The organism is Marinobacter sp. C1S70 (assembly GCF_000475355.1).
Classification (GTDB): domain Bacteria; phylum Pseudomonadota; class Gammaproteobacteria; order Pseudomonadales; family Oleiphilaceae; genus Marinobacter; species Marinobacter nauticus.
In genome coordinates this window covers 1-57,671 of sequence record NZ_AXBW01000040.1, presented here as the reverse complement: position 1 = coordinate 57,671, position 57,671 = coordinate 1, and the positions used below count along the sequence as shown (strand labels likewise).

The following is a 57,671-nucleotide window of genomic DNA, read 5'->3' as shown; positions in this document are numbered from 1 at the left end:
GCTTGATGCAGATCAATACGGGGCAGGCGGTGCCGGCGTAACCTGAGCTTAATCAAGTTTTACAGGTACAGGAGACATAGCCATGTATATGGACGCAGTTGTAATCGCCGGAATCGCCACAGTATTGCTGATGATTGGCTTCTTCGTCGGAGTTGGCATCTTCGTCATGAAGGATCAGAAGAGCCATGCTGCTAAAGGAGGAAAGCACCACCAGGGTGGTCATGGCAGCTGACGAGCAGACAGCTTTGAAATTGGCGTCCCCTAGGGGGTTCGAACCCCTGTTGCCGCCGTGAAAGGGCGGAGTCCTAGGCCACTAGACGAAGGGGACGCAACGTTTTCAAAAGCTTGCCTCGTCGAGGTGGCGCGTATATTAAGTAAGGTGCCTTGGGCTGTCAACGCTTTTTCTTAAAAAAGTTAAGTTCCCACACTTTCCCTTAACGCGGCTTCCAGTTCCGCAAACCGGAATTCAAAACCCTCACGTTTTAGCCGTTCCGGTATCGCCTTCTGACCGGTCAGTAACAGCCCGGCCATTTCCCCCAGCATCAGTTTCAGCGCAGGCGCTGGAGCCGGTATAACGGCTGGGCGGTGTAGAACCTGTGCAAGCGTTCTCGTAAATTCCGCATTGGTGACCGGGTTCGGGCTGACCATATTGTAGGGGCCGCTTGCCGTTGGCGTATCCAGCATCCAGAGCAGGCCGGAAACCACGTCGTCCCTGTGAACCCAGGGCATGTATTGCCGTCCGGAGCCCAGCTTTCCGCCAAGCCCGAGCTTGAAGGGCAGGATCATGCGTTGCAGAAAACCGCCGTTACGGCCGGCCACCACGCCGGTGCGGGACAGGCAAACGCGCACGCCATCAGTTTCAAGCTTCAGTGCCTCCTGTTCCCAGTCCCGGCACAGTTGGTGTGTAAACTCATCATGGGGTTCTGTGTCTTCGGTAACCAGGTGATCCCCCTGGTTGCCATAAAAGCCGACGGCAGAGCCGGATACCAGAACCTCCGGCATGTTGCTCCAGGTTCTGACCACTCCGACCAGGGTGCGGGTAAGATCAATGCGGCTGGCACGCAGTTGTTCCTTGCGGGCATGGCTCCACCGTTTGTCGGCAATGCCTTCCCCTGCCAGGTTGATAACTGCATCGAAGCCCGGGTGTGCGCGCAACTTTTCCAGATCATCCGTGACTTCTACCCGGCCGCAGATGGAGCGCACGGCATCCGACTTCTGACGGCTGAGAACTGTCAGCCCATAACCGCGTTCAATCAACTCTCGGCATAGTATGTGGCCGATAAACCCTGTGGCACCGGTAACCAATATACGTTTGTCCATGGGTTCCCTCCTGCGATCGGAATCCGTAGTTGGTTCTTTGTCAGTGTTCAGAGCGCTCCAGTTCCTCCTTAACCACATCACGGATGGCCAGTCCAAGCCTCGGATTTTTCCCGATTGGTTCAGCCAGGCGGATAGTAACGCCGTGTTCCGCCTCCAGCTTTTCGATCATGGCTGGCACATCTTTTCGCAAGTGGCGGCCCGCAGCGAGAAATAACGGGACGACCGTGAATTGCTCTACGCCTTGCCCTTTGGCCCGGTTCACAATGGTATCCAGTGAGGGTTCTGCCAGTTCCATATAGGCAATGGCTGCGTTCTCGATTGACTCTACGGTCGGTTCGGCCAGTTTCTCGAAGGTTTCGCACCAGCGTGCGTCGCTGCTGCCGTGGGCCAGTAGAATAATCTGGTGTGGTTGGGTCATAACATCTCCGATCTGGTCGTTTGTCTTGATACGACCGTAAACTTGACGACAGTGGGTCGTTTAAAGTGATCCTGACAATCAATGTATCAGGGAGTTGTCAGATGTTCGATTGGAAAGAGCTTCTGGATTTCTGGTTCGGTCAATTAGATGAAAACGGTATTCCTGATCGCGATCATCGTAACCGTTGGTTTCGCAGTGACCGTGCCTTCGATCAGGAAATCCGGCGCCGGTTTCTGTCTCTGGTGCTGTTTGCCTCGGAGCAAGGGTTAGATCACTGGCGTAAAGCCGCCGGAGGCTCGCTTGCTGAGATTCTTCTGCTGGACCAGTTCACCCGTAATATTTTTCGCGGAGGCGCCATGGCCTTTGACAATGACCGGCTGGCCAGGCAGTTGTGCCGTGGCGCAATGCAGCGAGGACAGGATCTGGATCTGCCCCCGGTGCAACGCGCCTTTCTTTATATGCCGCTGCAACACTCCGAGAAGCTGGCTGATCAGGATCTTTCAGTAGAGTGCTATCAGCAGTTGTCTGCCACCACAGATGGCGTTCTGGGAGACTTTCTTGGCAGCTTTCTGCAATCGGCTCGCGATCACCGGGATATTATTGCCCGGTTTGGCCGGTTTCCCCATCGCAACAAGGCCCTGAAGCGCGCCTCCTCGGCGGACGAACTGGCTTATCTTGAAGGTGGGCCACGCTTTGGCCAGTAGAGCTGGCCAGTTTGATGATCGGTTCAACGAATTGGATGTCGATAACGGGCACACTCATTCACACGCAATAACAAGAAAATCAACGGAGTGAGAACAGGATGTCATCTTCCAACCCGGCGATGTGCGACGGCCCGGGCGCCAATAAACCTATGCACAATGATAACAAGGCCCCAGGGCGGGGTGGCAGAACCACTCGTGCCAAAAGTGAAATCCGGCGTCATGCTATTCTCAAGGCAACCATCCGGGTAGCGGCGAAGGACGGTATCAAAGGTATCAAGCATCGTTCCGTCGCCAGGGAAGCGGGGGTTCCCCTGGCCGCAACCACCTATTATTTCCGGGACATCAACGAGTTGATCAGCGATGCCTTCATGCTGTACGCGAAGGAGGCCGGTGCGGAACTGAAAGCCTTCCATGACACCCTGAATCTGGTACTTGATGGTGTGCCTGAGGTGCAATTGCGCCGCGGCGCTGAGTTTCGTCCGGAGCTGTGTCAGCGCCTGACCGACTTTGCCCGGGCCTGGATGCAGGAGCAGTTTACACGCCGGAGGGAGCAGGTGCTGGCAGAGCAGGTGTTTTTGATGGAGGCCCTCAGAGATGACCGTCTGGCCAGGGTGGCTCGTCGGTATCGGCAGTCCTGGATTGATGGTCTCGAGCAGCTCCTGGTACGACTGGATTCGCCGTGCCCTCGTCAGGACGGTACCCTGATCGTCAATGTAGTGCTGGGTATGAGCTACGATCTGCTGCTGGAAGTGCCCGGCACCGAGGCTGAGGTATTGAGTGCATCCGTGGCCAGAATTGTGCAGTTGGCCCTAGGGGTGGAACCCGAAGACCTGCGAGCACCATGATTATCAGCGGTTGTTAAATTTTTTCACGAAAGTGTTGACGGCCCCCGAGTTATCAGTAGAATACGCAGCCGTTGTCAGGCAACGCCCGGCAGCAATCAGCGGGAATAGCTCAGTTGGTAGAGCACAACCTTGCCAAGGTTGGGGTCGCGAGTTCGAATCTCGTTTCCCGCTCCAGAATTCGGAAACCCGGCCTAAGGCCGGGTTTCTTCGTTTATAGCCTCGCAAAATCACTCACTACCTCTGTCTCGTCAGTTATACTCGGCAGCCATTTCCTGAATAATCCGGCAACTGAGGAAGGCGAAGCCATGAAGGTGAAAACCCTCTATATCTACCCGGTCAAATCGTTGGCTGGAATCGAAGTGTCCCGTTTCAGCTTGGATGATTTCGGCCCGCAAGGTGATCGCCGCTGGATGATTGTTGATGGGGATAACCGCTTCGTCACTCAGCGTCGGTTGCCTCAGCTCGCCAATGTTTACACTGCTCTGCAGGAGGGTGTGGTGGTTATTGATGTGCCTGGCGAGGGGCTTTTCCCGCTTACGGCCGGCACAGACGCCGTGGAAGTAACGGTTTGGAGAGATCAGGTGGTTGCCACTGCCGGAGCTGATCGTGCTGCCGAGGCCTTGAGCCGCTATTGCGGAGAAACGCTCAGGCTGGTTTATATGCCTGATAGCTGTTTCCGGCGGGTGGATCCTGGTCGTGTCAGTGCTGAACGCCGAGTGGGTTTTGCCGATGGCTTCCCGTTGCTGGTGGTTAACCAGTCGTCTCTGGATGAGCTCAATTCCCGTCTCGAATCCCCGGTCGATATGCGTCGCTTCAGGCCGAACATTGTGGTTGAGGGGGCGGGGGCCTGGGCGGAAGACACCTGGCGGAGCGTCAGCGTTGGTGAAAGCCGGCTGGATCTTGTCAAACCCTGCTCCCGTTGTGTGATGACCACGGTCAACCCGGATACTGGCGAGAAAGATTCCGCCACTCAGCCCCTCAAGACTCTGGCCAGCTATCGAAAGACCCGGGACGGCGTTATTTTTGGGCAAAATGCCGTGCACCAGAAGCCCGGCGAGATATCTGTGGGCGATGAGGTAACCGTTTTGAATCAGGAGAATTGATACAGTGCCACTGTTAACGCTAGACAGGATTTCGCTCGCCTATGGCATGCATCCATTGCTGGATGAGGCCAGCCTGACCATCGAGCCCGGTGAACGGGTGTGTCTGTTGGGGCGAAACGGTGAGGGGAAATCCACGCTGCTGAAGATCGTCAGCGGGGAAGTGACGCCGGACGGCGGTGTGGTGCGCATGGAAGATGGCTCAGTGCTGTCGGTGTTGCCTCAGAGTTTGCCATCGGACGACACTCGTACGGCCTATGATGTGGTGGCTTCCGCATTTCCGGAAACCGGTGACCTGTTGGCGGAATTCCACCGGCTGTCTCAAAGGGCGGACGAATCCAGTCTTGAGCGTTTGATGAAGGTTCAGGAACGGCTGGAATCTCTGGATGGCTGGCGGCTTGACCAGAAGGTAACCACGATTCTGGGGCAGTATGGAGTGGATCCGGATCGGGTACTGAATACGCTTTCCGGGGGGTGGCAGCGGCGAGTGCTTCTGGCCAGGGCGTTGGTGGCAGACCCGGATATTCTGTTGCTGGATGAGCCAACCAACCATCTGGATGTGCCCGCCATTGCCTGGCTGGAAGAGGCGTTATCGCAGTTCCGGGGGGCCATGTTGTTTGTCAGTCATGACCGTGCCTTTATCCGGCGAATGGCCACTCGCGTCGTGGAGCTGGACCGGGGGCAGCTGGTGAGTTTTGCGGCCAGTTATGACAGATATCTGGAGCTTAAGGAAAAAGCGCTGGAGGAAGAGGAGCGCCAGAACGCGCTTTTCGACAAGCGCCTGAAACAGGAAGAGGCCTGGATCCGCCAGGGTATCAAGGCTCGCCGCACCCGGAATATGGGGCGGGTGAGAGCGCTCAAAGCGATGCGGGAAGAGCACAGGCAACGCCGGGTGAGGGGTGGCACCGCCAGTTTTGCCGTAGAGCTGGCGGATATTTCGGGCAAGCTGGTTGCGGAAGCGAGCAATGCCGGATTCTCTTATGTCGATGGCGAGCCAGTGGTTCGCAATATGGATCTCACCATTCTCCGGGGCGACAAGATCGGACTGGTTGGTGAGAACGGCACGGGCAAGACGACCCTCGTGCGCCTGTTGTTAGGTGAGCTGACACCCACTGAGGGAAGTATTCGGCTGGGAACGAATCTTCAGGTCGCCTACTTTGACCAGCTTCGGGGAGAGCTGGATCTCCAGAGAAATGCGTTGGATAACCTGGCTGAGGGCCGGGAATTCATCGATATCAATGGTCAGAGCAAGCATGTTTTGGGTTATTTGCAGGAATTTCTGTTTACCCCGGAACGGGCACGCTCTCCTGTGCGTGTGTTCTCCGGTGGTGAGCGGGCGAGACTGTTGCTGGCCAAATTGTTCAGTAAGCCAGCCAATATTCTGGTACTGGACGAACCTACCAACGATCTTGACGTCGAAACCCTGGAATTGCTGGAAGAACAGCTTTCAGAGTTCAAGGGTACCGTGATTGTTATCAGTCACGACCGGGAATTTCTCGATAACGTGGTGACCGATACCATCTTCCTGGACGGTTCCGGGGCGGTGATGGAATACGTGGGTGGATACACCGATTGGCGTCGGCAAGGCGGTCGTTTTCCCTCTGAAACATCGGGAAGCCGACTGGACAAACAGGATAAGCGTGATAAACCCGACAGTTCCGCTAAAAAGCCAGGTCAGGATGGCGGTACTGTGGGGCAGTCGGCAAAATCAAAGCCCGTCAAACTGAGCTACAAGCTTAAACTTGAGCTGGAACAATTGCCCGGCAAAATCGAACAACTGGAGCAGCAGGTAGCTGAGCTTCAGGATAAAATTTCTGCACCGGATTTTTATTCAGGCCCACCGGAAGATGTATCGGCCACTCTGGAACAGCTGGCGGAAACGGAGTCTCGCCTGGAGTCGGTGATTGAACGGTGGATGGAGCTGGAAGAACAGGCGAACCAATGAACATAAATTACAATTTCAAATTTCAGGATGGCCGTGATATCGAGTTCAAGGTAACTGGGGAGTCCTCCTCGCCGCCGCAGGGTCAGTCACTGCCGGCCTGGGTTCGTCTCGAACACTGTCAGTGTTCGAACTGCCCGCTGAAGCCTGGCGAGACCCCGTATTGCCCGGCGGCAACCGAGATTCTGCCGGTCGTAGAGGCGTTTCAGGCGGAAGACGCGTATCAGAAAGTGGATGTAACCGTGACGGATGAGCGCCGCTCCTATTTCAAGCAGACGACGCTGGAAGAGGCGTTGCGTTCTCTGCTGGGGCTCAAGATGGCTACCAGTGGCTGCCCTGTGCTTTCGGAGCTCAAGCCGATGGCGCTCCACCACCTGCCGTTTGCCAACAGTGACGAATTTGTGATGCGCAGTGTGGGGTATTATCTGCTTCAACAGCTTTTCGCAAAGCGGAATCAGCAGGAAGCGGACTGGGAACTGAAAGGTCTGGTGGAGCGTAATCAGCGATTACAGCTGGTGAATCAGGCGCTCTGGCAGCGGATACATGCTGTTTGCAAGGGCGACAGTAATCTGAAGGCACTGCTCAACTTTTTCTCAATGGCCTCGAGTGTCAGCGTTTCTCTGGAAAGCCAGCTCAGGAAGCTTCAGGCCAGGATGAAGGGGGAGGGCTAGGGCCGTCCCCCTTCCATCACGAGTCTCAATGAATACGAATGGCCAGTACATCGCACTCCGTGCCGTGAAGAACGCCGTTGGCAGTTGAGCCAAGCAGTAACTGGAAGCCTTTACGGCCATGGCTTCCCACGATCACCAGGTCAACGTTGTGCTCCTTGGCCAGCCGGTGGATTTCCGATTCTGGCCGGCCGACGGTTACCACCTGGTTGGCCGCCGCAATACCATATTCATCCCCATACTTGCCCAGCTGTTCACGAGCGGCTTTGTCCAACTGATCCTGCAGTTCAGACAGATCCATAGGAATATCGCCACCATAGGCGTAGCCAACCGGCTCAACAACGTGAACCAGCAGCAACTCGGCTCCCTGGGCATCGCACATCGCCTTGGCTTTGTTCAGAACCTGTGGTGCCTCTTCAGTCAGATCAATGGCAACCAGCATTTTCTTATAGGTGGACATAACTTAGCGCTCCTTCGTACTTGGGGAATATGTTCAGAATAGTACCGAGAGTATACCGGGGAAAGTGTTTTGTCATGCTGACCGGTATCAACCGGGGGAGGGATTTGGCTGGGGTGAGCTGGCCGCTCACCCCGGAAGAGCGTCAGGCGCTGGCGCGTAGCAGGTCAATAGCGTTGGTCAGGCCTTCAATGATGCCTTTCGAGTAGCGATCAATCACAAAGCCCACGTTGTTCTCGTTGTAGTTGATGTACGAGCTGCGGATGAATTGCCATTTGGAAGCGACATCGTCCAGGGCAGTCTTGAGTTCGCCGTTTGTTGAGCCGGCCCTGAGTGAGGAAAGGAGTTGATCGAATGTCTTGGCCTGCTCGTCGAGCGGAACTTCGCTGGAAGCTCCCTGGAAGGTCTGGGCGACGGACGAGTGCGTTCTGGCGGCATAACGGGCCATCATCTGGGCCATGACCACAGCGGCTGAACGAGCCGACTCAATACGGGTATCCGCCTTAATTCCGCTGCTTTCCTGTGCTACCGAATAGAGCTCGGTAGCCAGGTTATTCATACTCTGGGCCTGGTTTGCCAGGTCGGCCATCAGGCGAAGATCCGGATAGCCCCGGTCGCGTACCTCATTGATGTTGCCGCGCATCAGATTCTTGAACTGGTCGAAGGCCTGGTTCAGTTCCTCAATCTGCTGTTCAGAAAGAACGCCGCTGGTGCTCGCCACTACGGAATTCATGGCGTCGTTGGAGTAATTGATTCCGACAACGATCCGGTTCAGCGTTTCGGTATCGCCGGTCGCACTGAAGCTGTAAAAGGCATCGAGAGCAAGGTAGTTATTGACCCGGAAATCGTGGAGGTCAGACAGAAACTCTGCCCCGGTTTCCTGGGCCTTTGCGCTCAAAGCCGTCAGGGCGAGTAGAATGAACGCGGCAATCAACGACTGGATCCGCAGGCGGGCGTCTTTCATCGGATGAGTCTCCGTAATGCAGTTTTATTATTGTGGACTAAAGTCGTAACCCGAAGTTAAAGTAAGTCTGCCGGCTAATCAAGTAGTTTCCGGCGCTTACAGAGTCAGCTCCCTTTTTTCTGCAGGTTTCATTCAGAAACAAATTGACAAACGCGTCTTTTTTTTTCATCGTGTGCCCTCACGATTCAAACGACTGTATGAATTTTTGGATCGGAAGATCGGGCAGTGACCGAAATCTCGCTGCACAAACAGCCGGCATGGTGGCCAACGCCCGCCGGTTGTCAGCAGTTCCAAACACAGACTGGAGATCAGTTGATGATTTACGAAGGTAAAGCCATCACGGTTAAAGAGATCGAAGGCGGGATCGCTCAGTTGGACTTCGACTTGCAAGGCGAGTCAGTCAACAAGTTCAACCGTCTCACCATCGAAGAACTGGGCGCCGCAGCTGAAGCACTCAAATCCCAGAAGAACCTGAAAGGCCTGGTAGTAACCAGCTCCAAGGACAGCTTCATTGTCGGTGCCGATATCACCGAGTTTACCGAGCTGTTTGCTGGTTCCGAGGAAGACCTCGTGGCCAACAACCTCAGGGCCAACGAAGTATTCAACGCCATTGAAGACCTGCCGTTCCCGACGGTTACCGCTATCAACGGTATCGCTCTGGGCGGTGGTTTCGAAATGTGTCTGGCGACCGACTATCGTGTCATGGCTCCCAAGGCCAAGGTAGGTCTGCCGGAAGTGAAGCTGGGTATCTTCCCGGGCTTTGGCGGTACGGTTCGCCTGTCCCGCCTGGTTGGTGTCGACAATGCGGTTGAGTGGATTGCTGGTGGTACTGAAAACCGCGCTGATGCCGCTCTGAAAACCGGTGCTGTTGACGCTGTTGTTGGCGCTGACAAGTTGGTTGAAGCTGCCGTTGCGATCATCAAGCAGTGCAATGAAGGCAAGCTGGACCACATGGCTCGCCGTGAAGAAAAGAAAGGCAAGATCAAGCTCAATGCCATGGAAAGCATGATGGCATTCGAGATTTCCAAGGCGTTCGTGGCCGGCAAGGCTGGCAAGAACTACCCGGCGCCGGTGGAAGCGATCAAGACCATGCAGAAGCATGCCGGCATGACCCGCGACAAGGCGATTGAGGTAGAGGCCAAAGGCTTTGCCAAGATGGCCAAGACCAACGTTGCCGCGTGTCTGGTTGGTCTGTTCCTGAATGACCAGGCCCTGAAGAAGAAAGCCAGTGCCTGGGAAAAAGAAGCTTCTGATGTGAATCTGGCCGCCGTACTGGGTGCCGGAATCATGGGTGGCGGTGTTGCGTTCCAGTCTGCACTGAAGGGCACACCGATCATTATGAAGGACATCAATCAGGACGGCATCAAGCTGGGTCTGAATGAAGCCAAGAAGCTGCTGTCCAAGCGTGTTGCCAAAGGCAAGATGGACGCCGGCCAGATGGGCGACGTGCTGAACGCGATCACTCCGACCCTCAACTACGGCGACTTCAAGAACGTTGACCTGGTGGTTGAAGCGGTTGTTGAGAATCCGAAGGTCAAAGATGCTGTTCTGCGTGAAACTGAAGATGCAGTTCGCGAAGACACCATTCTTACCTCCAACACCTCCACTATCTCCATCAACCTTCTGGCCAAAAACCTGAAGCGTCCGGAGAACTTCTGTGGCATGCACTTCTTCAACCCGGTGCACATGATGCCGCTGGTTGAGGTTATCCGTGGCGAGAAGACCAGTGACCGGGCTATCGCGACTACGGTTGCCTACGCCAAAGCGATGGGCAAGACCCCGATTGTCGTCAACGACTGCCCGGGCTTCCTGGTTAACCGTGTTCTGTTCCCGTACTTCGGTGGTTTTGCCGCGCTGGTACGTGACGGCGCCGATTTCCAGAAGATCGACAAGGTGATGGAAAAGTTCGGCTGGCCCATGGGCCCGGCTTATCTGCTGGACGTTGTCGGCATGGATACCGCCAAGCACGCCAACGAAGTGATGGCTGACGGTTTCCCAGAGCGCATGAAGGCCGACTTCAAGTCTGCCATTGACGTGATGTTCGAGAACAACCGTTACGGTCAGAAGAACGACAAAGGCTTCTACAAGTACGAAGAAGACAAGAAGGGCAAGCCGAAGAAGGTTGTTGACGAAGAAACCTACAAGCTGATCGAGCCTGTGGTTGACGGCAGCAAAGACTTCGACGAAGAAGAAATCATCGCCCGCATGATGATTCCTCTGTGCCTGGAAACCGTTCGCTGCCTGGAAGACAACATTGTTGAAGACCCGGCCGATGCAGACATGGGCCTGATCTACGGTATCGGCTTCCCTCCGTTCCGTGGTGGTGCATTGCGCTACATCGACGACATGGGCGTCGACAAGTTCGTCGAACTGGCAGACAAGTACGCAGATCTTGGCCCGCTGTACGCGCCGACCGAGAAGCTGCGTGAAATGGCCAAGACTGGCAAGAAGTTCTTTGGCTAACCCTAACGAGATTTCCGAACGGAGAAAGATCTATGAGCCTTAATCCGAGAGACGTTGTCGTCGTCGATTGCGTGCGGACTCCGATGGGTCGTGCCAAAAACGGCTGTTTCCGCAACGTACGTGCCGAGACTTTGTCGGCTGCGCTGATTGAAGCACTGTTTGAGCGCAACCCGAAGCTCGACCCGAAAGAAGTAGAAGATGTGATCTGGGGCTGTGTAAACCAGACCAAGGAGCAGGGCTTTAACGTGGCGCGGCAGATTTCCCTGCTGACCCGTATCCCCCACGAGTCTGCTGCCCAGACCGTAAACCGTCTGTGTGGTTCCGCCATGAGCGCTATCCACACCGCGGCGCAGGCTATCCAGACTGGTAACGGTGATGTGTTCCTGGTCGGTGGTGTTGAGCACATGGGCCACGTACCCATGACTGAGGGTTTCGACCACAACCCGGCTGCTTCCAAGTACTCCGCCAAGGCGTCCAACATGATGGGCCTGACCGCGGAAATGCTGGCCAAGATGCACGGTATCACCCGTGAGCAGCAGGACGAGTTCGGCGCCCGCTCCCATCGCCTCGCCCATGAAGCCACTCAGGAAGGTCGTTTCAAGAACGAAATCGTTCCGATTGAAGGTCACGACGAGAACGGCTTTGTGAAGCTGATCGAAGAAGACGAGACCATTCGTCCGGAAACCACAGCTGAGTCCCTTGGCCAGCTGCGCCCGGCGTTCGATCCGAAAAATGGTACGGTGACTGCCGGTACCTCTTCCCAGTTGACCGATGGTGCGTCTGCCATGGTGCTGATGTCCGCCGAGCGGGCAGAAGCTCTGGGTCTGACCCCGATTGCCAAGATCCGCAGCATGGCCGTGGCTGGTTGCGATCCCGCGATCATGGGTTACGGCCCGGTACCGGCCACCAAGAAGGCCCTGAAGCGTGCAGGCCTGAAAGTTGAAGATATCGACTTCTGGGAACTGAACGAGGCCTTTGCTGGCCAGTCCCTGCCGGTTCTGAAAGACCTGAAACTGCTGGGCGTCATGGAAGAGAAGGTGAACCTGAACGGCGGCGCGATTGCTCTTGGCCATCCGCTGGGCTGCTCCGGTGCCCGTATCTCCACCACACTGCTGAATATCATGCAGGCCAAAGGCGGTAAGCTTGGTGTATCCACCATGTGTATCGGTCTTGGTCAGGGCATTGCCACTGTGTGGGAGCGTATCTGATCAGGAGTATCTGATTAGTGAGCTCAGTCAGGAGGCCCGGCATATGCCGGGCCTTCCTGTTTCCGGACGCGCAAAATGCGACGGAACCCGGAAAAAAGGCTGATTGAAATCAAAGAATGGGTTGTCTTGCCAATCTTGACCCTGTAAAACAGTGAGCCTATACAGAATGGCAGCCTTTGTGTTTTCCAGTTGCCTGATTTTTATGCGAGTTTACGGTTCTGTTCAGATATTGACCGATTGATCGCCAAGGATACAGATCTCCGATATGGGTAAAAGTCTCGTTATTGTCGAGTCGCCAGCGAAAGCGAAGACCATCAACAAGTACCTGGGCTCGGATTTTATCGTGAAGTCCAGTGTTGGCCACATCCGTGACCTGCCCGTAAGTGGCAGCGGCAGCCAGTCAGACCCGAAAGAACGGGCGAAACAGGCGGCGGCCACGCGCAAGATGAGCCCGGACGAGAAGGCCGAGCACAAGAAGCGTAAGGCCCGGGAGCAACTGGTAGCCCGCATGGGTGTTGATCCCGACCATGACTGGAGCGCCCGTTACGAGATTCTGCCTGGCAAGGAAAAGGTGGTCAGCGAGCTCAAGCGTTTGGCCAAGTCTGCCGACCACATCTATCTGGCAACGGATTTGGATAGAGAAGGGGAGGCGATTGCCTGGCATCTTCAGGAGACCATTGGCGGCGAGCCGGACAAATACCGTCGTGTGGTGTTCAACGAGATTACCAAACGGGCGATTCAGGAAGCTTTCAAGGATCCGGGCAACCTCGATAACAACCGGGTTAACGCTCAGCAGGCCCGACGGTTCCTGGACCGCGTTGTGGGTTATATGGTCTCGCCGCTGTTGTGGGCAAAGATTGCCCGCGGTCTGTCAGCGGGCCGTGTGCAATCCGTCGCCGTACGACTGATTGTGGAACGGGAACGGGAGATCCGTAAATTTGTGCCGGAAGAGTTCTGGCAATTGCATGCAGACCTTGCTGCCGAGGGCGCCAAAGACCCGGTCCGGTTCGAAGTAACCCGTTATATCGACAAGCCCTACCGCCCTGTCAACGAAGCTCAGAGCAAGGAGCACGTTGAGCGGCTCAAGGCTGGCGGCTTCAAGGTGGCCAAGCGCGAAGACAAGCCGACCCGATCCCGTCCGTCTGCACCCTTTATTACCTCTACGCTGCAGCAGGCGGCCAGTAACCGCATGGGTTTCAGCGTCAAGAAAACCATGATGCTGGCCCAGCGATTGTACGAGGCCGGTTTTATTACCTACATGCGTACGGATTCCACCAATCTCAGCCAGGATGCCGTAGTCAGCTGTCGAGAGTTCGTCCAGAAGCAGTTCGGCGAACGTTATTTGCCTGAGAAGCCGCGGGTCTACGGCAGCAAGGAAGGCGCCCAGGAAGCTCACGAAGCCATTCGCCCGACGGATGTTGCTCGCAGGCCAACGGATATTACCGGCCTGGAAAAAGACGCAGAGAAGCTCTACGACCTGATCTGGCGCCAGTTTATTGCCTGTCAGATGGCAGATGCCGAATTCCTGAGTACGTCTATTGTGGTGGCCAACGGCGACTACGAGCTGCGCACCCGGGGTCGAATCGTCAAGTTTGACGGCTTCCTGAAGGCTGCGCCGCAGTCCACCAAGAAAGATGAAGACGTGGCATTGCCAGATATCAAGGTGGATCAGCCCCTGGATCTCAAGAAACTGGATCCAACCCAGCATTTTACCAAGCCGGCGCCCCGGTACACCGAAGCCAGCCTGGTCAAAGAGCTCGAAAAGCAGGGGATCGGCCGGCCGTCCACCTATGCCTCCATCATTTCTACTATTCAGGATCGGGGCTACGTAAAGCTTCAGAATCGCCGCTTCTACGCGGAGAAGATGGGGGAGATAGTGACCGAGCGACTGGCGGAATCCTTCCCGAATCTGATGGATTACGATTTTACCGCGCGCCTCGAAGATGAGCTGGACGAGATCGCCGAGGGTGAGGTTCAGTGGAAAAAAGTGCTGAACGACTTCTATGCCAAATTCCGTAATCAGCTGGAAAGCGCTGAAAAGACGGATGGCGGTATGCGCGCCAATACTCCCACGGAAACCGATATACCGTGTCCGAGCTGTGGCCGGAATATGCAGATCCGGGTGGCCAGTACCGGGGTATTCCTGGGCTGCTCCGGCTACTCGTTGCCACCCAAGGAACGCTGCAAGACCACCATTAACCTGGTGTCTGGCGACGAAGTGGTGAGTGCTGATGACGATGTGGAAGGGGAGGGTGAAACCCGGCTGCTCCGGAAAAAACGCCGCTGTCCGAAATGCGGCACCGCCATGGACAGCTACCTGATCGACGAGAAGCGCAAGCTGCACGTGTGTGGTAACAATCCGGACTGCTCAGGGTACGAGGTTGAAGAGGGTACGTTCCGTATCAAAGGTTACGATGGGCCGACGCTGGAATGTGACAAGTGTGGCTCCGAGATGCAGCTCAAGACCGGCCGATTCGGCAAGTACTTCGGTTGCACCAACAGTGAATGCAAGAACACCCGTAAGTTGCTGAAAAATGGTGAGCCGGCACCCCCTAAAATGGACCCGGTGCCAATGCCAGAGCTCAAGTGCGATAAGGTGGACGATACCTACGTACTGCGTGATGGGGCGTCCGGCCTGTTTTTGGCAGCCAGTAAATTCCCGAAAAATCGGGAAACGCGGCCGCCATTAGTGATGGAAATCAAGCCACACCGTAAGGAAATCGATCCGAAATACGATTACCTGATGGATGCCCCTGAAAAGGACCCTGAAGGCAATCCGACGGTGATACGTTACAGCCGAAAATCAAAAGAGCAGTACGTCATGTCGGAGAAAGACGGCAAGGCTACGGGGTGGTCAGCGTGGTTTGAAAATGGTCGCTGGGTCCCGCGCGACAAGAAAAAGTAAGATGGTCGGTGGCGCCCCCTCGCCTTTGAGAAGGCGAGGGGGCGTTATTCTCGTATACGCTGGCGCGTTAACGGAACTTGCGTAGTCGCTGTATGAGAGACGATGTGTCCCAGCGTCGTCCGCCCATGGATTGCACATCCGCGTAGAACTGGTCTACCAGTGCGGTAACCGGCAGCGATGCATTCACTTTTCTCGCTTCCTCCAGGCAGATTCCCAGATCCTTTCGCATCCAGTCAACCGCGAACCCGTGATCGAACTCACCGTCAATCATGGTTCCCGAACGGTTTTCCATCTGCCAGGACTGGGCCGCACCTTTGGAAATCACATCTACCACTTTGCGTACATCCAGCTCTGCCTGTTCGGCAAAGTGCAGCGCCTCTGAAAGCCCCTGAACCAACCCGGCAATTGCAATCTGGTTAACCATCTTGGTTTTCTGCCCGCTGCCCGCCGGGCCCATCAGGTTGAGCGCACGAGCGTAGTGCGCCATGACCGGCCTGGCTTTTTCGAACGCCTGCTCGGCGCCGCCACACATGATGGTGAGTGCGCCATTCTGGGCGCCTTGCTGACCACCCGAAACCGGCGCATCGATAAAAGCCTGTTTGCGGGCGCCAGCGGACTCGGCCAGGCGTTCGGCAATCCCCGCAGATGCCGTCGTGTGGTCAATCAGGATGGCGCCCTCTGGAGCGTTTGCGATGATTCCCTCGTCGCCTTCAAATACTTCGATCAGATCTTTGTCAGCGCCAACACAGGTTATGACAAAATCTGCGTCTCTAACAGCGAGCGCGATCGAATCACAGGCGGCGCCTGAATGTTCTGACGCCCATTGTGTTGCCTTCTCGCCAGACCGGTTCCAGACACGGACAGAAAGTCCTGCGTTTGCCAAATGCCCCGCCATGGGATAACCCATTACGCCCAGGCCAATAAACGCTACCGTTGTTGTCATTGATTTACTCCAGTCGGTGAGTGTCAGTGTGCTTTGATTATGAAATCGAGCCGAAAGGATTGAAACCCTTTTCGACCGTTCGCGGGGTATCCATTGGTCTGGGCTCACAGAATGCTCAATGCAGGCATGACGCCAATCACAGACCGGTAAACTATCTGCCTATTTCAGGCGCATACGATAGCAGGCGCTTCCAGGCCTTCTTATACTTAGCAGGCTAGCCGCATGGATGCTTACAGGCCGTGAGAAACCAGTTTTTGGGTCTCCCGGTGCTTCTTATCCTTGTTGTTCAGCGAATGGGGGAGGCCGTGATGCCGCCTGTAGTTTATTCGTGAGGGAAGTAAATGAATCTGGTATACAAACATGAAAAACCGTTGCTGCTGGTGACGGCGGTGCTTGCTGTGGCCATCTGGCTGGCTCTGATACTGGGGACGCTCGGTATTGTATTGCTGTATCTGTTGGTGGGGTACGTGTTCTTTCTCTTTGCCCATTCGGCTTTCATCTCACACCTGAAGGGGTCTGGGGTGCGAATCAGTCGCGAGCAATATCCGGATCTCTATGACCGGCTTATTCGTTGTTGCGAAAAGGTTGGGGTAAAGGAGGTGCCGGAAGCCTACCTCCTGCGGACGGACTTTTTCAATGCACTTGCGACCAAGTTTCTTGGACGGCATTTTGTTGTGCTGTTCACTGATGTTGTTGATGCGTTGGAAGAGCGCCCGGACGCTATTGATTTCTACATCGGTCATGAGTTGGGTCATATTCACCGGCGCCATCTTTCCTGGGGGCCGGTGCTGGCACCCGCTGCCTGGCTGCCTGTAATCGGGCCGGCGTTGCGGCGTGCCGAAGAATACACGTGTGATCGCTACGGTGTAGCCTGCTGTCAGTCACCGGAGGACATCAAGGCAGCGCTGGCAGCAATCGCTGCTGGCGATACCCGCTGGCAAACCATCAACGTGGACGCATTTGTAGGGCAAGTGGCTGTGACCAACGGCTTCTGGATGTCCTTCAACGAAATAACGGGAGACTACCCCTGGCTCACCAAGCGGATGGCAGCGGCCATTGCCCTGTCGGAAGGGCGTGAAGTATCTCACCCGGGGCGGAGCGAGTTAGCCTGGTTTTTCGCTCTGTTCGTCCCGAGGCTCGGGGTTGGGGGAGGGGCTGCGTCCTTGCTCGTGATGGTTGCCATTGTCGGCATACTGGCCGCTGTTGCGATTCCTCAGTATCAGGAATACGTAGAGAGAAGTCGTTATCAGGATGCTTACCTGGAAGGTTTGGGGGTTACGGATTCTGTCGATTCCTATGTCAGTGAACACCAGGCCTGGCCGAGCTCGATGGCGGAGCTTGGTTATGGCGGTACCTTCGGGGGCTCTGGCGAAAACTATACTATCGATGTCTATGACGGTGGTGTGATCGGCATTGAGATGGGGGTTGATGAAACCGGAGAGTCGGAATACATCGTTCTGGAGCCGGAGGTCACCGATAGCGGGTTATTCTGGAGTTGCTATGGTCAGAACGCTGTTGAAAAACTACTGCCGGCGGACTGTCGTTAGCATGGTGAAAGACTGACCGGGAAATGAAAAAAAGCCGCTGAAGTCAGCGGCTTTTTTCTGGTTGAAGGCAAGTGGTGTGCTTACTTCTTCGGGTAGTCCCGCTTCGGCGAGCCGGTGTACAGCTGGCGCGGGCGGCCGATACGGTTGGCACCGCTGACCATTTCGTTCCAGTGGGAGAACCAGCCGATGGTACGGGACATGGCGAAGATAACGGTAAACATGGAGGTCGGAATACCGATGGCCTTCAGGATGATGCCGGAGTAGAAGTCGACGTTCGGATACAGCTGGCGCTGAACGAAGTACTCGTCTTCCAGGGCGATCTTTTCCAGGCGCTGGGCAATTTTCAGCAGCGGATCGTTTTCCAGGCCGAGTTCGCTCAATACTTCGTGGGCAGTCTGAGCCATGACTTTGGCGCGTGGATCGAAGTTCTTGTAAACCCGGTGGCCGAAGCCCATCAGGCGGAACGGATCGTCCTTGTCTTTTGCCTTGGCAATGAACTTCTCGATGTTGGACTCGTCGCCGATCTCGGCCAGCATGTCCAGTACCGCTTCGTTCGCGCCGCCGTGAGCCGGGCCCCAGAGTGCGGCAATGCCGGACGCAATACAGGCGTATGGGTTGGCGCCGGTAGAGCCTGCAAGGCGAACGGTGGAGGTGGACGCGTTCTGTTCGTGGTCAGCGTGCAGAATGAAGATCTTGTCCATGGCGTTGGCCAGAACAGGATTTGGCTTGTACTCTTCGCACGGAGTGCCAAACATCATGTGCAGGAAGTTCTCTGCGTAGGACAGGTCGTTCCGTGGATACATGAAAGGCTGTCCCATGGAATACTTGTAGCACCATGCCGCAATGGTCGGCATTTTCGCGATCAGGCGATGGCCGGTGATTTCACGTTGCTTGGGATCGGAAACGTCCATCTGGTCGTGATAGAACGCAGACAGCGCGCCCACAACGCCACACATGATGGCCATTGGATGCGCGTCACGGCGGAAGCCGTTGAAGAAGTTGCGCATCTGGTCGTGCAGCATGGTGTGGTTTTTGATGGTGTCGTGGAACCGCTTGTTTTCTTCTTCGCTGGGCAGTTCGCCGTTCAGCAGCAGGTAGCAGACTTCCAGGAAGTCGGAGTGCTCGGCCAGCTGGTCAATGGGGTAGCCGCGGTGCAGCAACACACCGTTGGCGCCATCGATGTATGTGATGGCCGATTCGCAGGCTGCGGTGGATACAAATCCGGGGTCGTAAGTGAAAACGCCTTCCTGTACCAGGCCGCGTACGTCAATAACGTCAGGGCCGACGGTGCCGGAATAAACCGGTAGCTCAATGGACTTATCTCCCACCGAGAGCGTGGCTTTCCTGTCGGTCATGGTGCTCTCCTGTCTGATTAGCTATAACAGCTTTTCTGCATGTGTAGATGCGCCAGAAAGCGCGTATTATCGCAAAACTGGCGGCAAAATATAGGGCGTCAGCTTTTTTTGTCAATGCACTGGCGGAGAAAACGGCAAATTTCTTCCCGTTTGTAAATGAGGGATATCCGGAATATCGGGCCCCTGGGGCGGAAATTGGTTTTGTCAATAAGCCTTATAGATGGGTGGAGGCTGCAAGCTGCAAGGCCTGGAGGGCGATTGCAAGTTTGTAATTACCGGGGTGTCTCCTTATAATCCGTAGCCCGGAATCGGGGATGCACCGGCTTATGGGCTTGAGTATAGCAAGCTACCGGGTAGTCATCCGCCCTCCTGAACCAATCGGTTATCGGTATCGTACCGATTCTCCGGTCCCAACATACCAACCATCCGCCACCGTTTTGCGGTCCCGCGGAACCAAGAGAGAGTGTGAGAGCGCTGTGAATAGCAAACGACCAGTAAATCTCGATCTCGGCAAGTTTCATTTCCCGCTGCCAGCCATTACTTCGATCCTGCATCGCATCAGCGGCATCATCATCTTCGTAGGTGTTGCCTTCCTGATGTACGGCTTGGATCTCTCCCTTTCCGGAGAAGATGGCTTTAACCGGGTGAATGAGCTGCTGGACAGCTTCCTGGCGAAGCTGATCATCTGGGGCATCCTGTCTGCTCTGCTGTACCACCTGGTTGCAGGTATCAAACACCTGTTGATGGACGCTGGTATTGGCGAAGAGCTTGAAAGCGGGCGCCTCGCCGCGAAAGCCACGATTGCGGTTTCCGTTGTTCTCATCGTTCTGGCAGGAGTCTGGGTATGGGCATGAACAGTGTAACGAATATTGGTCGTAACGGTATTCAGGACTGGATCATCCAGCGCGTAACAGCCTACGTATTAGCTCTGTACACGCTGTTCCTGCTTGGCTTCTTTGTGACCACCGATGTTGACTACCAGGCGTGGTCTGCATTGTTTGCTCAGGGATGGTTCAAGATCTTCAGTCTGCTTGCGCTGCTGTCCATTGCCGGGCACGCGTGGGTTGGCTTGTGGACAGTTTCTACCGACTACATCAAATCCGCGATGCCGCGTTTTCTGCTTCAGGCAGCCTGTGTGCTCGTAATGTTTGTATATGTCGTGTGGGGCATTCAGATTCTTTGGGGGCTTTAATCGATGGCTAACATCAAGACCATGTCGTTCGACGCGATTGTTATCGGTGGTGGCGGTGCCGGTATGCGAGCCGCCCTCCAGCTGACCGAATCCGGTCTCGATACCGCGTGTATCACGAAAGTATTTCCGACCCGTTCGCACACGGTATCCGCCCAGGGCGGTATTACCTGTGCGATCGCAAGCGCTGATCCCAACGACGATTGGCGCTGGCACATGTACGACACTGTGAAAGGTTCTGACTACATCGGTGACCAGGACGCGATTGAGTATATGTGCTCCGTCGGTCCGCAGGCAGTGTTCGAGCTCGAGCACATGGGTCTCCCGTTCTCCCGTACCGAGCAGGGTCGTATCTATCAGCGTCCGTTCGGTGGTCAGTCCAAGGACTACGGTAAGGGCGGTCAGGCTGCCCGTACCTGTGCCGCAGCCGACCGTACCGGTCATGCTCTGCTGCACACGCTATACCAGGCTAACCTCAAAGGCGGCACTTCGTTCCTGAACGAGTGGTACGCCGTGGACCTGGTCAAGAACAGTAAAGACGAAGTGGTCGGTGTTGTCGGTATCGAAATTGAGACCGGTGAAGTCTGCTACATCAAGGCCAAGGCGACCGTTCTGGCAACCGGTGGCGCCGGTCGTATCTATGCGTCAACCACCAATGCCCTGATCAACACCGGTGACGGTATCGGTATGGCCCTGCGTGCCGGCTTCCCGGTTCAGGACATGGAAATGTGGCAGTTCCACCCGACCGGTATCCACGGTGCCGGTGTGCTGGTAACTGAGGGTTGCCGGGGTGAGGGTGGTTACCTGATCAACTCCGAAGGTGAGCGTTTCATGGAGCGTTATGCTCCGAACGCCAAAGATCTCGCTGGTCGTGACGTTGTTGCCCGCTCCATGGTTCTGGAAATTCTGGAAGGCCGCGGCTGTGGTCCCGACAAGGATCACGTACTGCTGAAGCTGGATCACCTGGGCGAAGAAACCCTGAACCTGCGTCTGCCGGGTATCTGTGAGCTGTCCCGTACCTTTGCTCACGTTGATCCGGTCAAAGAGCCCGTGCCTGTGGTTCCGACCTGTCACTACATGATGGGCGGCATTCCGACCAACGTTGGTGGTCAGGCGTTGACTCAGGATGAAAACGGCAATGACAAGCCGATTCCGGGCCTGTTTGCCTGCGGTGAAGCCGCTTGTGTGTCTGTACACGGTGCCAACCGTCTGGGTGGCAACTCTCTGCTGGATCTGGTGGTCTTTGGTCGTGCGGCTGGTCTGCACATTGAGGAGCAGCTGCGTGGTGGTTTCGAGGTCGACGGCGCAAGCGACGAAGACATCAAGCGTGCCATGGCTCGTCTGGAGCGTCTGGACAGTGCAAGTGAGGGTGAGGATGTGGCTCAGGTTCGTAAAGACCTGCAGAACTGCATGCAGCTCTACTTCGGCGTGTTCCGTGACGGCGAAAGCATGGAGAAGGGGCTGAAGCTGCTGGAAGAAATCGGTGAGCGGGTTCGCAAGACCAAGCTGACTGATACCAGCAAGGCATTCAACACCGCCCGTATCGAAGCGCTGGAACTGGACAACCTGTACGAAGTTGCCTATGCGACCGCCAAGTCTGCGATTGAGCGTAAAGAAAGTCGCGGTGCCCATGCCCGTAACGATTTCACCGAGCGTGACGACGAGAACTGGCTGAAGCACTCCATGTACTTCCCGCTGGACAAGCGCGTTGGCAAGCGTGACGTGAACTTTGCACCGAAAACGGTTCCGACCTTCGAGCCGAAGATCCGGACCTACTAAGGGGGTATCCTGAAAATGTTGGTAAGTCTGTACCGTTATAACCCGGAAACTGACAACGCCCCTTACATGCAGGACGTTGAGATTGAGTTGCCGGAAGGCAAAGATCTGATGGTTCTGGATGTTTTGGCGCTGGCCAAGGAAAAGGACCCGACTGTCGCATTTCGCCGTTCCTGTCGTGAGGGCGTTTGCGGCTCAGATGGTATGAACATGAATGGCAAGAACGGCCTGGCTTGCATCACACCGGTTTCCGATGTGGTCAAGAACAACAAGCTGGTTTTGCGCCCGCTGCCTGGTCTTCCGGTCATTCGTGATCTGGTGGTTGATATGGGTCTGTTCTACAAGCAGTACGAAAAAGTGATGCCGTACCTTGTGAATGACAACCCTGCGCCAGCCATCGAGCGTCTGCAGTCTCCGGAAGATCGTGAGAAGCTGGACGGCCTGTACGAGTGTATTCTCTGTGCCTGCTGCTCTACCGCTTGCCCGTCTTTCTGGTGGAATCCGGACAAGTTCATCGGTCCGTCTGGTCTGTTGCAAGCTTATCGCTTCCTGGCCGACAGCCGTGATACCGCCCAGGCAGAGCGTTTGGCGAACCTGGACGATCCGTTCAGCGTGTTCCGCTGCCGTGGCATCATGAACTGTGTCAGTGTGTGTCCGAAGGGCCTGAACCCCACAAAGGCAATTGGCCATATCCGGAACCTGTTGCTGCAAAGAGCCACCTGACCGGCAAAATTCGTAGCACCAGCTATACTGGTGTTCTGACACCAGTTAGTACCCCTGAAGGCCTCGCTATATGCGGGGCCTTCAACCAAAGGCTTATAGTCAAAAGTCTTACCGGGGTGCAAACTTATGCACGCTGTTTCGGTGCGCTTATCCAGTCACCGGACAGTATTGCTGAGTATAAAAATCACTGGGGACGGAAAACATCCTTGCCGGGTGTGGTGGCCAAAGTCATGCCGTAATAACCCGTATTGACTGAGAATTACCCCTGGCCGACCATACTGGCTCCCCCGCACCAGCCCAAGGTGAGCTATTCAAAATGCACGAAAGCATCATGGAGCAGTTATGGCAGACTTCCCACCTGCAGGGTGGCAATCTTGCCTATGTTGAACAGCTTTTTGAAACCTACCTGACAGACCCCAACGCAGTTCCAGAAGAGTGGCGGAGTTACTTCGACAAACTCCCGAGCGTCGATGGCTATCAGGGCCGCGACATCGTTCACTCCACCATCCGCGAGCAGTTTGAGCACATCTCCCGCAATCAGCGTTTTCTGGCGACCAATGGCGTGCCTGCCAGTGCTACGTCCGACGCTGATAAAAAGCAGATCCGTGTTCTGCAGCTGATCAACGCTTTTCGTTTCCGCGGTCACCAGGAAGCAAAGCTTGATCCTCTGGGTGTCTGGCAACGTCCTCAGGTAGAAGATCTGGACCCGCGATTCCACGAATTGGGCGAATCCGATCTTGATCTGGAGTTCCAGACCGGCTCTCTGAACTTTGGTTCCGAGAGCATGAAACTCGGCGATATTGTTCAGGGCCTGCGCCAGACTTACTGCGAGAGCATCGGCGCTGAATACATGCATGTGGTAGACACGCGCATCAAGCGTTGGTTCCAGCAACGTATGGAGCCTGTTCGTTCCCGTCCGGAATACGAGACCGAAACCCGCAAGCATATCCTTGAGCGCCTGACGGCTGCTGAAGGGCTGGAAAAATACCTGGGTTCCCGTTATCCGGGCGTCAAGCGTTTTGGTCTCGAGGGCGGTGAAAGTCTGATCCCCTGCCTGGACGAGCTGATTCAGCGTGCGGGCTCCTATGGTGCCAAAGAGATCGTGCTGGGCATGGCCCACCGCGGTCGACTGAACGTGCTGGTCAACACCCTGGGCAAAAATCCGAAAGAACTGTTTGATGAATTCGAGGGCAAGAAGCTCGCGGATTCCGGCTCCGGCGACGTGAAATACCACCAGGGCTTCTCCTCAAACGTGATGACGCCAGGTGGCGAGGTTCACCTGGCCATGGCCTTCAACCCGTCTCACCTGGAAATCGTATCCCCGGTAGTGGAAGGCTCGGTACGCGCCCGTCAGGACCGTCGTGGCGATACCGATGGCAGTACCGTGGTACCCATTGTGATGCACGGCGACGCTGCGTTTGCCGGGCAGGGCGTAGTGATGGAAACCTTCCAGATGTCCCAGACCCGGGGCTTTGGTGTTGGCGGTACCATCCACATCGTGATCAACAACCAGGTTGGCTTCACCACCAGCAAACAGGAAGATGCTCGTTCCACCGAGTATTGCACCGACGTTGCCAAGATGGTTCAGGCGCCGATTCTGCATGTGAACGCCGACGATCCTGAAGCGGTGATGTTCGCCACCCAGATGGCGATGGACTACCGCAACGAATTCAAGCGCGATGTGGTGATTGATCTGGTTTGCTACCGTCGTCGTGGCCACAACGAGGCGGATGAGCCGGCAGCGACCCAGCCGCTGATGTACGACAAGATCCGCAAGCTGAAGACCACTCGTGCGATCTACGCGGATCAGCTGGTTGAAGCCGGTGTGATCACCGAAGATGAAGCCAAGCAGATGGAGACTGATTACCGGGACGCCCTGGACAAGGGTGATCACGTGGTCAAGTCCCTGGTTAAAGAGCCTAACAAAGAGCTTTACGTGGACTGGGCTCCGTATCTGGGCCATGAGTGGACAGCGAAGTGCAAGACCAGCGTTGCGCTGAAAACCGTCCAGAAACTGGGCAAGAAGCTGACTGAAGTGCCGGAAGGGTTCAGCATACAGCGCCAGGTTTCCAAGATTGTTAATGATCGCGAGAAGATGACGGCTGGCGCGCTGTCCCTGAACTGGGGCTACGGCGAAATGATGGCCTATGCCACTTTGCTGAACGAAGGCCACCCGATCCGCCTGACTGGTCAGGACGTGGGCCGGGGCACCTTCTCGCACCGTCATGCTGTTCTGCATAACCAGAAAGATGGGTCTACTCATATTTCCCTGCAGAATCTGAAAGACGATCAGCCGAAGTTCGATATCTATGACTCACTGCTGTCTGAAGAAGCGGTGATGGCGTTTGAATACGGTTATTCCACCACGACGCCGAACGCGCTGATTGTCTGGGAAGCCCAGTTTGGTGACTTCGCCAACGGTGCCCAGGTGGTGATTGATCAGTTCCTGACCAGTGGTGAGCATAAGTGGGGTCGACTGTGTGGCCTGACACTGCTGCTGCCACACGGTTATGAAGGGCAGGGGCCGGAACACAGTTCCGCCCGTCTGGAGCGTTTCCTGCAGCTGTGTGCCGAACACAATATTCAGGTCTGTGTGCCGACTACACCGTCTCAGGTATTCCACATGTTGCGTCGGCAGGTGAAGCGTCCGTTGCGCAAGCCGTTGGTTGCCATTACGCCCAAGAGCCTGCTGCGCCATAAGGAAGCCATTTCGGGTCTGGACGACCTGACATCCGGTACATTCCAGACAATTCTGCCGGAGAAAGAGCCGTCCGATCCGAAAAAAGTGACTCGCCTGATCCTCTGCAGTGGCAAGGTCTACTATGATCTTCTGGAGAAGAAGAAGGCGGATGAGCGGGACGATGTCGCGATTGTTCGTATCGAACAATTGTACCCGTTCCCGAGCGATGACCTGGACGAACTGCTGAGCCAGTACAGCAAGCTCAAGCATGTGGTCTGGTGTCAGGAAGAGCCGATGAACCAGGGAGCCTGGTATTGCAGTCAGCATCACATGCGGAACGCACTGCAGCGCCTGAATCCCAAGCTATATCTCCAGTATGCCGGTCGTGAGGCTTCTGCTGCTCCTGCCTGTGGACACATGTCTGTTCACATTGAAGAGCAGAAGAAACTGGTTAACGACGCGTTTGAAATCTGACGAGCTACCGAACTAAGGATCCGTAATGTCAACAGAGATTAAAGCCCCCGTTTTCCCTGAGTCGGTTGCCGAAGGCACCGTCGCGACCTGGCACAAGCAGCCGGGTGAGGCCTGTTCCCGTGACGAGCTGATTGTCGATATCGAAACCGACAAGGTTGTGCTCGAAGTGGTTGCGCCGGCGGATGGTGTGATCGAAGAAGTTCTCAAGAACGAAGGCGACACCGTGGAAAGCGGTGAGGTGATCGGCAAGTTCAAAGAAGGCGCGGCAGGTGAATCCAAGCCAGCCGAGAGCAAGTCCGAAGCGAAAGCCGAAGCACCGAAAGCCGAAGAGAAATCCGAAGCTGCTTCCGGTGATGCCATTCTAAGCCCGGCTGCCCGCAAGCTGGCCGAAGAAAACAACGTTGACCCGAGCGCGGTAAAGGGCACCGGTAAAGACGGCCGTGTTACCAAGGAAGACGTTCAGAACTACGTGGACAGCAACAAATCTTCCGGTGGAGCGGCTGCCTCCAAGCCGGCAGCGATGCCTGAGGTGAACGTTGCCCAGGGCGAGCGCGCCGAGAAGCGGGTTCCGATGACCCGCCTGCGTGCCAGCATCGCCAAGCGTCTGGTTGATGCCCAGCAGACAGCAGCCATGCTGACCACCTTTAACGAGGTGAACATGGCGCCGATCATGGAACTGCGCAAGCAGTACCAGGACAGCTTCGTGAAGCGCCACGGCATCAAGCTGGGCTTCATGTCGTTTTTCACCAAAGCGGCTACCGAAGCTTTGAAGCGCTTCCCGGCAGTAAACGCCTCCATTGATGGCAACGACATGGTGTACCACGGTTACCAGGACGTAGGTGTGGCGGTATCCACCGACCGTGGCCTGGTGGTACCGGTTCTGCGTGACACCGACGCTATGGGTCTGGCCGACATCGAGAAGAAGATCGTCGAGTACGGTACCAAGGCGAAGGAAGGCAAACTGGCCATTGAAGATATGACCGGTGGCACCTTCACCATCACCAACGGTGGTATTTTCGGGTCTCTGATTTCCACGCCGATCCTGAATCCGCCCCAGACTGCCATTCTGGGTATGCACAAGATCCAGGAGCGCCCGATGGCGGTAAATGGCAAGGTTGAGATTCTGCCGATGATGTACCTGGCGCTGTCATACGATCACCGTATGATCGATGGCAAGGAAGCGGTGCAGTTCCTGGTGGCCATCAAGGAAATGCTGGAAGACCCGGCACGTATCCTGCTGGATGTGTAATCTGACACTCAACGAATTCGATAACAGGAAAGATTATGTCCGATAAGTTCGACGTTATTGTCATTGGTGCAGGCCCCGGTGGTTACGTTGCTGCCATTAAAGCCGCTCAGTTGGGTCTTAAGACCGCCTGTGTTGAGTCCTGGACTGGTAAAGACGGCAAGAGCCAGGTGCTCGGTGGCACCTGTCTGAACGTAGGCTGTATCCCGTCCAAGGCCCTGCTGGAAGTGACTCACAAGTTTGAGGAAACCAGCCACGATTACGATTCCATGGGCATCCTGGCCAAGGACGTGAAAATCGACGTTGCCAAGATGATGGAGCGCAAGGCTGGTATCGTTAAGCAGCTGACCGGTGGCATTGCTGGCCTGTTCAAGGCCAATGGCGTCACCTCGATCCACGGCCACGGCAAGCTGTTGGCCGGTCGTAAGGTGGAAGTCACCGACAAGGATGGCAAAACCAAGACCTACGAAGCCGACAACGTGATCATCGCCACCGGTTCCCGGCCGATCGAGATTCCGCCGGCGCCGTTCGACGGTGAGTACATCGTCGATTCCGAGGGTGCGCTGGAGTTTACCGAAGTTCCCAAGCGTCTTGGTGTGATCGGTGCCGGTGTTATTGGCCTTGAGCTGGGTAGCGTCTGGGCCCGCCTGGGTTCAGAAGTAACCGTGATCGAAGCGCAGGACAGTTTCCTGCCGGCGGTTGACCAGCAGTGTGCCAAGGATGCGTTGAAGCAGTTCCAGAAGCAGGGCCTGAACATCGTGATGGGCGCCCGCATGACTGGCGCGGAAGTCAAGCGCAAGCTGGTTAACGTCAGCTACGAAGACTCCAAGGGTAAGCAAGACGCCAAGTTTGACAAGCTGATCGTGGCTGTTGGCCGTCGTCCGTACACCGATGGTGCACTGGCTGAAGACTCCGGCGTGACCATGGATGAGCGGGGCTTTATTTTCGTAGACGACAACTGCAAGACCGAAGCACCGGGTGTCTGGGCCATCGGTGATGTGGTTCGTGGTCCAATGCTGGCCCACAAAGCGTCTGAAGAGGGCGTGATGGTTGCTGAGCGTATTGCCGGGCATAAGCCTCAGGTCAATTACGACTGCATCCCGAATGTCATCTACACCTTCCCTGAGGTTGCCTGGGTCGGCAAGACCGAAGAGCAGCTGAAAGCTGAAGGCGAAGAATACAACGTCGGAACCTTCCCGTTTGCGGCGAATGGTCGTGCCATGGCAGCCAATGCGGCTTCCGGTATGGTCAAGATCATCGCAGATGCGAAGACCGACCGTATTCTTGGCTTCCACGTGGTGGGTCCGCAGGCGTCTGAAATCGTTGCCCAGGGCGTGATCGCCATGGAATTCGGTTCCAGTGCAGAAGATCTGGCTCTGACCTGTTTCGCGCACCCGACTCTGTCCGAGTCTGTGCACGAAGCGGCCCTGGCCGTTGCTGGCGGTGCGATTCACGTCGCCAACCGTCGCAAGAAGAAGTAACGCATTGTCGGAATACGGGGCGCCAACTGGGGCGCCCCGCTGCCATCATAACGGCGGCTTTTCGCATGCGTGACCGGCAGGCCGAGGCGATCCCTGGCCTGCCAGAACGAATTCGTTCCAGCTGCACCAATGGCGGTGCACTGACGGGTTCATTTCCGTACGTGGTTATCCTCCATCAATAGACGGGACATTAACTATGAATTTGCACGAATATCAGGGCAAGCAGCTGTTCGCTGAGTACGGCCTGCCCGTATCCAAAGGCATTGCCTGCGATACTCCCAAGGAAGCCGTAGCAGCGGCAGACGAAATCGGCGGTGACGGCTGGGTAGTGAAAGCCCAGGTTCACGCCGGTGGTCGCGGCAAGGCCGGCGGTGTAAAGCTGGTCAAGAGCAAAGAAGAGATCCGTGAATTCGCCGAAAAGTGGCTGGGTAAGAACCTGGTTACCTACCAGACCGACGAAAACGGCCAGCCAGTCAGCAAGATTCTGGTTGAATCCCTCACCGACATCGATCAGGAACTTTACCTGGGCGCTGTGGTAGACCGTGGTTCCCGTCGTATCGTTTTCATGGCCTCCACTGAAGGTGGCGTGGAAATCGAGAAGGTTGCCGAAGAAACTCCGGAAAAGATCCTGAAAGCCGAAATCGATCCGCTGGTCGGCGCGCAGCCGTACCAGGGTCGTGAACTGGCATTCAAGCTTGGCCTGGAAGGCAAGCAGATCGGTCAGTTCACCAAGATTTTCCTGGGCCTGGCCAAACTGTTTGAAGAGTGCGACCTGGCTCTGGTTGAGATCAACCCGCTGGTGATCACCCCGGCTGGTGACCTGCACTGCCTCGACGCCAAAGTAGGTGTAGACGGCAACGCACTGTACCGTCAGAAGAAAATCCACGAGATGCACGATCCCTCCCAGGAAGACTCCCGGGAAGCGGAAGCGGCCAAGTGGGAGCTCAACTATGTTGCGCTGGAAGGCAACATCGGCTGCATGGTTAACGGTGCTGGCCTGGCCATGGGCACCATGGACATCATCAAGCTGTCCGGTGGCCAGCCTGCCAACTTCCTGGACGTAGGCGGCGGCGCAACCAAAGAGCGCGTATCCGAAGCGTTCAAGATCATCCTGTCTGACGACGCGGTACAGGCCGTTCTGGTTAACATCTTCGGTGGTATTGTTCGCTGCGACATGATCGCAGAGGGCATCATCGGTGCGGTTAAAGAAGTCGGCGTTAAAGTGCCTGTTGTGGTTCGTCTGGAAGGCAACAACGCGGAGCTGGGTACCAAGGTACTCGCCGAAAGTGGCCTGAACATCATCGCCGCCACCAGCCTGGCGGACGCCGCAGAGCAAGTCGTTAAAGCCGCAGGGGGTAAATAATGAGCATCCTGATCAACAAAGACACCAAGGTTATCTGCCAGGGCTTTACCGGCGCACAGGGTACCTTCCACTCTGAGCAGGCCATTGCCTATGGCACCAAGATGGTAGGTGGTGTCAGCCCCGGTAAGGGCGGCACTGAGCATCTGGGTCTGCCGGTGTTCAACACCGTACGTGAAGCGGTAGAAAAGACCGGCGCTGAAGCGACCGTCATCTACGTTCCGGCTCCGTTCTGTAAAGACGCCATCATCGAAGCGGCCGACGCCGGTATTCAGCTGATCGTTTGTATCACTGAAGGTATTCCGACCATCGACATGCTGTACGCCAAAGAATACGTTGATCGTAAAGGCGTTCGCATGATCGGCCCGAACTGCCCGGGCGTGATCACTCCGGACGAGTGCAAGATCGGCATCATGCCTGGCCATATCCACAAGAAGGGTAAGGTTGGTATCGTGTCCCGTTCCGGCACCCTGACCTATGAAGCGGTCAAGCAGACCACGGACTTCGGCTACGGTCAGTCCACCTGTATCGGTATCGGTGGCGACCCGATTCCTGGCTCCAACTTCATCGACATTCTGAAGCTGCTGCAGGAAGATCCGGAAACCGAAGCCATCGTCATGATTGGTGAGATCGGTGGTACCGCTGAGGAAGAAGCGGCTGCGTTCATCAAAGAGAACGTCACCAAGCCGGTGGTTTCCTACATTGCCGGTGTCACTGCACCTCCGGGCAAGCGTATGGGCCATGCTGGCGCCATCATCTCTGGTGGTAAGGGTACGGCGGACGAGAAGTTTGCCGCCCTGGAAGACGCCGGTGTTAAAACCGTGCGCAGCCTGGCCGAAATCGGCAAGGCCCTGAAGGAAGTGACTGGCTGGTAAAGCAGCCCTGAGCTTCACCAAAACCCCCGGATTCGCGAGAATTCCGGGGGTTTTGCGTTATAGGGCTCCGGTTTTGTGCCGCATTGCTTAACGCCGGCGAGTGTAAAGACTATAATGCCCGGTCAGCCTGATTTCAGCGGCCGGTTTAGGCGCTGATCTCCGGCGCTCTATAAACAGAAAGAAGGAGTTCGTGCTTTGAGTTCTGTCGATTCCCAGCAAAGAGTGTTGTCCGGCATGCGTCCGACCGGCAAGCTGCACCTCGGCCACTACCATGGTGTGCTGAAAAACTGGGTCAAGCTCCAGCACGAGTATGAGTGCTTCTTCTTTGTGGCGGACTGGCACGCCCTGACCACGCAATACGATGATCCCTCAGGCATTGAGCAAAGCGTATGGGATATGGTCATCGACTGGCTGGCGGCCGGAGTTAATCCGGGCTCGTCCACCATGTTTATCCAGTCCCAGGTTCCGGAACACGCCGAGCTGCACCTGTTGTTGTCTATGATCACGCCCCTGGGCTGGCTGGAACGCATTCCCACCTACAAGGATCAGCAGGAAAAGCTGCGGGAAAAGGATCTGGCCACCTACGGCTTCCTCGGTTACCCGTTGCTCCAGACTGCGGATATCCTGATGTATCGTGCCGGCAAGGTGCCGGTTGGTGCTGATCAGGTATCCCACGTTGAGATTACCCGTGAAATCGCCCGCCGGTTTAACCACATCTATGGTCGCGAGCCCGGTTTTGAAGAGCAGGCCGAGGCCGCTATCGTCAAGATGGGCAAAAAGAACGCGAAACTCTATCGCAACCTGAAAAAACGGTATCAGGAAGAAGGCGATTTTGAGGCGCTTGAGACCGCACGGGCCCTGCTGAAAGAACAGCAGAACATTTCGCTGGGTGACCGCGAGCGGTTATACGGTTTCATTGAAGGCGGAGGCAAGGTGATACTGCCGGAGCCGCAGCCGTTGCTGACGCCGGAATCCAAGATGCCGGGGCTGGACGGACAGAAGATGTCCAAGTCCTACAACAATTACATTGGCTTGCGTGAAGATCCGGACAGTGTTGCGCAAAAGATCCGGACCATGCAAACCGACCCGCAGCGGGTGCGACGGACAGACCCGGGCGAGCCGGAGAAGTGCCCGGTCTGGGGTATGCACAAAGTCTACTCGGACGAGCAGACCTGCCAGTGGGTACAGGAAGGCTGCCGCAGCGCCGGTATTGGCTGCCTGGACTGCAAAAAGCCGCTGATCGATGCCATCATCGAGGAACAGAAGCCGTTGCATGAGCGTGCCCGGGAATACGAGAGCAATCCGGATCTGGTGCATTCCATTCTGCAGGAAGGGCGAGAGCATGCGCGCGATGCCGCACGTGATACCCTGGAAGAAGTCCGTGCAGCGATGGGGCTCAGCTACCGCTGATTCCTGACCGCCAATAACGTCAAAGGCTGGCAAAGGCATGACCGAAGACACCAGGGAGTCGGAAGAAGCGCAGGCAACGACACCGGAACAGGTGCCGCTGGCGCTCGTATCCGGCAAACCCCTGGTGGATATCCCGAAGGATCTTTATATCCCGCCGGATGCCCTCGCGGTTTTTCTGGAGGCCTTTGAGGGGCCGCTGGATTTGCTGCTCTACCTTATTCGCCGCCAGAACATGAATATCCTCGATATTGATGTCAGTGAAATCACACGCCAGTACATGGATTACATTGGTGCGGTGGAAGCGATGCGGTTTGAGCTGGCAGCTGAATATCTGGTGATGGCTGCGACCCTGGCGGAGATTAAATCCCGTATGTTGCTACCCCGCCAGGAGAGTGACGATGAAGACGATATTGACCCCCGGGCAGAGCTGATTCGCCGGCTGCAGCAGTACGAACGCTTCAAGAAGGCTGCGGAGGATATCGATGAAATCCCGCGCATGGAACGGGATACCTATCCGGCTTCCGCTGCTTTACCCAAGCTTCCGTCATCGCAACCCCATCCGGACGTTGATATGAAGGAGCTGTTACTGGCGTTGCAGGGTGTTTTGCAGAGGGCGGATCTGTTTACCAGCCACCATGTCGAGAAAGAGCGGTTATCGACAAGGGAGCGGATGTCCCACATTCTCTCTGTGCTGCAGGGCGACCGGTTCGTAACATTCGAGAGCCTGTTTACCCTTGAAGAGGGCCGGCTTGGCGTGGTGGTGACCTTTCTTGCCACACTGGAACTGGTGAAAGAACAGCTGATTGAAATCGTTCAGGCGGAAGTGCTCGGCCCCATTCATGTCAGGGCGCGGGCGGCAAGCTGAAGGATCGAGTGACACTATGAACGAAGAACATCTGGCCCGTATTCAGGCTATTGCTGAGGCGGCACTGTTGGCGGCCGGCAAGCCGTTGTCTATGGAGCAGCTGCGCGAGCTGTTTGGCGAAGATGAGCGCCCGGCCAGGCAGGTGATGGAGCATGCGCTGATGATGCTGGAGCAATCCTGCGAAGGCCGCGGCTTTGAGCTTCGCAAGGTTGCCAGCGGGTACCGATTGCAGGTCAGGGAAGAGTTTGCGCCATGGGTTGGTCGACTGTATGAGGAAAAGCCCCAGCGTTATTCCCGGGCGCTTCTGGAAACTCTGGCCCTGATTGCCTATCGTCAACCCATCACCCGTGGCGAGATCGAGGATATTCGTGGGGTTACGGTAAGCAGCAATATCATTCGAACACTGCTTGAGCGAGAGTGGGTGCGCGTGGTCGGTCATCGGGATGTCCCTGGGCGGCCTGCCATGTATGCCACCACACGCCAGTTCCTCGATTATTTCAACCTGACCGGTCTGGATGAACTGCCTCCGCTTTCTGAGGTACGTGACCTTGAGGAGATCGGTCGGGAAATAGAGCAGAACATGCAGGGAGAGATCCAATTCGACTCTCCTGATGGTTCCGGTGCCAGTCCGGACTCCGACGCGGAGTCCCAGGCGCCTGAACCGGATCAGACACTTCACTGAAACCCAGGTTTCAGCCCCGTATATCAAGGATATTTACCCTTATGGCGGCAAAAGGCCCCGAAAACAAAACAGCCCGTAGCGATCAGTCTCTAAGTGCAGGTCCGGAGCGGGTGCAGAAGCTGCTTGCTCGCGCCGGCGTTGGCTCCCGGCGGGAAGTGGAAGGCTGGATAGAGGCCGGTCGACTGCTGGTCAATGGTGTTCCGGTTCAGCCTGGCCAGAAGGCTTCCACTTCTGATCGTTTTGAGCTTGATGGCAAGCTGCTGGACGTGAGTTCAGCTGCCGAAGTTGTGCGTCGGGTGCTGATTTACAACAAGCCAGAGGGCGAAGTAACCAGCCGGAAAGACCCGGAAGGGCGGCCCACGGTGTTTGACCGCCTGCCGCGGCTCAAGGACCAGCGCTGGATCTCCATTGGGCGTCTGGATATCAACACTACCGGTCTGGTGTTGTTTACCACCGACGGTGAGTTGGCGAATCGCTTGATGCATCCCTCCAGTCAGATTGACCGGGAATACGCGGTTCGGGTATTCGGTGAAGTGGATGACGCCATGATTGAGCGCCTGAAGGAAGGTGTGCTGCTTGAAGACGGCATGGCCAAGTTTACCGATATCAGCCCGGCGGGTGGCAAAGGTATGAACCAGTGGTTCCACGTAACCTTGCTGGAAGGTCGCAACCGGGAGGTGCGTCGCCTTTGGGAATCTCAGGGCGTTCGGGTGAGCCGTCTCAAGCGGGTACGGTATGGACCGATCTTCCTGCCCAGCCGGTTGACCATGGGCCGTTGGGAAGAGCTGGATCAGAAGGGTGTTGATGCGCTGAGCCGTGCCGTGGGGCTCGGCAGCGTTGCTGTACCCCAGAAAACTCCGGGAGAGCAGGCTGCCCATGATCGCAAGCGCCGCAAGAGTCCTGGTAAATCACTGCAACGGACGCGTAAAGGTGGAAGCTGGCAAGTCGCCGATGGTGCGCCGCCAAAAAAACGGTCTGATTCCCGCGGGAAGCCGTCTGCAGGCAAGGGCAGAAAGCCCGCTCGCTGAGGCTTCTCTTCAGGAAATACTTGCGAATACCCGTGTGCAGTTTCTGCCGGCCGCCTTGGCCCGGTAGAGTGCTTCGTCGGCCCGGGCAAGCCATTGCTCGGGCTGTTCATCCGTCAGGTGCATCGCCACACCGCAACTGGCGGTAACCGTCAGAGGTGTTTCACCGCCGTCCACTCGAATGCTTTCAATGGCAGCCCGAATTCGATCTGCTACGTCACGGGCTTCCTGCTCGTTGGTATGAGGCAGGAGAATGGCAAACTCCTCGCCACCAAAGCGATAGACCGTGTCGGAATTACGCAGGGCCTGCTCAAGCTTTTCTGCGGTGCGAGCGAGAATGTGGTCGCCAACCACGTGGCCGTGGTTGTCGTTAATCAGTTTGAAGTGATCCAGATCGCACAGGATCAGGCTCCAGGGGGCGCCGTGTCTGTCCGCCATGGCGCTGGCGCGCTGGAGCGCCTCATCCAGTGCCCGTTTGTTGCCAATGCCTGTCAGGGAATCCGTCAGTGCGGTCTGTTCGATGGCAATGAACTGGCAGGCATTGCGAATATGGCAGATCGCACCGGAGAGCATCATCTCGATACCCGTCAGTTCCTCTTCGCTGAATCGCTGGCGACGGTGTAACGTCAGAGTGCCATACTGGTGACCTTCCAGAGAGAGACGGTACTCGCAGCGATGGGGGCCACCCATGCCAGTGGAAAAAACGAAGTCCTGACGGGCGATGCGGTGCCTGTAATTGAGTGAGTCGAAAGGCACCATGTCTGTCATCTCCTCCGCCAGAATCGACAGTTGCGCCTCGAGGGAGAGAGTGGTGCTCAGGCGTCTGGCCAGCCGGGCCATGACATCGGAGGTGTTGTTCCAGTCCTGGAACGACTGCTTCAAAGCGGCAAGCCGCGCGGGGCGGGAAGTGTTTGGCCGGATCGATGTCAGGTTTTTCACAGTAGGACGCTCTGCTGGTGACAAAGTGATTTGCTGTACCAATAAGCAGAAAAAATGCCATAAGATAAAAACCCAATAAAAACAATAGAAAAGTGCCTCCTGTTAAAGTCGATTCCATAAACTGGCAGATAATATTTGCCTGGTTGTCAAAATTCCGGCAGCGGGTTGCCGGTTCTGAAGACGTGCAATCGAAATGTCGGACAAAGGGGTGGGGCTGCCAAAAGCCTGTGATAAACTCCTGCGCTTGAATGTACCAAGCGAGCTGTCGATTTATGAGATTTCAGGCACCGGAAAGCCTATCCGAACAGATTGCCCAACATCTGGGGCAGCGCATTGTTGTTCGCGATCTCAAGCCGGGAGAGCGAATTCAGGAGCTCAAGGTCGCCGGCGATCTGAATGTCAGCCGCGGCTCCGTGCGTGAGGCTCTGCTGATTCTGGAGCGGCGTCATCTGGTTGAGATCTATCCCCGGCGCGGGGCGGTGGTGTCGGAGCTGACGATAGACTCGGTGAATGCCCTTTACGATATTTACATCGATCTGCTGTGCATGTTGGCTCGCAAGGTGCTGGAGCGTTGGCCAGGTGAACAGCTCGGCGGCGTGATGGGGCAGGTTAATGAAATGCAGGCGGTTATTGATGCCCTGAACTCGAATGCGCCCGATGCCGCAGAGCGGGTCATTGAAGCGGGGTTCGGGGTCATGCAGTATGCCTACCGTCTGGTTGACAATCCCTTTCTTGAGGAAACCCTCGAAAACTTCCGTCCCGCCATCAGCCGGACCTATTACGTGGCGCTGGATCATTTCCGGAGTGAGATCGCAGAAACCGGTACCTTCTTCCGTCGTCTGGCCGATGCTGCCGTTGAGGGCGATTCCGAGCGTCTGCAACGGGTTATTCAGGACTTTGGCGAGCATCAGCGCCACCAGGTTCTGAGTATTCTCACGGAGGAGACCGCCTGATATGCGGCTGAAGTCCATCAAGCTCGCGGGATTCAAATCCTTCGTTGATCCCACTACGGTGCCTTTCCCTTCCAACATGACCGCGGTGGTGGGCCCTAACGGCTGTGGCAAGTCCAATATTATCGATGCCGTTCGCTGGGTAATGGGTGAAAGTTCCGCGAAGTACCTGCGTGGCGAATCGATGACCGACGTTATCTTCAACGGTTCCAGTGCCCGCAAGCCGGTGGGACAGGCGTCGATTGAACTTGTTTTTGACAACAGTGACGGATCGGCGCCCGGCGAGTTTGTGAAGTTCAACGAGATTTCGGTAAAACGCCGGGTTTCCCGGGAAGGGCAATCCGAGTATTTCCTGAATGGCTCCAAATGCCGTCGTCGTGACATTACCGATCTGTTCCTTGGCACTGGTCTCGGGCCGCGCAGTTACGCCATTATCGAGCAGGGCATGATTTCCCGGCTGATTGAGGCGAAACCTGAGGAATTGCGGGTGTACATCGAGGAAGCTGCGGGCATTTCCAAATACAAGGAACGGAGGCGGGAAACGGAGAACCGTATTCGCCGTACTCAGGAGAACCTGGAGCGGCTGACAGACCTTCGCGAAGAGCTTGGACGTCAACTGCAGCACCTGGAGCGTCAGGCGGCAGCCGCGGAAAAATACAAAGCCTACAAACAGGAAGAGCGCGAAAAGAAAGCCGAGCTAACCGTGTTGCGCTGGAAAGCCCTGGATGACGATCTTCAGACCTGGCGCGGAAAAATCCGCGATACCGAGCTGGAACTTGAGAAGTTCCTGACCGAAAGGGTGAACCTGGAAACTTCGCTGGAATCGCTCCGGGAAGACCACCATGAACGGACCGAGCACTTTAACCGGGCTCAGGCCCGGTACTATGAGGCCGGGGCCGACATTGTCCGTATTGAGCAAAGTCTGGAGCACCAGCGCGAGCGCAGCCGACAGACTGCCGCAGAGCTGGATCAGGCCCTGGCCAACGAGCGCGAATTAGGCCGCGAACTGGAACAGGATGAAGAAAAGCTGGCCACGCTCCGGGAAGAGCTCGACATGATCGAGCCTGAGCAGGAGGCATTGGCGATACGTTCAGAGGAATCGGCCGAGAAGCTCCAGCAGGCAGAAGAGGCCATGAGTGACTGGCAGCACCGCTGGGATGAGTTCAGTACCCGTTCATCGGATGCCCGCCGGCAGGCCGAACTGGCGCAATCCCGAATTCGCTCTCTTGAAGACGCCATCGAACAGCTGAAAACCCGACAACAGAAATTGCGCGATGAGCAGGCGCTGCTGGACGGACAATTGGATCGCTCGGAGCTCGAGCAGCTTCTGGAAGAACAGGAAACCCTGGAACTGAAAAGGGAAGAAACCGCGGAGCGTATTCAGCAACTGCAGGATCAGGTGTATTCGAGCAGACAGGCTTTGCGCGAAGCCGAACAGAGTTCATCTGAATATCGCCAGACGGTACAGAGCCTCAAAGCCACGATGGAGTCCCAGCAGGCACTGCTGGACGAACAAATGGGTGCCGGCGACGATGCCCTGCAATCGTGGCTGGCCGATCAGGGGCTGACCGACGCGCCGCGACTTGCTGCGAAATTGTCGATTGAGGACGGCTGGGAGTTTGCCGTCGAGCAGGTCATTGGCCGCTTCACTCAGGGCCTGACGTTGCCGGAATTCGATCAACTGGCTACAGCGCTGGAATCGGCCCCCAAAGGTTTTGCGGTGGTCAGTGACCGTGCCGTTGCCTCCGAAACCCGTGGCCTGGCGGCCAAGGTGAGTGGTGTTGGGGCGATCAGCCAGCTGCTTTCTTTGGTTCAGGCTGCCGATACCCTTTCTGAAGCCATGGCCAACCGATCTGGTCTGGCGCCTGGCGAGAGCATCATCACCCGGGACGGTGTCTGGCTTTCTCGTGACTGGTTGCTGATGCCTGACTCCGATGCCGCTCAGGTTGGTGTGATTGAGCGTCAGAAAAAGGTAACGGAATTGCAGGCAAAGCTGGCGGAAGCACAAGCCAGGCTGGAGCAGGCAACCGAGCAGCTTGAGCATCTCCAGGAGAAGGCGGAGCGTGCCGAAACCGAACGGGACGAGGCTCAAGCCCGCCACAGCGACGTTGAGCGGGAGCTTGGGGCTCTGGCCTCACGTGCCAGTGGTCTGAAAGCCAGGGCAGAGCAGATTGAAGCCCGGCTGTCCCGGATCAGGGAAGACATTGCGGATGTGGGTCTGGCGTTGGAAGAGCAGCAGGCCAACCTCCAGGAAGCCCGTGAAGAGTGGGATATTGCACTCGCATCCAGCGAGGACAGTGAGGAAGAGAAAGAGCAGTTGCTGGAGCAACGGGATTCTCTGAGGGAAACGCTGGACCGCCTGCGCCAGGAAGCCCGGCATGACCGTGATCACGCTCATCAACTGCAACTACAGTTGCAGACCCTCCAGAGCCAGCGCGACGGACTGCAGCAAACCATCGACCGGATGCAGATGCAGAAAGAGCGCCTGCAAGAGCGGCTGGATGTACTCAGGGAATCCCGCGAAAGTGCCGAGGAGCCTATTGAGGATCTCCAGTTGCAACTTGAAGGGTTGCTGGAACGACGACTGGCCGAAGAAGAAAAGCTTAGTGCCGCCCGGGATGCCCTGGAAGAGATTGATCGACAGGTTCGTGATCGCGAACAGGGGCGGAGCCGAACCGAGCATCAGGTTCAGGAAATCCGGGCTCGGCTGGAAAAACTGAAGATGGAATCCCAGGCCCTGGAAATTCGCTCCGGCAACCATATTGAGCAGCTCAAGGAACTCGACGTTAAACTCCAGGAAGTGCTCGAACAGCTGCCAGAGGATGCTGAAGAAAAGGTCTGGGCCGAAGAGCTGGAGAAAATCGGTAACCGTATCCAGCGTCTGGGAGCAATTAACCTCGCGGCCATTGAAGAGTATCAGGTACAAAGCGAGCGAAAGACCTACCTGGACGAGCAGCACAACGACCTGATGGAAGCGCTGGAAACCCTGGACAATGCTATCCGGAAAATTGACCGGGAAACCCGGCAGCGCTTCAAAGAGACGTTTGATCAGGTGAATGGCGGCCTGCAGGCCCTTTTCCCGAAAGTATTCGGTGGTGGCAATGCCTATCTCGAGTTGACCGGGGAAGACTTGCTGGAGACTGGCGTGGCCATCATGGCGAGGCCGCCGGGCAAGAAGAACAGCACCATCCACCTGTTGTCGGGGGGTGAGAAGGCGCTGACAGCCATCGCGCTTGTGTTCTCGATTTTCCAGCTCAATCCCGCTCCGTTCTGTATGCTGGACGAAGTGGACGCGCCGCTGGACGACGCCAACGTGGGTCGCTACGCGAATATGGTTAAGGAGATGTCGAAACAGGTTCAGTTCATCTACATTACCCATAACAAAATCGCCATGGAGATGGCGGATCAGTTAATGGGGGTCACCATGCACGAACCCGGCTGCTCGCGCCTGGTATCTGTTGATGTGGATGAGGCCGCCGCGCTGGCTGAGGCCTGATAGGCGCAGTGGTTGGTGAAATGCTCGCCAACCATGACAATAACGCCATCTGGGCCCGGTGTGCGTTGTATTCATTACGGGCTTTTCTTAGAGTAGCAACGTTCCAAACTGCAAACAGGACAGCAGCATTATGTCACTTAGGGAATGGTTAATTGCCATAGGTACCCTGGTTATTATTGGAATTGTGATTGACGGTGTGCGCCGTATGCGGCGTGCCCGGAAGGAATCCATGGCCATTTCGTCCGGTATGGGGGCCGACGAACTCAAGGACTCCCCGCTGGATGATGATTTCAACCCGGAATTGCCAAACGGTGGTGCTCGCACGGTTTCCCGCTCGACACTGGAAGACCGGGGCTATCTGAAACGCGATATGTCCGCGCCCGTAAGTGCTGATCAAGAAGACGATGTAACCCCGGAATCCGGCTGGAGCGCCCGGGACGACGATGAGGATGACGGCATCCTGAGCCCTCCCAGGGTCGTGAAACCGGAAACAGAAGAATCCGAGCCCGTTGAGCCCGAGGCGGTCAGCACTCCGGCACCGGAGGTGGATAGACCGAAAACCAGGCCCTCCCGTCCTGAAAAGGCCAAAGCCGTACCAGAACCCAGAGCGGAAGAACCGCCGGTGGTTACCACCGAGGTTGAGGAAGATACTGCCAGGCGAACGCCCAACAAGCCGCGCAAGAATCAGCCCCTGGCCGGAGCCAATCGCCCCGAGGCCAGGGAAGTGCTGGTGATCAACGTGTTGGCCCGCAGCGGCGAGCAGTTCCAGGGCAGTAAGCTCAAGAGCCTGTTTGAGGCCTGCGGCCTGGAGCATGGCGATATGGACATTTACCACCGCCATGAATCCGAGGACACTACCACGCCTGTGCAATTCAGTGTCGCCAATGCCGTGGAGCCGGGTACCTTCCGCCCGCAGGACATGGCCGGCCTCAGCACCCCTGGTATCAGTTTCTTCATGAGCCTGCCGGGGCCCACCAATGCGTTGCAGGCCTTCGAATTTATGCTTGAAACTGCCCAGTGCGTAGTCCGAAACCTTGGTGGCGAACTGAAAGATGAGCGCCGAAGCGTAATGACGCCGCAAACCATTGAGCACTGTCGCCAGCGCATTCGTGAGTTTGAACGCAAACAACGCTCCCAGCGAGCCTAGCAGCCCGTCCGGACCCCAGACCCGATGACCAACGTTCCCGAAACTATCCGGAAGCGCGTGGACTCTCTGCGCGCTACCCTCGAAGACCACAATTATTACTATTACGTTCAGGACGACCCCAGGATCCCCGACGCCGAGTACGATCGGTTGTTTCGGGAGTTGCAGAAGCTGGAAGCCGAACACCCGGAACTGGCGACAGAGGATTCGCCGACCCGCCGGGTAGGCAGCAGCGCTGAGACCAGTTTCGAGGAAGTTACCCATCGCCTGCCGATGCTGTCGCTGGATAATGCCTTCAGTGAGGACGAGCTACGGGATTTTGACCGTCGGGTTCGTGACCGGTTGGGAGAGGACGGGGCCATTGAGTATGTCTGTGAGCCCAAGCTGGACGGTCTCGCCGTCAGCCTGCACTACGAAAACGGTACATTAACCCGTGCCGCGACCCGGGGTGACGGCTATACCGGCGAAGATATCACCGCCAATATTCGTACCATTCCGTCGGTACCTCTCAAGCTGCGTGGCTCGGGATATCCGGATCTTGTTGAGGTCCGCGGCGAGGTGTACATGCCCCGTGCCGGTTTCGAGAAGCTGAATGAGCGCCTGGCAGAGCAGGGCGAGAAGACCTTTGTAAATCCCCGCAACGCTGCTGCCGGAAGCCTGCGCCAGAAGAAATCGACGGTAACCGCCAGGCGCCCGTTGGAACTGTGTGCCTACAGTATGGCGGTAACTGATGAAAGTGTACTGCCTGAAACTCATTGGGACAGTTTGCAGCTTGTCAGGGACTGGGGGTTCCGGATCAATCCGGAAATGCGCAAGGCCGAGGGTGTGGAAGCCTGTCTGGATGCCTACAACGAATTGATGGCCAAGCGCGACAGCTTGCCCTATGAAATCGATGGCATTGTGTTCAAGGTAAACCGTCTCGATCTTCAGCAGGAGCTGGGTTTTGTTTCCCGCGCCCCGCGTTGGGCGATCGCCCACAAGTTTCCGGCCCAGGAAGAGCTGACGATCATTGAAGATGTGGAATTCCAGGTGGGTCGAACCGGAGCAGTGACACCGGTAGCCCGCCTGAAGCCGGTGTTTGTCGGCGGTGTGACTGTGTCAAATGCAACCCTGCACAATATGGATGAGATCCGACGCCTGGACGTTCATATCGGCGATACGGTGTTCATTCGCCGGGCCGGGGATGTTATCCCGCAGGTAGTGAAGGTGGTGCCGGAAAAGCGCCCGGCCATGGCGCCGATGGTTGAAATGCCCGAGCACTGCCCGGTCTGCGGCTCGGATATTGTCCAGATTGAGGGAGAGGCCGTTGCGCGGTGTTCGGGCGGCCTGTATTGCCCGGCTCAGCGCAAGGAAGCGATCCGGCATTATGCCTCCCGGAAGGCCATGGATATTGAGGGCCTTGGGGACCGGCTGATCGAGATGTTGGTGGACGAAGGTATGGTCAGCACCGTGGCGGATCTTTACCGGCTGACGAAATTCCAGATCGCCAGTCTGGAGCGTATGGGCGACAAATCTGCGGCAAATCTTACTGCCGCCATCGATCGCTCCCGTGAACCGGTGCTTTGGCGGTTCCTTTATGCACTTGGTATTCGTGAAGTGGGTGAGGCGACCGCCAAGGGGCTGGCAGCCCATTTCGGCACGCTGGAAGCGATTTCCGAAGCGGATGAAGAGTCTCTCCAGACGGTGCCTGATGTCGGGCCTATTGTGGCCGGTCATATCCGGAGCTTCTTTGATCAGCCCCATAATCAGGAAACACTTGCGGCGCTGAAAGAAGCAGGCGTCACCTGGCAGGAAGAGCAAGTGCTGTCGGCGTATGAACAGCCTCTCAGTGGTCAGACCTGGGTGTTGACTGGGACCCTCTCCGGGATGACACGGGATGAGGCCAAGGAAAAGCTTGAGCAGCTCGGTGCCAAAGTGGCTGGTAGTGTCTCCAAAAAAACCGCCTGCGTTGTCGCAGGCGAGGCTGCCGGCTCCAAATTGACGAAGGCTGAGCAGTTGGGGGTACCTGTGTTGGATGAGGCAGTGCTGGCCGACCTGCTGCGGGAACATGGTATCGAGGTCTGAGGGCTGCTGGCCAAAGAATCTGAGAACTCGCGCAGATCGCTCCGGATTCAAATTGGCTACCATGGCGTTGATCTGTAACGGTGTGTAAACCGGATGCCAGGCATCCGGGCACGGCCATAACAATAACGTCATGAAACGGATTTTTGCATGCGCGCCGATTTGTTCTCCCGCTCAACCGCCTCGGGCCGCCTCCTTGGTGTTGCCCTGATTGCCCTGGCAGCAACCGGCTGCAAGACCGAAAAAGATCCTGACCAGCCCACGTTGTTGGGGGCGCCACCGACCACCGCCTATCTGGGGGTGGAGTATTACTACAACTGGGGTGCCTATGGCGGTGAAAGCATACTCGATTACTCGCTGACCAATGCGCCATCCTGGCTTGCGCTGGAAGACACCAGCAATAAGGCGCGTCAGGGTATTATCATGCGCGGTGTGCCTGGGCTATCCGGAGGCAACCGGGGTGAAGCTGATCTTGGCCAGACCGAGAATATCGAGATAGTCACCACGGACGGCCGCATGGCGGGTTTTCAGCCGTTTGATATCGACGTCAAGCGGAACGTTATCACCCTTGCCGGAGCCAATCTGAAAGAAGGTGAAAGCCAGGACTCCGAAGACGAGTCGGAAGAGCGGTGTGCGGTGCCTGAGCTTGATGCCGGCTCCTATTCTTATGAGCTCCAGAAGTTCACGGATGAGGGTGCGCCGGATGGAACTGAGTCAGTCACCTACCCAACAAAGCGCGCGTATGTAAAAGTAAATCTGGATCAACCCTCCGTTACCGAAGTCAAAATCGCCTTTGAGTTGCGTTCTGATTTCGACCCAACTGCCTGTGACAATGACGAAACTGATCCCGCCCATCAGGACTGCCAATATAGCCGCGCCAACACCGGTGCGATTATTATCGGCGAAGACCTTGTTGCGCTCAGCGACGAACTGAATCACCCCGTTGATAAAGAAGGTAATCCTCTCGAGTACATCGAATACGACATGACTGGTGATACGGTTACCAGTGGTGTTGTGACGCTGAAGCCCGGTATTACCGAGTGCTACATTCCCTTTGAAGTGGTCGACGACCTGATTCCCGAGCCAACAGAAGTCGCGACGATGGTTCTGACCGAGGTTCGCCAGGGCATTGCCTCCCTTGGCAACGGCAGTGTTGAGGTCAAGGCCAACATTTCCATCGAGGACAATGAACCGCTACTCAGCATTGAAACCGTCAATGGCGGCAGCCGCGATACAATCAATACGGAGACGACTCGAGAGTATCGCGCTATTCTCACCGGTGACCGTAAAACCGAATTCAGAGCCAAACTGGCGAGAATTGGTGCACTGACCGGTGTTATCGAGGACGAAACCTTCGAGATTGTTCAGAAGAATGCACAGGACGACTATGACGAAATAGAAGAGCTGGTATTCCCGCTGGAGCAGGATGAAATCACCTTTGGTGTTCGCGCACTTGCCTATAACAATCAGGGGGAAGAACTGGATGACAACGCAGCGCCCATTGGCGTAGACGTCAATTATCAGGCTGGTCGGGCAGGGTATGCCAGGGGCGCTTCTGAAACACTGCTGAGGCTGAACCTGAACCGCCTGATCGCACCGCTGGCCTGGAATGATGGCTTTGTGGCAACGGATGTGGCTTTGGGCCATGAGGGCCGGGTGTTTGTTGCTGGCTACGTTCCGGGGAACAATCAGGTTCAGGTCCGCATCTATGACCAGGCAGGCGCTGTGCTCCAGGATCCTATTGATGTGACAAGCTCGGGCTTGGCAATGCCGCCGTCCGAGGTATTTCTGGACGTGGGTGTGCGAACGGTCACTGAAAACAATAACCGCGTAAATCGTTATGAAATTGCCGTTGCTTTCAGCTCTGATGAGGCAGGCCTGGGCACACCGGTGGGCGGGGTTGATGCGGTAACGGCACTGTTCCATTTTAACGGTGATTCGGGGAACTATGTTCCCAGCTGGGACGATGAAATCTATCGGATTGGCACCCCGGCCGACGATTCGGTGCGCTGGGTTGGCATAAACGGCACCACTGGCTATGTGTTGGTGGGGGGTGAAACCCGAGGTGCCTGGAATACCGGTGCCTATCAGGGCGGTACCGACAGTTTCCTGGCGCGCATTGATACTGCCGAGAACGCAGGGGCTCTGGAGCCGACCCTGGCCTGGGCGCGGCAGGTGGGCTCATCCGGTAATGAGACCGTGGTCGGTGGTAGCTCACAAGGCTCGTTGGCGCTGCTGTTCGGGTCATCGCCAATGACGCTTGATGGCCTGGGCAATGTTGGTCCGTATTTCTTCAATGGCAACACAGGAGAATCACCGACCGTGTATCAGGTAGGTGAAGACAACTCTGAATCGCTGGGGGACGGTCTTTATGGAGGGGCAGGGGTCGTGCTGGTCGGCGATGCACCCTATAGCTACCGATTCCGTGAAGCCCAGCCAGAGGACGCCGGTACCGATAACGCAGAGGATGAGATTATTCGCACACCGTTGGATAACCGCGCTGGTTTTGTTCTTGGATTCAATACTTCAGGCGAACCTCTGAGCGCGTACACCGTTGATGATGCCGATGATCTTTCCAATGAACTCCTGACCAGCGGTGTCCGGTTCGACGGTGATATCGTGGTGTCGGGCAATACCAACGGGAGTTTTGTTGAAGGTCAGGCGGCGCCGGTGTCTGGCACAGAAAGTATCCTGGCCCGAGTGGACACATCCGAATCCGGCGCAGCGTTCCGGAACTGGCGTAAGCAGCTGGCATTCGAAGGTCTGGAAATTCTCGACCTGGAAAATTATCGCGACGATGAGCTAGTGGTGCTGGCGGACAGAAACGGCGAGAGAATGGTGCTTGTCTTCAGTCCGGAAGGTGAGTTACTGACACCGATAACGCCGTAATCCTCAGGCTGGCAGGTCAGGGAGGATTCAGACCGACCCTTCCTGCCGGCCGGCATTGGCATAGAGTTTCAGGTAGTCTGTGCTGGTAACCACACCGGCGGGTTCTCCGGCAGCATTGATCACCAGCGCGGCATTCAGCCGGTGAGCGAGCATCAGGCGAGCCAGTTGATGGGCATCCGTTTCCGGAGAGGCGGTCAGAAAAGCCGGAAGTTCGATGTGAATCAGGCTTTGGTCCAAAGCCTCTGAACTGTGTTCGTGAATCCACGAAAGTAGCCAGCGCAGATCGATCAGACCTGCCACATTGCTATCGGCCAGCACCACCAGATGATGAACTCCGTGTTCTTCCATGGTATCCAATGCCTCTGCGACGGTGGCAGAAGCAGGAACCGAGAACTGGGCTGGTGAGCTGATGTCAGCGACTGGCAGGTAAACCCTTTCTTCCCGGCGTTCGCCGGCGGCAGCGGCACCATATTCCTGAAGCGCGCGAAAGCGGCTGCCACCGCCACCGCTGTGGACTGCCTGCTGGAACTCGGCATCGGTAGCCTCGCTATGTTCGGCAGAAATGGCCTCAGACTCCGACAGCTCGGTGACATCACCCACCCGGCGACTTCGGAACGCTTCGGGTAACCGGGTCCCGATTGGGCGCCCGGGTTCACTGACGAAAATGGACATGATTCCACCTCTCCGGGGATTCTCCCCTTTACCACCACCTTATGACCTTTTATCGGCCGCCTGACCGTTCGCTATAGCACGAGTTTATTACTATCCGGTTAGTTGGTTCCGGTAAAGACGTCCCGTTTCCACACGACGGGCGAGCCGGGTATTCAGGCAGGGCGGTTGCTCGCAGATCCGGTCGGCCAGATATTCAGCCAGCAGGGGAGCCCACACCAGGCCTTTGCTGCCGAAACCCGTCAGTAGAAAAACGCCGGGCTGGGCTGGCTCGTCGCTGGCTGGGCAGGGACCAGCCACCGGCTGATAGTCGTGTGTGGTGCAGCGGAATGCCACGCGCCCCTCAAGATGTTCTGCCTGTATGTGCTCTGAGATGTTTACGGAGGGCAGCAGTTCCCGAAGTTGGTCGAGGTTTTCCTGATTCCCCTCGGGCGTTGGTTCCGGGTTATCGTCATGCAGATCAAATGTGGCACCGGTTATGGCATTGCCTTGATAAGCGGGGTTCAGGTATTTGGTGCCACAAATAACCACGTCTGGAAGTTGGCAGTCGTCTGCGGGTATCCGGGTGACCTGTCCGCGAATTGGCTTAAGCCGCAGCGACTGGCCTTCGGGCACAGGAGCAAGAGCGCCGGTTTCGTGGCCGGCGGCAACCACAACCTTAGTTGCCCTGAGTGATCTTCCGTCACTGGCGTTTATTACCCAGTAATTTTCCACCCACCGCAGCGTATCAACCTGAAACTCGAAAATCGTGCGGATGAGTGGGTGCTCAATCAGCGTTTTGCACGCACGGGCCGGTTGTAGCCAGCCGGAACCTGGGAACCAGAGCCCTTCGCACTGGACCGGCATGCCGGCAATACGGCTTGCTTCGCCGGCTTTCACGGCCGCCAGCAGATTTTCAGGGTAGGTGTTGCGTTCCAGAAATCGCCTTTGGCGATCGTGTTCCTGATCCGTTGCTGCAAGCTGCAGCAAACCACTTGGGTGCCAGAACTCGCCCTGCCAGCGTTGGTAGAAGCGTTGACTGAAGGAAAGTGCGGTGGCCGCGAGCTCTGTCTGATCGTTGTACTCGACACCGAGTTTTACATACAAAGCCCCCTGGTCATTGCCGGAGGCGCCCGCGCCGGGGCCATTGGCCTGGTCGATAAGCACTACCGGAACGCCCCGTTCTGCCAGATTGCGGGCCAGGGTGGCACCGGCAATTCCGGCACCAATGATGGCGATGGGCTCCGCTCCTGCGGCGGGTGCAACGGCCTGTTCCGCCGCAGGAAATCTGCCGGTCAGCATCTCCCGCTTGCGGCCGAAACCGGGCACTTTCAGCATGTCAAAGCCCTCATCGGCGAGAGCGCGACGAATCCGACCGACCGAAGTAAAAGTGGCAAGGGTGGTGCCCGGTTTACTGTGAGCACGAATCTGCTGAATGGCCTGTTCGAGCCACATGTCGGGGTTCAGTGACGGCGCAAATCCATCCAGAAACCAGGCGTCGGCCACGAATTCCAGTTCGTTCCAGGCGTCCAGCACATCGCCAAAATAGAGGGTAAGCCTGATGGCGCCGCCGCCAAGCACCAGGCGGTGGGTTCCTTTTATCAGCGGAGGGTAGTTCTCAATCAACTCCCGGGCCAGGGGCTGCAGCCCTGGCCAGCTGTCCAAGGCCTTTTCCAGATCGGCCAGAGACAGGGGATAGCGCTCGACCGAGATGAAGTGAAGAATTGCGTGGTCTTGCTCGTCGGGGCGTTGAGCGAGCCACTCTGCCCAGGTTGCCAGGAAGTTGAGCCCGGTGCCGAAACCGGTCTCCGCGATCACAAAATGGCTGTTGCTGTTCAGTGCTGCGAATCGCCCGGGCAGTTCATTTCTGTCGATGAACACATAACGGGTCTCGGCCAGTCCGTCATCTCGGCTGAAATAGACATCGCCAAAGCGGGCCGATTCAGGCACTCCGTCTCGCCATATCAGTTCCGCCGGTTCCATGGCCGGCGGAAGAAGGTCGGGGGTCATGGGGCTCAGTTGTCTTTCGTGATTTCTTCGGCGGACTCGATAATGACCGGGCTCACCGGGACATCGGCCATGCCACGCTGGTAGCCGGTCTGAACCCCTGCGATACGATCAATTACACCCATGCCCTCGGTAACCTTGCCAAAAACGGCATAGCCCGGGCCTCGCACTCCGGCATTCAGGAAATCATTGTTGGCCACATTAACGAAAAACTGGCTGGTGGCAGAATCCGGCGCATTGGTCCGGGCCATAGCGATGGTGCCGCGAAGGTTGGGCAGGGTGCTGGTGGCTTCGTTCACAATCGGGGCTCTGGTTTGTTTGCGTCCAAGATTCTCATCGAATCCGCCGCCCTGGACCATGAAGCCGGGAATCACACGGTGAAAGATGGTGCCGTCGTAAAATCCGTTGTTTACGTAGGCCAAAAAGTTTTCAACGGTTTTTGGAGCGACGTCGGGCCGCAGCTGAAGCACGAATGCGCCTTCCGTCGTCACAAAGCGGACCTCCGGAAGTGCTGTTTCTTCGCTCTGGGCCATGGCTGGTGAGGTGGTCAGCAGAGTGGCAACGAAGGCAAACAGGACAGACATCACAATCGAGATGTGTTTTACGGTATTTGTCATTTTAAGGCAGCTCTCTGTTACAGGTGGTGACCAGAATACTGAGATAATCCGGTTATTACGAAGTTTGAGCAGATCTTAACAGATCATTACGCCATTAAGGGTAAATCAGAACAGCATGCTCAGAGGTTGTGGGCTACGCTTCACTTGATTGTTGAATACCGGGCCGGGTTGTACGGTGATCACTGATACTGCAGGAGGAATCTGGTGAGAATCCGTCAGGGTTTTGAAGAGAAATCCCGGCTTGGCCGGTTGCTGATCAATCGTGGCTATCTGTCTGAAGGTCAGCTGGAAGAAGGACTTCGTGCTCAAAGGGAAACCGGCCAGCGCCTCGGTGAGGTGTTAATCGCTGCCGGCTGGATCTCAGAGCGGGAGCTCCACCGGGTACTCAAGCATCAGTCCCGTTACCGTAACGCAGCGGCACTGGTTACCATGGTCACTCTGCCATTTCAGCCCCTGGTTTCACTGGCGTCCAGCAACACCAACGCAGGGCAGATTGGCGCTGAAGCGGGCGAGCTCTATGCACGGGGCGATCTCACGCCCTTGTCGGAAGAAGAAATGTCAGGGGTGTCTGCTCAAAGCGGTATCGGCCTGATGGAGCGCCTGGAGGCGGTTTCTTCCATGCCTGGCAGCGCCAGGGACAATCCCTCAGGTGACTCTCCCGATGTCGACGTGGTGGAAGGAATCAGGTTGGCGGCCAACGTGTTCGTGCCGGTGCTCAGCTTTCTGGATTCCGACCTTACGATTTCGGGTGTGCATTACCGGGACTCAGAGCCTCGCTACTCGCTGCAGGAAGACGGAGGCCTGCGGCTGGCATTTCCTGAGCGTATTGAGGAAATCCGGATGGACAACATTCGTGTGATGGGCGGGCAAACACCGCCCATGGGCAATGTCAGTATCCGGGATATCCGCTTTCACCCCGATTCGCAGATGACCATTTACACGCGCTGAAAGCCGTGCCCTGAAACGAAAAATGCCCGGAAAATCTCCGGGCATTTTATTTTCTCTGGGCGCTTGGTGTATCAGGCACTGGCCAGAATATTGGTGCTTGAGACGTTGGTCTGCTGGCCTTTGGCGCCATAGAGCTTCTGCTGGGCGGAAGCGCCTCGGAAGATGTCGGTAAGGCGTGACAGGCGCTTTTGCAGATGCCCAAGGATTCGGCCGTTGTTCTGGTTCACAGCCTGACATTCGCGCAAGTGGGTGTCTGCGTCTTTCCAGAGTTGGTGGAGCTCATCCATGCCCGCGGCCCGAATGAATCGTGATGGCTCTCCTGCGTTGGGCTTGTAGCCCATATTCACCAGCAGGTGAATTTTCTTTTTGGCGCGTTCACGAACGCCTTCAAGAATCTGGTTCTTCCGGCTGGTCATTTCTTGCAGGGGCTGGATATCCGCAGAGGAGAGCACGGATTTTTCCTGGTGGAGAAGTTCCGCCAGCAGCTCAAGCTGGCGGATATCTTCCTGAAGAATCGCTTTCAACTGTTCATGTGCGTTCATGCTTTACTCACCCGAAAATGCTTTTATCCATCTCAAGCATTTTCTGGGCCAGTTTCTGAGCATCTACCTTGTAGGTGCCGTTCTCAAGAGCAGAACGAATCTGTTCGATACGATCATCGTCCATTTCGGGGTAATCCCCCAGCTTCTGCTCAAGTTGCTTCAGGTTTTTTGCCTGATTGCTCAGGTTCACATTTTCACCGCGGGCAGCGGGGCTTTGGGCCTTGGCTTGTTCGCCAGTTGTCGCCTGTGAGCCCTGGTTGCCTGTGGCTTTGTCGGCCGTGGTGCGAGTGGTGTTGACCTGGCCTGGGCCAATTCCATTTAAGTCAACTGACATATCAATACCTGCTTGCCTGGGGCCACATCAAAGTGGCGTATTCGGGTTTATATCTACTTAACGGCAAATCCGCGCCATACTTTAGTTACAAAACGGAAAACATTTGCCGCTTTTGCTACTTTGCTGCCTTACATCGGAATTTCGACCCGCCCGGGGCCAACCGCACGGGCTTTGACTGTCCGGGACGAGCGGAGATTCTCTACCAGAACCTGCTCTCCAACCCCTGCACTCGCCAGTGCTTTACCGCGAGAAGACACCGAAAATGAGCCTGAACGCGCGGTGATAATAACATGATCGCCCCGCTCAATCGCGTTGGGGGCTTCAAGGAGATCCGGGGTCATTACCGTGCCGGCATTCACCGGGCGGCGCATCATCATCCCTGAAATGGACTCTTTGCGGGTGAGTACTCCGCGGCGACTGGCGTTGATCTGAACCGAATTTACGGTTACCAGATCCTGTGTCAAACGCTCCCCGCGCGCCAGGGGGCGAGCCGCTACCAGGGCAGGGCCATGAACCTCAACGCTGGTGGTCACGTACATTTTCCAGGGGCGTTCACCACTGCAGGAAACCAGGACCGACGGGCTGGTGGTCTGTAGCGGATCGCCCGCAAACTCGGCGTTCAGCCCCTGGTTGCAGGCAGCAAGGGCGATGCGGCTGTCGATAGCGCCAACTTCGTAGCGGCTCGTGTAGCCCTCGGCAGCAAGGGTTCTGGACCACTCTGCCAGGAACGTCTGGGCGGCGTTACGGATGGTTTCAGCAGTGGTACGTTCTGAAGACTGAGTGACCGGGCTCAGTAAAAGGCACAATGCAGCCAAAAAGATGATTCGCATACGCACCGGTTTGTCCTATGCTGTCTGTATCTGTGTGTTTTGTCGAAATTCGTTAAGGATTCGGGTTCTTGGGCCGTTAACCCTTAACAGGTCTGCAGGCGTCAAAGAATTGTCTTGGACATGCCTGAAACCACCTTACAATGATTTAAGCAATATTGATGCCGGTATAGGCACGCCAGGAGTAAAGCATCATGGCAGGGGTATTAGACAGCGTTAACCAACGCACCCAGCTGGTCGGTCAGAACCGGCTCGAACTCTTGCTGTTCCGTTTACGGGGGCAGCAGATGTACGGCATCAACGTATTCAAGGTCAAAGAGGTGCTTCAGTGCCCCAAGCTGTCATCGATTCCCAACAGCCGGAGCGTGGTTCGAGGGGTTTCCCACATCCGCGGTGAAACCATTCCGATTATCGATCTGAGTATGTCGATTGGCTTGCCGGGTATACCGCAGGAACAGCTGTCCACCAGTTTCGTGATCATCACGGAATACAACCGTAAAACTCAGGGCTTTCTGGTAACGGGCGTAGACCGGATTATGAATATGAACTGGGAAGACATTCTGCCTCCACCGAAGGGTGCCGGAAAGGATGTCTACCTCACGGCGGTTACCAAGATTGACGATAAACTTGTAGAAATCATAGATGTAGAAAAGATTCTTGCAGAAGTTTCTCCGCTCAGGGAAGATGTGACGGAAGAGCTGGTCAGCCGAAGTGCGGAACGGGTTCCCGGCCATTTGCCCGTGCTGGTTGTGGATGATTCTTCCGTGGCTCGCAGGCAGATTGAGCGCTGTTTGACCGCTATCGGAATGGAAGTGGTTACCAAAAACGACGGCAAGCAGGCGCTACAGTATCTCAAGGAGATTACCCAGGACGGTTCAAAAGCAAGCGACCACCTGTCTTTGATTATCTCTGATGTTGAGATGCCGGAAATGGACGGCTACACCCTGGTTACCAGAATCAAGGAAGATCCGGCGCTGAAAGAAATGTATATCATGCTGCATACCTCGCTGAGTGGCGTCTTTAACCGGGCGATGGTGCAGAAAGTGGGCGCAGACGATTTCATGGCGAAATTCAGCCCGGATGAGCTGGCCGAGCGAGTAATGGAGATTATTGATCAGCACTAGTGCTCGGCTGACGGTTTCACCCACGAAGAGATCCAATGAAAGCGGACATGACGCCCCAGGAATACGAAGCCTTTAAAAAGTTCCTGCAGGATGCGTGCGGCATTCTGCTGGGTGATAACAAGCAGTACCTTGTGAAGAGCAGGCTTCGGCGGATACTCGAAGAAAACAGCCTGAACTCCCTTGGAGAGCTTCTCGAACGATTGCAGAGGCCTGGTCGGGCGGGTTTGCGCGAAGTGGTCATCGATGCGATGACCACCAACGAGACGCTGTGGTTTCGGGATAATCATCCGTTCCGGATTCTGCAGGAAAAGCTCTTGCCGGAGTTCGCCGAGCGAAATTCACTCCAGCCCCTGAGAATCTGGTCTGCCGCCTGTTCTACTGGCCAGGAGCCGTATTCTGTAGCCATGGTGGTGGACGAGTTCCGCCGTACCCGGCCTGGTAAGCTACGGGATGTAAAAATCACCGCAACGGACATCTCCAAAAGCGTGCTGGAAGTTGCCCGCCGTGGCGAATACGAAATGATCGCCATCGGCCGGGGGCTTTCCCCGGAGCGCCAGAAACACTTTTTTACCCCCTCGGCCAACGGTGGGTGGCAGATTCGCCCGCAAATCAAGTCCATGGTGGAATTCAAGGAATTGAACCTGCTGGACCGATACATGCTGGGCAAGTTCGACATCATCATGTGCCGAAATGTGCTGATCTATTTCTCGGCGGATCTGAAAAAGGACATCCTTACCCGGCTGCATGGGGCGCTGAACCCCGGGGGCTACCTGATTCTCGGGGCCTCCGAGTCTTTGAACGGGCTTCCCAACCTCTATGAAATGGTTCAGTGTCATCCAGGCATTATCTATCGCAAAAAATAGCCGGGAACTGTTAAATGCGGAGTAGGGTACCGATGTGGAGAATCTGAACCTCCGGCATCTCTATTATTTCTGGATAATTAGCCGCGAAGGCTCCATTGCCCGGGCCAGCGAGGTACTCGACCTGGCTCCCCAGACCCTCAGCGGCCAGCTTGCGACCTTTGAGGGCGCGGTGGGCGGCCGGTTATTCAGCCGCGAGCGCCGGCAACTGGTACTCACAGAACTCGGCCATATGGTTCGCAGTTATGCCGATGAAATCTTCGAGCTGACCGGCCAGTTGTCTGAAACCTTGAGGGCGGGGCCTGAACACAGGCCGCTTTCGCTGTCTGCGGGCATATCGGCGTCTATCCACAAGCTGATTGCCTATTACCTTCTTCACCCCGCGATGAAACTGAACCGGCCCGTGCAGCTTGAATGCCGGACCGGCCGGACTGAAGATCTCCTGCTGAGCCTCAAGCGCAAAGAGCTGGATGTGGTGCTGACCGACAGAATGCCCCAGGCTGAATCACCTGAGCGGTTTGCGGTTCATCCGTTGTCCCGGTCTACCATCAGTCTGTTCGCTGCACCTGAACTGGCGGAGAAACTCAAAACCGGTTTTCCTCATTCCCTCAACCACCAGCCGCTGCTGGCGAACGCCACCGATGCGCCGTATTTCGAGAAACTGATGCACTGGTTCAACCTCAATAATGTGCGAATGAACCTGGTTGCCCGAGTCGATGACAGCGCCCTTATCAAGGTGTTTGGTCGCGAGGGAGTTGGTGTATTCGCCGCCCCTACGATGATTCAGGATGAGGTGTGCCGGCAGTATCAGGTGGCTTTGATTGCTTCGCTCGATGAAGTGACAGACCAGCTGTTCGCGGTTACCCGAAGCCGCAAGCTGGCCCACGAGGGTGTGCGGGCAATCTGTGAGGCTCGTCAGGGGATCTTTGAGCGCTAGGCGCCAAGCTGTTAAATCCTCGAAAAAGTCGATGTTTTTTGTTTAAGAAAACTTATTTTATCGAAGTTTGCGCTGCCCCATCATGGGACCGTATTCCGCAGTATCCAGAGGAGCGCAGTTATGAAAACGATTCACAAGTTCAGACTCGAACCTGGTAAAGAGCCTACCACCCTGACCTTGAGAGAGGGCTATGAAGTGGTACGCTGCGAGTATCTGGTGCCGCATAAGGCGGTTTTCCTTTGGGTACAGCAGCCATTGAATGTAACCACTCCCACGGTGGAACGGCAGTTCCGGGTAGCAATGTCGGGTGAGCCGGTTCCTGATCGGTTCCAATACATCGATACCGCTCTTGATCCGTTTGGTCCTGAGGCCTATCACGTTTTCGCTGTGCCAGCGGGGGAATTGCTCCTCACTGGTAATGGCCATGAACGGGCCAGTGATGATTTGCTGGGTGGCGCCGGGTGGCAAGGACGCTATGCGTCCTGATTGCTCCGGCTAGCAAGCAGTGTTGCACGCTCTCTTGGGCCCCGATTGGGGCCCTTTTTATGTTTCAGGGGAATGATTGACCGGTAAGTGCCCGGTTTTTACCCAGATGACCGTTTCGTGCTCTACGAACGGATGGTGTTGGCTCATGTGGGGGCTGCGAATCCAGCTCCCGGCGGGATAACGTCCGTGTTCATCACAGAATTCGCCGGACAGCACAAAAATCTCTTCTCCACCAAAGTGACGATGTGGCTGAAAGGTCTCGTTTGGCGGCCACTTCACCAGGGCAACGTGCTCATGCTCGAATTCGTGCAACGGCATAACCTGTAAACCGCCAATGCCGGGCAGCCAGTGGCCGGCATTGGTATCGATTCTGACCGTCGCGGTATCTCTCGGGTCGAACTGATGGAGTTTGACCAGCAGGGTGCAGCCCTCTTCGCTGAACGGTGCATGACTGCTGCCCGGAGGATTCCGAATGTAGGTGCCGGCCGGATAGTGGCCGGTCTCGTCGGAAAAAACGCCTTCAAGCACCAGAATCTCTTCACCCAGAGGGTGTTCGTGGGTAGAGAAGGAGGAGCCGGGCTTATAGCGTACAACGCTGGTGGCGTGGCCCCGCTCGGCTTCCTCTCGGGCCAGTGGCTTGCGCTCAACGCCTGCGGCGGGGCTGGGGACCCAGTGCTGTTCGTGGGTATGAATAACAACGCGCTGGGAAAAATCCATGTTGAGCATAACGTGTCTACCTTCTGTCATTCACTTTATCAGGGCCTGAATGTCCCGGAAGTGTGGGTGCTTGCAGTGAACCATCCACTCAAAGGCCACCATCTCAGTGGTAACAATGCGGGCGCCGCTCTGGTGCAGTCGATCCAGAGCTACGTCCCGATCAAGTTCGCTACGGGACCCGGTGGCGTCAGCCACCACCCATACCTTGTAGCCGGCATCCAGGAGGCTCAGGGCGGTTTGCAGCATACATACGTGGGTTTCGCAGCCTCCGATGACAATGTGTTGCCGGCCTTCTGGCAATTCGTCGATGAGTCCGTCCGGGCAGGCGTCGAAATGGGTTTTCGCCAGGGTTTTGTTGCACAGCTCCTTAACGCCTTCCAGATTCGGCCCAAGTTTTTCAGGTATCTGCTCGGTTGCAATCACGGGTACGCCAAGCAGTCCGGCGATGGTTGCCAGCGTAATGCAACGCTCAGCAACCGCATCGCCTTCGCTAATGGCAGGCATTAGCCGTACCTGAACATCGATGAGCAACAGGGTGGATTGGTCGGCTTTCATCAGCATGGTCATTCTCCTGAACGTGTTGAGCGGGTTTCCTGAAAGGATACGCCATGGCTGAGAGGTTTGTTATGTCCGAGGCCATCGTAAGGCCCTTAGGAAAATTTTTTCGATGAATTCAAAACATGGAGTTGCCAAACGCCGTCAAAACCATTAAAGTTTGCGCCCTCAAATGAGCGACGACATCGCTGATTTGAAACAGTTTATTGGAGAGGTGGCCGAGTGGCTGAAGGCGCACGCCTGGAAAGTGTGTATACGTTAATAGCGTATCGAGGGTTCGAATCCCTCCCTCTCCGCCAATACAAAACCCCAGCAGAAATGCTGGGGTTTTTTGTTGGTTCTCTCTTACGCAACTCCTATCGACTGCAGAACAAACACCCCGGTAGTTACCGTCACACTCGCCAGCAATGTCGTCAGCGCGATAATGTTCGCTGCCATGCGATCGTTGCCGCCCAAAGCCTTCACCATCACGAAACTGGCTGCTGCCGTTGGGCTGGCGAAGAACAGGAACATGAGCCCGAGTTCGCGCCCTTCAAAGCCGGCCAGCCAGGCTACAAATGTGCACAGGGCCGGCAAAGACACCATCTTCCAGATGGATGAACCCATGGCCGGGCCACTGTCACTGCGGATGGCTTTCAGCGAGACTGTTGCGCCGATACAGAGCAGGGCGAGCGGAAGAGTGAGAGAGGCAAAGTAGTCGCCGCTCGTCATTACCCAGCCTGGAAGCTTGATTTCAAAGGCTGCGAACGGGATGGCCAGTACCACCGCGATAATCAGGGGGTTGCGGGTAATGTCTCGAAGGGTGTTGCTCAGGCTCATGGTTTTTCCCGGCTGATAAGCCAGCAACACGATCACCGACAACGAGTTGTAGACCACAATCACCAGACCCAGCAGCAGCCCCCCGGCCGAGAGCCCATAGTCGCCATAGAGGTTGGCGGCCAACGCTGCGTATTCCGGCGAACGTG

General features: G+C 56.3%; 50 protein-coding genes and 3 tRNA genes. 36 read left to right on the top strand and 17 right to left on the bottom strand.

Annotation, left to right across the window (positions count from 1 at the left end):
- Nucleotides 1-82: 82 nt before the first annotated feature.
- On the top strand, nt 83-232 hold the full coding sequence (ccoM, locus tag Q669_RS20120; protein WP_022992482.1) for a cytochrome c oxidase subunit CcoM: 150 nt from the start codon (nt 83-85) through the stop codon (nt 230-232).
- Between the two features lie 20 nt (nt 233-252).
- On the opposite strand, the gene Q669_RS12315 is transcribed toward ccoM, so the two are convergent.
- The 3 genes from Q669_RS12315 to Q669_RS12305 all read right to left on the bottom strand — a co-directional run bounded on the left by Q669_RS12315 (nt 253) and on the right by Q669_RS12305 (nt 1,738).
- Nucleotides 253-328: transfer RNA gene (locus tag Q669_RS12315), tRNA-Glu, on the bottom strand.
- 86 nt (nt 329-414) lie between these two features.
- Nucleotides 415-1,320 carry a TIGR01777 family oxidoreductase gene (locus tag Q669_RS12310; RefSeq protein ID WP_022992481.1) on the bottom strand — a complete coding sequence of 302 codons (906 nt, stop codon included), beginning with the start codon at nt 1,318-1,320 and terminating at the stop codon, nt 415-417.
- Nucleotides 1,321-1,360: 40 nt separating this feature from the next.
- Nucleotides 1,361-1,738 (bottom strand): sirohydrochlorin chelatase, encoded by a 378-nt coding sequence (locus Q669_RS12305; RefSeq protein ID WP_022992480.1) that lies wholly within the window; start codon nt 1,736-1,738, stop codon nt 1,361-1,363.
- Between the two features lie 101 nt (nt 1,739-1,839).
- Between Q669_RS12305 and Q669_RS12300 the strand changes: the two genes are divergently transcribed.
- From Q669_RS12300 to Q669_RS12275, 6 genes are all read left to right on the top strand, one after another.
- Nucleotides 1,840-2,442 carry a DUF924 family protein gene (locus Q669_RS12300; protein ID WP_022992479.1) on the top strand — a complete coding sequence of 201 codons (603 nt, stop codon included), beginning with the start codon at nt 1,840-1,842 and terminating at the stop codon, nt 2,440-2,442.
- Between the two features lie 98 nt (nt 2,443-2,540).
- Nucleotides 2,541-3,287, top strand: a complete 747-nt coding sequence (locus Q669_RS12295) for a TetR/AcrR family transcriptional regulator (RefSeq protein WP_022992478.1) — start codon at nt 2,541-2,543, stop codon at nt 3,285-3,287.
- 98 nt (nt 3,288-3,385) lie between these two features.
- Nucleotides 3,386-3,461: transfer RNA gene (locus Q669_RS12290), tRNA-Gly, on the top strand.
- Between the two features lie 131 nt (nt 3,462-3,592).
- Nucleotides 3,593-4,390 (top strand): MOSC domain-containing protein, encoded by a 798-nt coding sequence (locus Q669_RS12285; protein ID WP_022992477.1) that lies wholly within the window; start codon nt 3,593-3,595, stop codon nt 4,388-4,390.
- Nucleotides 4,391-4,394: 4 nt separating this feature from the next.
- Nucleotides 4,395-6,332: an ATP-binding cassette domain-containing protein gene (locus Q669_RS12280; RefSeq protein ID WP_031209832.1), complete on the top strand. Its 1,938-nt coding sequence runs from the start codon at nt 4,395-4,397 to the stop codon at nt 6,330-6,332.
- On the top strand, nt 6,329-7,000 hold the full coding sequence (locus tag Q669_RS12275) for a DUF6901 family protein (RefSeq protein ID WP_022992475.1): 672 nt from the start codon (nt 6,329-6,331) through the stop codon (nt 6,998-7,000). The genes Q669_RS12280 and Q669_RS12275 overlap by 4 nt, the downstream gene beginning before the upstream one ends.
- 25 nt (nt 7,001-7,025) lie before the next feature.
- On the opposite strand, the gene Q669_RS12270 is transcribed toward Q669_RS12275, so the two are convergent.
- A complete protein-coding gene (locus tag Q669_RS12270) occupies nt 7,026-7,457 on the bottom strand; it encodes a universal stress protein (protein WP_011784651.1) in 432 nt (143 codons plus the stop codon).
- Nucleotides 7,458-7,599: 142 nt separating this feature from the next.
- The gene (locus Q669_RS12265) at nt 7,600-8,418 is read right to left on the bottom strand and encodes a hypothetical protein (protein ID WP_022992474.1); all 819 of its coding nucleotides are present in this window, start codon (nt 8,416-8,418) and stop codon (nt 7,600-7,602) included.
- Nucleotides 8,419-8,733: 315 nt separating this feature from the next.
- On the opposite strand from Q669_RS12265, the gene fadB reads away from it, so the two are divergent.
- The 3 genes from fadB to topA all read left to right on the top strand — a co-directional run bounded on the left by fadB (nt 8,734) and on the right by topA (nt 14,994).
- Entirely contained in the window at nt 8,734-10,881 is a 2,148-nt protein-coding gene (gene fadB, locus Q669_RS12260; RefSeq protein ID WP_014421724.1) for a fatty acid oxidation complex subunit alpha FadB, read from the top strand.
- 32 nt (nt 10,882-10,913) lie between these two features.
- Nucleotides 10,914-12,089: an acetyl-CoA C-acyltransferase FadA gene (gene fadA / locus Q669_RS12255; RefSeq protein ID WP_011784654.1), complete on the top strand. Its 1,176-nt coding sequence runs from the start codon at nt 10,914-10,916 to the stop codon at nt 12,087-12,089.
- A gap of 265 nt (nt 12,090-12,354) precedes the next feature.
- Complete coding sequence (topA, locus tag Q669_RS12250; RefSeq protein WP_011784655.1) at nt 12,355-14,994, top strand: type I DNA topoisomerase; 2,640 nt, start codon at nt 12,355-12,357, stop codon at nt 14,992-14,994.
- A gap of 67 nt (nt 14,995-15,061) precedes the next feature.
- Here topA and Q669_RS12245 read toward each other — a convergent pair whose 3' ends face one another.
- Complete coding sequence (locus Q669_RS12245) at nt 15,062-15,937, bottom strand: NAD(P)-dependent oxidoreductase (RefSeq protein WP_011784656.1); 876 nt, start codon at nt 15,935-15,937, stop codon at nt 15,062-15,064.
- 341 nt (nt 15,938-16,278) lie between these two features.
- Between Q669_RS12245 and Q669_RS12240 the strand changes: the two genes are divergently transcribed.
- Complete coding sequence (locus tag Q669_RS12240; protein ID WP_022992472.1) at nt 16,279-17,484, top strand: M48 family metalloprotease; 1,206 nt, start codon at nt 16,279-16,281, stop codon at nt 17,482-17,484.
- Between the two features lie 80 nt (nt 17,485-17,564).
- Here the strand turns inward: Q669_RS12240 and gltA are convergent, their stop codons facing one another.
- Nucleotides 17,565-18,839 (bottom strand): citrate synthase, encoded by a 1,275-nt coding sequence (gltA, locus tag Q669_RS12235; protein ID WP_011784657.1) that lies wholly within the window; start codon nt 18,837-18,839, stop codon nt 17,565-17,567.
- A gap of 47 nt (nt 18,840-18,886) precedes the next feature.
- On the opposite strand from gltA, the gene Q669_RS19535 reads away from it, so the two are divergent.
- From Q669_RS19535 to rluB, 14 genes are all read left to right on the top strand, one after another.
- Nucleotides 18,887-19,111 carry a hypothetical protein gene (locus Q669_RS19535; RefSeq protein ID WP_014421719.1) on the top strand — a complete coding sequence of 75 codons (225 nt, stop codon included), beginning with the start codon at nt 18,887-18,889 and terminating at the stop codon, nt 19,109-19,111.
- Between the two features lie 204 nt (nt 19,112-19,315).
- On the top strand, nt 19,316-19,693 hold the full coding sequence (gene sdhC / locus Q669_RS12230) for a succinate dehydrogenase, cytochrome b556 subunit (RefSeq protein ID WP_011784658.1): 378 nt from the start codon (nt 19,316-19,318) through the stop codon (nt 19,691-19,693).
- Complete coding sequence (sdhD, locus tag Q669_RS12225; RefSeq protein WP_011784659.1) at nt 19,690-20,031, top strand: succinate dehydrogenase, hydrophobic membrane anchor protein; 342 nt, start codon at nt 19,690-19,692, stop codon at nt 20,029-20,031. Before sdhC ends, sdhD begins: the two co-directional genes overlap by 4 nt.
- 3 nt (nt 20,032-20,034) lie before the next feature.
- A complete protein-coding gene (sdhA, locus tag Q669_RS12220) occupies nt 20,035-21,807 on the top strand; it encodes a succinate dehydrogenase flavoprotein subunit (RefSeq protein ID WP_011784660.1) in 1,773 nt (590 codons plus the stop codon).
- A gap of 15 nt (nt 21,808-21,822) precedes the next feature.
- Nucleotides 21,823-22,527: a succinate dehydrogenase iron-sulfur subunit gene (locus Q669_RS12215; RefSeq protein ID WP_011784661.1), complete on the top strand. Its 705-nt coding sequence runs from the start codon at nt 21,823-21,825 to the stop codon at nt 22,525-22,527.
- A gap of 316 nt (nt 22,528-22,843) precedes the next feature.
- Nucleotides 22,844-25,681 carry a 2-oxoglutarate dehydrogenase E1 component gene (locus Q669_RS12210; protein WP_011784662.1) on the top strand — a complete coding sequence of 946 codons (2,838 nt, stop codon included), beginning with the start codon at nt 22,844-22,846 and terminating at the stop codon, nt 25,679-25,681.
- 25 nt (nt 25,682-25,706) lie between these two features.
- Nucleotides 25,707-26,930 carry a 2-oxoglutarate dehydrogenase complex dihydrolipoyllysine-residue succinyltransferase gene (gene odhB / locus Q669_RS12205; protein ID WP_014421717.1) on the top strand — a complete coding sequence of 408 codons (1,224 nt, stop codon included), beginning with the start codon at nt 25,707-25,709 and terminating at the stop codon, nt 26,928-26,930.
- 35 nt (nt 26,931-26,965) lie between these two features.
- Nucleotides 26,966-28,408 (top strand): dihydrolipoyl dehydrogenase, encoded by a 1,443-nt coding sequence (gene lpdA, locus Q669_RS12200; RefSeq protein ID WP_022992470.1) that lies wholly within the window; start codon nt 26,966-26,968, stop codon nt 28,406-28,408.
- Between the two features lie 196 nt (nt 28,409-28,604).
- Nucleotides 28,605-29,771, top strand: a complete 1,167-nt coding sequence (sucC, locus tag Q669_RS12195) for an ADP-forming succinate--CoA ligase subunit beta (RefSeq protein WP_011784665.1) — start codon at nt 28,605-28,607, stop codon at nt 29,769-29,771.
- The gene (gene sucD, locus Q669_RS12190) at nt 29,771-30,643 is read left to right on the top strand and encodes a succinate--CoA ligase subunit alpha (protein WP_011784666.1); all 873 of its coding nucleotides are present in this window, start codon (nt 29,771-29,773) and stop codon (nt 30,641-30,643) included. Before sucC ends, sucD begins: the two co-directional genes overlap by 1 nt.
- A 195-nt stretch (nt 30,644-30,838) precedes the next feature.
- A complete protein-coding gene (locus Q669_RS12185; protein ID WP_011784667.1) occupies nt 30,839-32,053 on the top strand; it encodes a tryptophan--tRNA ligase in 1,215 nt (404 codons plus the stop codon).
- Nucleotides 32,054-32,090: 37 nt separating this feature from the next.
- Nucleotides 32,091-32,918, top strand: a complete 828-nt coding sequence (locus Q669_RS12180) for a segregation and condensation protein A (protein WP_022992468.1) — start codon at nt 32,091-32,093, stop codon at nt 32,916-32,918.
- A 16-nt stretch (nt 32,919-32,934) separates the two neighbouring features.
- Nucleotides 32,935-33,600: an SMC-Scp complex subunit ScpB gene (scpB, locus tag Q669_RS12175; protein ID WP_022992467.1), complete on the top strand. Its 666-nt coding sequence runs from the start codon at nt 32,935-32,937 to the stop codon at nt 33,598-33,600.
- A 41-nt stretch (nt 33,601-33,641) separates the two neighbouring features.
- Nucleotides 33,642-34,628 carry a 23S rRNA pseudouridine(2605) synthase RluB gene (gene rluB / locus Q669_RS12170; RefSeq protein ID WP_022992466.1) on the top strand — a complete coding sequence of 329 codons (987 nt, stop codon included), beginning with the start codon at nt 33,642-33,644 and terminating at the stop codon, nt 34,626-34,628.
- A gap of 9 nt (nt 34,629-34,637) precedes the next feature.
- On the opposite strand, the gene Q669_RS12165 is transcribed toward rluB, so the two are convergent.
- Nucleotides 34,638-35,564, bottom strand: a complete 927-nt coding sequence (locus Q669_RS12165) for a GGDEF domain-containing protein (protein ID WP_022992465.1) — start codon at nt 35,562-35,564, stop codon at nt 34,638-34,640.
- Nucleotides 35,565-35,836: 272 nt separating this feature from the next.
- Between Q669_RS12165 and Q669_RS12160 the strand changes: the two genes are divergently transcribed.
- The 5 genes from Q669_RS12160 to Q669_RS12140 all read left to right on the top strand — a co-directional run bounded on the left by Q669_RS12160 (nt 35,837) and on the right by Q669_RS12140 (nt 46,104).
- Nucleotides 35,837-36,517, top strand: coding sequence for a GntR family transcriptional regulator (locus Q669_RS12160; protein ID WP_022992464.1), 681 nt, complete (start codon nt 35,837-35,839; stop codon nt 36,515-36,517).
- Between the two features lies 1 nt (nt 36,518).
- On the top strand, nt 36,519-40,010 hold the full coding sequence (smc, locus tag Q669_RS12155) for a chromosome segregation protein SMC (protein WP_022992463.1): 3,492 nt from the start codon (nt 36,519-36,521) through the stop codon (nt 40,008-40,010).
- Nucleotides 40,011-40,140: 130 nt separating this feature from the next.
- Nucleotides 40,141-41,157 carry a cell division protein ZipA gene (gene zipA, locus Q669_RS12150; RefSeq protein WP_022992462.1) on the top strand — a complete coding sequence of 339 codons (1,017 nt, stop codon included), beginning with the start codon at nt 40,141-40,143 and terminating at the stop codon, nt 41,155-41,157.
- A 24-nt stretch (nt 41,158-41,181) separates the two neighbouring features.
- Nucleotides 41,182-43,218, top strand: a complete 2,037-nt coding sequence (gene ligA, locus Q669_RS12145) for an NAD-dependent DNA ligase LigA (protein ID WP_022992461.1) — start codon at nt 41,182-41,184, stop codon at nt 43,216-43,218.
- A 147-nt stretch (nt 43,219-43,365) separates the two neighbouring features.
- The gene (locus tag Q669_RS12140; protein WP_022992460.1) at nt 43,366-46,104 is read left to right on the top strand and encodes a hypothetical protein; all 2,739 of its coding nucleotides are present in this window, start codon (nt 43,366-43,368) and stop codon (nt 46,102-46,104) included.
- Nucleotides 46,105-46,131: 27 nt separating this feature from the next.
- On the opposite strand, the gene Q669_RS12135 is transcribed toward Q669_RS12140, so the two are convergent.
- The 3 genes from Q669_RS12135 to Q669_RS12125 form a co-directional block, all read right to left on the bottom strand.
- Entirely contained in the window at nt 46,132-46,776 is a 645-nt protein-coding gene (locus tag Q669_RS12135; RefSeq protein WP_022992459.1) for a CBS domain-containing protein, read from the bottom strand.
- 90 nt (nt 46,777-46,866) lie between these two features.
- A complete protein-coding gene (gene mnmC / locus Q669_RS12130; protein WP_022992458.1) occupies nt 46,867-48,762 on the bottom strand; it encodes a bifunctional tRNA (5-methylaminomethyl-2-thiouridine)(34)-methyltransferase MnmD/FAD-dependent 5-carboxymethylaminomethyl-2-thiouridine(34) oxidoreductase MnmC in 1,896 nt (631 codons plus the stop codon).
- 5 nt (nt 48,763-48,767) lie between these two features.
- Nucleotides 48,768-49,376, bottom strand: a complete 609-nt coding sequence (locus Q669_RS12125; RefSeq protein ID WP_022992457.1) for a peptidylprolyl isomerase — start codon at nt 49,374-49,376, stop codon at nt 48,768-48,770.
- Nucleotides 49,377-49,580: 204 nt separating this feature from the next.
- On the opposite strand from Q669_RS12125, the gene Q669_RS12120 reads away from it, so the two are divergent.
- Entirely contained in the window at nt 49,581-50,324 is a 744-nt protein-coding gene (locus Q669_RS12120; protein WP_022992456.1) for a hypothetical protein, read from the top strand.
- Nucleotides 50,325-50,395: 71 nt separating this feature from the next.
- Here Q669_RS12120 and Q669_RS12115 read toward each other — a convergent pair whose 3' ends face one another.
- From Q669_RS12115 to flgA, 3 genes are all read right to left on the bottom strand, one after another.
- Nucleotides 50,396-50,866: a flagella synthesis protein FlgN gene (locus Q669_RS12115; RefSeq protein ID WP_022992455.1), complete on the bottom strand. Its 471-nt coding sequence runs from the start codon at nt 50,864-50,866 to the stop codon at nt 50,396-50,398.
- 7 nt (nt 50,867-50,873) lie between these two features.
- Nucleotides 50,874-51,200, bottom strand: coding sequence for a flagellar biosynthesis anti-sigma factor FlgM (gene flgM / locus Q669_RS12110; RefSeq protein ID WP_022992454.1), 327 nt, complete (start codon nt 51,198-51,200; stop codon nt 50,874-50,876).
- Between the two features lie 128 nt (nt 51,201-51,328).
- Entirely contained in the window at nt 51,329-52,036 is a 708-nt protein-coding gene (gene flgA, locus Q669_RS12105; RefSeq protein ID WP_036149659.1) for a flagellar basal body P-ring formation chaperone FlgA, read from the bottom strand.
- Nucleotides 52,037-52,221: 185 nt separating this feature from the next.
- On the opposite strand from flgA, the gene Q669_RS12100 reads away from it, so the two are divergent.
- The 4 genes from Q669_RS12100 to Q669_RS12085 all read left to right on the top strand — a co-directional run bounded on the left by Q669_RS12100 (nt 52,222) and on the right by Q669_RS12085 (nt 55,434).
- Nucleotides 52,222-53,151, top strand: coding sequence for a chemotaxis protein CheV (locus Q669_RS12100; protein ID WP_022992452.1), 930 nt, complete (start codon nt 52,222-52,224; stop codon nt 53,149-53,151).
- Between the two features lie 35 nt (nt 53,152-53,186).
- Nucleotides 53,187-54,014 (top strand): CheR family methyltransferase, encoded by an 828-nt coding sequence (locus Q669_RS12095; protein ID WP_022992451.1) that lies wholly within the window; start codon nt 53,187-53,189, stop codon nt 54,012-54,014.
- A 34-nt stretch (nt 54,015-54,048) separates the two neighbouring features.
- Nucleotides 54,049-54,948 (top strand): LysR family transcriptional regulator, encoded by a 900-nt coding sequence (locus Q669_RS12090; protein WP_022992450.1) that lies wholly within the window; start codon nt 54,049-54,051, stop codon nt 54,946-54,948.
- Between the two features lie 120 nt (nt 54,949-55,068).
- Complete coding sequence (locus Q669_RS12085; protein WP_022992449.1) at nt 55,069-55,434, top strand: hypothetical protein; 366 nt, start codon at nt 55,069-55,071, stop codon at nt 55,432-55,434.
- A 57-nt stretch (nt 55,435-55,491) separates the two neighbouring features.
- On the opposite strand, the gene Q669_RS12080 is transcribed toward Q669_RS12085, so the two are convergent.
- Nucleotides 55,492-56,160 carry a cupin domain-containing protein gene (locus tag Q669_RS12080; protein ID WP_022992448.1) on the bottom strand — a complete coding sequence of 223 codons (669 nt, stop codon included), beginning with the start codon at nt 56,158-56,160 and terminating at the stop codon, nt 55,492-55,494.
- 21 nt (nt 56,161-56,181) lie between these two features.
- Nucleotides 56,182-56,712, bottom strand: coding sequence for an isochorismatase family protein (locus Q669_RS12075; protein WP_022992447.1), 531 nt, complete (start codon nt 56,710-56,712; stop codon nt 56,182-56,184).
- A gap of 202 nt (nt 56,713-56,914) precedes the next feature.
- On the opposite strand from Q669_RS12075, the gene Q669_RS12070 reads away from it, so the two are divergent.
- Nucleotides 56,915-57,005: transfer RNA gene (locus Q669_RS12070), tRNA-Ser, on the top strand.
- A 46-nt stretch (nt 57,006-57,051) separates the two neighbouring features.
- On the opposite strand, the gene Q669_RS12065 is transcribed toward Q669_RS12070, so the two are convergent.
- Nucleotides 57,052-57,671, bottom strand: a 620-nt coding sequence (locus Q669_RS12065) for an AEC family transporter (RefSeq protein WP_022992446.1), incomplete at its 5' end; no start/stop codon positions are given.

Bases quoted from the DNA above. Each gene is read 5' to 3' on its own strand.
- ccoM (WP_022992482.1), top strand. From the start codon at position 83: ATGTATATGGACGCAGTTGTAATCGCCGGAATCGCCACAGTATTGCTG.
- Q669_RS12310 (WP_022992481.1), bottom strand. From the start codon at position 1,320: ATGGACAAACGTATATTGGTTACCGGTGCCACAGGGTTTATCGGCCAC.
- Q669_RS12305 (WP_022992480.1), bottom strand. From the start codon at position 1,738: ATGACCCAACCACACCAGATTATTCTACTGGCCCACGGCAGCAGCGAC.
- Q669_RS12300 (WP_022992479.1), top strand. From the start codon at position 1,840: ATGTTCGATTGGAAAGAGCTTCTGGATTTCTGGTTCGGTCAATTAGAT.
- Q669_RS12295 (WP_022992478.1), top strand. From the start codon at position 2,541: ATGTCATCTTCCAACCCGGCGATGTGCGACGGCCCGGGCGCCAATAAA.
- Q669_RS12285 (WP_022992477.1), top strand. From the start codon at position 3,593: ATGAAGGTGAAAACCCTCTATATCTACCCGGTCAAATCGTTGGCTGGA.
- Q669_RS12275 (WP_022992475.1), top strand. From the start codon at position 6,329: ATGAACATAAATTACAATTTCAAATTTCAGGATGGCCGTGATATCGAG.
- Q669_RS12270 (WP_011784651.1), bottom strand. From the start codon at position 7,457: ATGTCCACCTATAAGAAAATGCTGGTTGCCATTGATCTGACTGAAGAG.
- Q669_RS12265 (WP_022992474.1), bottom strand. From the start codon at position 8,418: ATGAAAGACGCCCGCCTGCGGATCCAGTCGTTGATTGCCGCGTTCATT.
- fadB (WP_014421724.1), top strand. From the start codon at position 8,734: ATGATTTACGAAGGTAAAGCCATCACGGTTAAAGAGATCGAAGGCGGG.
- fadA (WP_011784654.1), top strand. From the start codon at position 10,914: ATGAGCCTTAATCCGAGAGACGTTGTCGTCGTCGATTGCGTGCGGACT.
- topA (WP_011784655.1), top strand. From the start codon at position 12,355: ATGGGTAAAAGTCTCGTTATTGTCGAGTCGCCAGCGAAAGCGAAGACC.
- Q669_RS12245 (WP_011784656.1), bottom strand. From the start codon at position 15,937: ATGACAACAACGGTAGCGTTTATTGGCCTGGGCGTAATGGGTTATCCC.
- Q669_RS12240 (WP_022992472.1), top strand. From the start codon at position 16,279: ATGAATCTGGTATACAAACATGAAAAACCGTTGCTGCTGGTGACGGCG.
- gltA (WP_011784657.1), bottom strand. From the start codon at position 18,839: ATGACCGACAGGAAAGCCACGCTCTCGGTGGGAGATAAGTCCATTGAG.
- Q669_RS19535 (WP_014421719.1), top strand. From the start codon at position 18,887: ATGCGCCAGAAAGCGCGTATTATCGCAAAACTGGCGGCAAAATATAGG.
- sdhD (WP_011784659.1), top strand. From the start codon at position 19,690: ATGAACAGTGTAACGAATATTGGTCGTAACGGTATTCAGGACTGGATC.
- sdhA (WP_011784660.1), top strand. From the start codon at position 20,035: ATGGCTAACATCAAGACCATGTCGTTCGACGCGATTGTTATCGGTGGT.
- Q669_RS12215 (WP_011784661.1), top strand. From the start codon at position 21,823: ATGTTGGTAAGTCTGTACCGTTATAACCCGGAAACTGACAACGCCCCT.
- Q669_RS12210 (WP_011784662.1), top strand. From the start codon at position 22,844: ATGCACGAAAGCATCATGGAGCAGTTATGGCAGACTTCCCACCTGCAG.
- odhB (WP_014421717.1), top strand. From the start codon at position 25,707: ATGTCAACAGAGATTAAAGCCCCCGTTTTCCCTGAGTCGGTTGCCGAA.
- lpdA (WP_022992470.1), top strand. From the start codon at position 26,966: ATGTCCGATAAGTTCGACGTTATTGTCATTGGTGCAGGCCCCGGTGGT.
- sucC (WP_011784665.1), top strand. From the start codon at position 28,605: ATGAATTTGCACGAATATCAGGGCAAGCAGCTGTTCGCTGAGTACGGC.
- sucD (WP_011784666.1), top strand. From the start codon at position 29,771: ATGAGCATCCTGATCAACAAAGACACCAAGGTTATCTGCCAGGGCTTT.
- Q669_RS12180 (WP_022992468.1), top strand. From the start codon at position 32,091: ATGACCGAAGACACCAGGGAGTCGGAAGAAGCGCAGGCAACGACACCG.
- scpB (WP_022992467.1), top strand. From the start codon at position 32,935: ATGAACGAAGAACATCTGGCCCGTATTCAGGCTATTGCTGAGGCGGCA.
- rluB (WP_022992466.1), top strand. From the start codon at position 33,642: ATGGCGGCAAAAGGCCCCGAAAACAAAACAGCCCGTAGCGATCAGTCT.
- Q669_RS12160 (WP_022992464.1), top strand. From the start codon at position 35,837: ATGAGATTTCAGGCACCGGAAAGCCTATCCGAACAGATTGCCCAACAT.
- smc (WP_022992463.1), top strand. From the start codon at position 36,519: ATGCGGCTGAAGTCCATCAAGCTCGCGGGATTCAAATCCTTCGTTGAT.
- zipA (WP_022992462.1), top strand. From the start codon at position 40,141: ATGTCACTTAGGGAATGGTTAATTGCCATAGGTACCCTGGTTATTATT.
- ligA (WP_022992461.1), top strand. From the start codon at position 41,182: ATGACCAACGTTCCCGAAACTATCCGGAAGCGCGTGGACTCTCTGCGC.
- Q669_RS12140 (WP_022992460.1), top strand. From the start codon at position 43,366: ATGCGCGCCGATTTGTTCTCCCGCTCAACCGCCTCGGGCCGCCTCCTT.
- Q669_RS12135 (WP_022992459.1), bottom strand. From the start codon at position 46,776: ATGTCCATTTTCGTCAGTGAACCCGGGCGCCCAATCGGGACCCGGTTA.
- mnmC (WP_022992458.1), bottom strand. From the start codon at position 48,762: ATGACCCCCGACCTTCTTCCGCCGGCCATGGAACCGGCGGAACTGATA.
- Q669_RS12125 (WP_022992457.1), bottom strand. From the start codon at position 49,376: ATGACAAATACCGTAAAACACATCTCGATTGTGATGTCTGTCCTGTTT.
- Q669_RS12115 (WP_022992455.1), bottom strand. From the start codon at position 50,866: ATGAACGCACATGAACAGTTGAAAGCGATTCTTCAGGAAGATATCCGC.
- flgM (WP_022992454.1), bottom strand. From the start codon at position 51,200: ATGTCAGTTGACTTAAATGGAATTGGCCCAGGCCAGGTCAACACCACT.
- Q669_RS12100 (WP_022992452.1), top strand. From the start codon at position 52,222: ATGGCAGGGGTATTAGACAGCGTTAACCAACGCACCCAGCTGGTCGGT.
- Q669_RS12095 (WP_022992451.1), top strand. From the start codon at position 53,187: ATGAAAGCGGACATGACGCCCCAGGAATACGAAGCCTTTAAAAAGTTC.
- Q669_RS12085 (WP_022992449.1), top strand. From the start codon at position 55,069: ATGAAAACGATTCACAAGTTCAGACTCGAACCTGGTAAAGAGCCTACC.
- Q669_RS12080 (WP_022992448.1), bottom strand. From the start codon at position 56,160: ATGCTCAACATGGATTTTTCCCAGCGCGTTGTTATTCATACCCACGAA.
- Q669_RS12075 (WP_022992447.1), bottom strand. From the start codon at position 56,712: ATGCTGATGAAAGCCGACCAATCCACCCTGTTGCTCATCGATGTTCAG.